The 57,671-nt window shown below is 70.9% G+C and carries 45 protein-coding genes and 2 pseudogenes (1 of these 47 running past the window's edge); 24 read left to right on the forward strand and 23 right to left on the reverse strand.

What is annotated here, in order from left to right:
- From manA to BMY61_RS31785, 10 genes are all read right to left on the reverse strand, one after another.
- Nucleotides 1–613, reverse strand: partial view of a mannose-6-phosphate isomerase, class I gene (manA, locus tag BMY61_RS31740; RefSeq protein WP_042446786.1) — the 5' portion only. Its footprint begins 608 nt before the window's first position; 613 of the gene's 1,221 nt are visible here — the first part of the coding sequence; it begins with the start codon at nucleotides 611–613; the stop codon falls past the left edge of the window.
- A 74-nt stretch (nucleotides 614–687) separates the two neighbouring features.
- Complete coding sequence (locus tag BMY61_RS31745) at nucleotides 688–1,596, reverse strand: amidohydrolase family protein (protein ID WP_042446784.1); 909 nt, start codon at nucleotides 1,594–1,596, stop codon at nucleotides 688–690.
- On the reverse strand, nucleotides 1,593–1,904 hold the full coding sequence (locus BMY61_RS31750; RefSeq protein ID WP_042446782.1) for an L-rhamnose mutarotase: 312 nt from the start codon (nucleotides 1,902–1,904) through the stop codon (nucleotides 1,593–1,595). Before BMY61_RS31750 ends, BMY61_RS31745 begins: the two co-directional genes overlap by 4 nt.
- A complete protein-coding gene (locus BMY61_RS31755; protein WP_042446779.1) occupies nucleotides 1,901–2,542 on the reverse strand; it encodes a LutC/YkgG family protein in 642 nt (213 codons plus the stop codon). Before BMY61_RS31755 ends, BMY61_RS31750 begins: the two co-directional genes overlap by 4 nt.
- Entirely contained in the window at nucleotides 2,539–4,017 is a 1,479-nt protein-coding gene (locus tag BMY61_RS31760; protein WP_042446776.1) for a lactate utilization protein B, read from the reverse strand. Before BMY61_RS31760 ends, BMY61_RS31755 begins: the two co-directional genes overlap by 4 nt.
- Complete coding sequence (locus tag BMY61_RS45420) at nucleotides 4,014–4,754, reverse strand: (Fe-S)-binding protein (protein ID WP_042446773.1); 741 nt, start codon at nucleotides 4,752–4,754, stop codon at nucleotides 4,014–4,016. The genes BMY61_RS31760 and BMY61_RS45420 overlap by 4 nt, the downstream gene beginning before the upstream one ends.
- Nucleotides 4,754–5,761 (reverse strand): aldo/keto reductase, encoded by a 1,008-nt coding sequence (locus BMY61_RS31770; protein WP_042446770.1) that lies wholly within the window; start codon nucleotides 5,759–5,761, stop codon nucleotides 4,754–4,756. Before BMY61_RS31770 ends, BMY61_RS45420 begins: the two co-directional genes overlap by 1 nt.
- 113 nt (nucleotides 5,762–5,874) lie before the next feature.
- Entirely contained in the window at nucleotides 5,875–6,633 is a 759-nt protein-coding gene (locus tag BMY61_RS31775; RefSeq protein ID WP_042446768.1) for an SDR family NAD(P)-dependent oxidoreductase, read from the reverse strand.
- Entirely contained in the window at nucleotides 6,630–8,009 is a 1,380-nt protein-coding gene (locus tag BMY61_RS31780; RefSeq protein WP_042446765.1) for an L-fuconate dehydratase, read from the reverse strand. The genes BMY61_RS31775 and BMY61_RS31780 overlap by 4 nt, the downstream gene beginning before the upstream one ends.
- A complete protein-coding gene (locus tag BMY61_RS31785) occupies nucleotides 8,006–8,875 on the reverse strand; it encodes a fumarylacetoacetate hydrolase family protein (RefSeq protein ID WP_042446762.1) in 870 nt (289 codons plus the stop codon). The genes BMY61_RS31780 and BMY61_RS31785 overlap by 4 nt, the downstream gene beginning before the upstream one ends.
- A 205-nt stretch (nucleotides 8,876–9,080) precedes the next feature.
- Between BMY61_RS31785 and BMY61_RS31790 the strand changes: the two genes are divergently transcribed.
- A complete protein-coding gene (locus BMY61_RS31790) occupies nucleotides 9,081–9,758 on the forward strand; it encodes a FadR/GntR family transcriptional regulator (protein WP_042446760.1) in 678 nt (225 codons plus the stop codon).
- On the opposite strand, the gene BMY61_RS31795 is transcribed toward BMY61_RS31790, so the two are convergent.
- The 3 genes from BMY61_RS31795 to BMY61_RS31805 form a co-directional block, all read right to left on the reverse strand.
- Nucleotides 9,752–11,413, reverse strand: coding sequence for a CocE/NonD family hydrolase (locus BMY61_RS31795; RefSeq protein WP_236655987.1), 1,662 nt, complete (start codon nucleotides 11,411–11,413; stop codon nucleotides 9,752–9,754). The two genes, BMY61_RS31790 and BMY61_RS31795, sit on opposite strands and share 7 nt — an antisense overlap.
- 29 nt (nucleotides 11,414–11,442) lie before the next feature.
- The gene (locus BMY61_RS31800; RefSeq protein WP_042446757.1) at nucleotides 11,443–14,289 is read right to left on the reverse strand and encodes a glycosyl hydrolase family 95 catalytic domain-containing protein; all 2,847 of its coding nucleotides are present in this window, start codon (nucleotides 14,287–14,289) and stop codon (nucleotides 11,443–11,445) included.
- A gap of 260 nt (nucleotides 14,290–14,549) precedes the next feature.
- Complete coding sequence (locus BMY61_RS31805) at nucleotides 14,550–15,572, reverse strand: LacI family DNA-binding transcriptional regulator (RefSeq protein ID WP_042446754.1); 1,023 nt, start codon at nucleotides 15,570–15,572, stop codon at nucleotides 14,550–14,552.
- Between the two features lie 191 nt (nucleotides 15,573–15,763).
- Between BMY61_RS31805 and BMY61_RS31810 the strand changes: the two genes are divergently transcribed.
- The 7 genes from BMY61_RS31810 (at nucleotide 15,764) to BMY61_RS31840 (ending at nucleotide 27,470) form a co-directional block, all read left to right on the forward strand.
- A complete protein-coding gene (locus BMY61_RS31810; RefSeq protein ID WP_042446753.1) occupies nucleotides 15,764–17,044 on the forward strand; it encodes an ABC transporter substrate-binding protein in 1,281 nt (426 codons plus the stop codon).
- 90 nt (nucleotides 17,045–17,134) lie between these two features.
- Nucleotides 17,135–18,025: a carbohydrate ABC transporter permease gene (locus BMY61_RS31815; RefSeq protein WP_042446751.1), complete on the forward strand. Its 891-nt coding sequence runs from the start codon at nucleotides 17,135–17,137 to the stop codon at nucleotides 18,023–18,025.
- Nucleotides 18,022–18,936 (forward strand): carbohydrate ABC transporter permease, encoded by a 915-nt coding sequence (locus BMY61_RS31820; RefSeq protein ID WP_236655986.1) that lies wholly within the window; start codon nucleotides 18,022–18,024, stop codon nucleotides 18,934–18,936. Before BMY61_RS31815 ends, BMY61_RS31820 begins: the two co-directional genes overlap by 4 nt.
- Complete coding sequence (locus BMY61_RS31825) at nucleotides 18,933–21,578, forward strand: glucosidase family protein (RefSeq protein ID WP_042446749.1); 2,646 nt, start codon at nucleotides 18,933–18,935, stop codon at nucleotides 21,576–21,578. The genes BMY61_RS31820 and BMY61_RS31825 overlap by 4 nt, the downstream gene beginning before the upstream one ends.
- 43 nt (nucleotides 21,579–21,621) lie before the next feature.
- On the forward strand, nucleotides 21,622–23,325 hold the full coding sequence (locus tag BMY61_RS31830; RefSeq protein ID WP_042446746.1) for a class I mannose-6-phosphate isomerase: 1,704 nt from the start codon (nucleotides 21,622–21,624) through the stop codon (nucleotides 23,323–23,325).
- Nucleotides 23,322–24,248 (forward strand): ROK family protein, encoded by a 927-nt coding sequence (locus BMY61_RS31835; protein ID WP_042446744.1) that lies wholly within the window; start codon nucleotides 23,322–23,324, stop codon nucleotides 24,246–24,248. The genes BMY61_RS31830 and BMY61_RS31835 overlap by 4 nt, the downstream gene beginning before the upstream one ends.
- 111 nt (nucleotides 24,249–24,359) lie before the next feature.
- A complete protein-coding gene (locus tag BMY61_RS31840) occupies nucleotides 24,360–27,470 on the forward strand; it encodes a discoidin domain-containing protein (protein WP_042446742.1) in 3,111 nt (1,036 codons plus the stop codon).
- Between the two features lie 34 nt (nucleotides 27,471–27,504).
- Here BMY61_RS31840 and BMY61_RS31845 read toward each other — a convergent pair whose 3' ends face one another.
- The gene (locus tag BMY61_RS31845) at nucleotides 27,505–27,912 is read right to left on the reverse strand and encodes a DUF7144 family membrane protein (protein WP_236655985.1); all 408 of its coding nucleotides are present in this window, start codon (nucleotides 27,910–27,912) and stop codon (nucleotides 27,505–27,507) included.
- A gap of 184 nt (nucleotides 27,913–28,096) precedes the next feature.
- Between BMY61_RS31845 and nhaA the strand changes: the two genes are divergently transcribed.
- From nhaA to BMY61_RS31885, 9 genes are all read left to right on the forward strand, one after another.
- Nucleotides 28,097–29,392 carry a Na+/H+ antiporter NhaA gene (gene nhaA, locus BMY61_RS31850; protein WP_052438636.1) on the forward strand — a complete coding sequence of 432 codons (1,296 nt, stop codon included), beginning with the start codon at nucleotides 28,097–28,099 and terminating at the stop codon, nucleotides 29,390–29,392.
- Between the two features lie 280 nt (nucleotides 29,393–29,672).
- The gene (locus tag BMY61_RS31855) at nucleotides 29,673–31,232 is read left to right on the forward strand and encodes a leucyl aminopeptidase (RefSeq protein WP_042446739.1); all 1,560 of its coding nucleotides are present in this window, start codon (nucleotides 29,673–29,675) and stop codon (nucleotides 31,230–31,232) included.
- Nucleotides 31,232–32,932 (forward strand): AbgT family transporter, encoded by a 1,701-nt coding sequence (locus BMY61_RS31860; RefSeq protein ID WP_052438635.1) that lies wholly within the window; start codon nucleotides 31,232–31,234, stop codon nucleotides 32,930–32,932. The genes BMY61_RS31855 and BMY61_RS31860 overlap by 1 nt, the downstream gene beginning before the upstream one ends.
- A 27-nt stretch (nucleotides 32,933–32,959) precedes the next feature.
- Nucleotides 32,960–34,768 (forward strand): SLC13 family permease, encoded by a 1,809-nt coding sequence (locus tag BMY61_RS31865; RefSeq protein ID WP_042446736.1) that lies wholly within the window; start codon nucleotides 32,960–32,962, stop codon nucleotides 34,766–34,768.
- Between the two features lie 61 nt (nucleotides 34,769–34,829).
- Nucleotides 34,830–36,089, forward strand: coding sequence for a glutaminase A (glsA, locus tag BMY61_RS31870; protein WP_082014969.1), 1,260 nt, complete (start codon nucleotides 34,830–34,832; stop codon nucleotides 36,087–36,089).
- A 144-nt stretch (nucleotides 36,090–36,233) separates the two neighbouring features.
- Nucleotides 36,234–36,668 (forward strand): CBS domain-containing protein, encoded by a 435-nt coding sequence (locus BMY61_RS31875; protein WP_042446734.1) that lies wholly within the window; start codon nucleotides 36,234–36,236, stop codon nucleotides 36,666–36,668.
- Between the two features lie 353 nt (nucleotides 36,669–37,021).
- Nucleotides 37,022–39,091 (forward strand): SpoIIE family protein phosphatase, encoded by a 2,070-nt coding sequence (locus BMY61_RS31880; RefSeq protein WP_052438634.1) that lies wholly within the window; start codon nucleotides 37,022–37,024, stop codon nucleotides 39,089–39,091.
- Nucleotides 39,092–39,341: 250 nt separating this feature from the next.
- Complete coding sequence (locus BMY61_RS48865; protein ID WP_369405951.1) at nucleotides 39,342–39,641, forward strand: Ku protein; 300 nt, start codon at nucleotides 39,342–39,344, stop codon at nucleotides 39,639–39,641.
- Entirely contained in the window at nucleotides 39,638–39,841 is a 204-nt protein-coding gene (locus tag BMY61_RS31885) for a hypothetical protein (RefSeq protein WP_042446728.1), read from the forward strand. Before BMY61_RS48865 ends, BMY61_RS31885 begins: the two co-directional genes overlap by 4 nt.
- A 363-nt stretch (nucleotides 39,842–40,204) precedes the next feature.
- Here BMY61_RS31885 and BMY61_RS31895 read toward each other — a convergent pair whose 3' ends face one another.
- Together BMY61_RS31895 and BMY61_RS31900 are read right to left on the reverse strand one after the other, a co-directional pair.
- Nucleotides 40,205–40,870: a peroxiredoxin-like family protein gene (locus BMY61_RS31895; RefSeq protein ID WP_042446723.1), complete on the reverse strand. Its 666-nt coding sequence runs from the start codon at nucleotides 40,868–40,870 to the stop codon at nucleotides 40,205–40,207.
- Nucleotides 40,871–41,028: 158 nt separating this feature from the next.
- A complete protein-coding gene (locus tag BMY61_RS31900; protein WP_075004140.1) occupies nucleotides 41,029–41,769 on the reverse strand; it encodes an SDR family NAD(P)-dependent oxidoreductase in 741 nt (246 codons plus the stop codon).
- A gap of 121 nt (nucleotides 41,770–41,890) precedes the next feature.
- Between BMY61_RS31900 and BMY61_RS31905 the strand changes: the two genes are divergently transcribed.
- Nucleotides 41,891–42,514 carry a TetR/AcrR family transcriptional regulator gene (locus BMY61_RS31905; protein WP_042446721.1) on the forward strand — a complete coding sequence of 208 codons (624 nt, stop codon included), beginning with the start codon at nucleotides 41,891–41,893 and terminating at the stop codon, nucleotides 42,512–42,514.
- Between the two features lie 137 nt (nucleotides 42,515–42,651).
- Here BMY61_RS31905 and BMY61_RS31910 read toward each other — a convergent pair whose 3' ends face one another.
- Together BMY61_RS31910 and BMY61_RS31915 are read right to left on the reverse strand one after the other, a co-directional pair.
- Nucleotides 42,652–44,193, reverse strand: a complete 1,542-nt coding sequence (locus tag BMY61_RS31910) for a GMC family oxidoreductase (RefSeq protein WP_042446718.1) — start codon at nucleotides 44,191–44,193, stop codon at nucleotides 42,652–42,654.
- A gap of 4 nt (nucleotides 44,194–44,197) precedes the next feature.
- Entirely contained in the window at nucleotides 44,198–45,157 is a 960-nt protein-coding gene (locus BMY61_RS31915) for a catalase (RefSeq protein ID WP_042446716.1), read from the reverse strand.
- Here BMY61_RS31915 and BMY61_RS31920 point away from each other — a divergent pair.
- The 3 genes and pseudogenes from BMY61_RS31920 (at nucleotide 45,059) to BMY61_RS31925 (ending at nucleotide 50,245) form a co-directional block, all read left to right on the forward strand.
- Nucleotides 45,059–48,379, forward strand: coding sequence for an AfsR/SARP family transcriptional regulator (locus BMY61_RS31920; protein WP_161791243.1), 3,321 nt, complete (start codon nucleotides 45,059–45,061; stop codon nucleotides 48,377–48,379). The genes BMY61_RS31915 and BMY61_RS31920 overlap by 99 nt on opposite strands.
- A 147-nt stretch (nucleotides 48,380–48,526) precedes the next feature.
- Nucleotides 48,527–48,755: pseudogene (locus BMY61_RS48870) on the forward strand (IS701 family transposase); the annotation flags it as partial.
- Nucleotides 48,756–49,087: 332 nt separating this feature from the next.
- The gene (locus tag BMY61_RS31925) at nucleotides 49,088–50,245 is read left to right on the forward strand and encodes a lactonase family protein (protein WP_042446713.1); all 1,158 of its coding nucleotides are present in this window, start codon (nucleotides 49,088–49,090) and stop codon (nucleotides 50,243–50,245) included.
- A 395-nt stretch (nucleotides 50,246–50,640) separates the two neighbouring features.
- On the opposite strand, the gene BMY61_RS48495 is transcribed toward BMY61_RS31925, so the two are convergent.
- A complete protein-coding gene (locus tag BMY61_RS48495) occupies nucleotides 50,641–51,303 on the reverse strand; it encodes a collagen-like protein (protein ID WP_075004141.1) in 663 nt (220 codons plus the stop codon).
- 453 nt (nucleotides 51,304–51,756) lie between these two features.
- Nucleotides 51,757–52,044: a Thoeris anti-defense Tad2 family protein gene (locus BMY61_RS31935; RefSeq protein WP_082014967.1), complete on the reverse strand. Its 288-nt coding sequence runs from the start codon at nucleotides 52,042–52,044 to the stop codon at nucleotides 51,757–51,759.
- Nucleotides 52,045–52,277: 233 nt separating this feature from the next.
- Here BMY61_RS31935 and BMY61_RS31940 point away from each other — a divergent pair, with 233 nt between their 5' ends.
- Entirely contained in the window at nucleotides 52,278–53,339 is a 1,062-nt protein-coding gene (locus BMY61_RS31940) for an aminoglycoside phosphotransferase family protein (RefSeq protein ID WP_075004142.1), read from the forward strand.
- Nucleotides 53,340–53,591: 252 nt separating this feature from the next.
- On the opposite strand, the gene BMY61_RS31945 is transcribed toward BMY61_RS31940, so the two are convergent.
- The 3 genes and pseudogenes from BMY61_RS31945 to BMY61_RS31955 all read right to left on the reverse strand — a co-directional run bounded on the left by BMY61_RS31945 (nucleotide 53,592) and on the right by BMY61_RS31955 (nucleotide 56,558).
- Nucleotides 53,592–54,713, reverse strand: a complete 1,122-nt coding sequence (locus tag BMY61_RS31945) for an NADAR family protein (RefSeq protein WP_042446705.1) — start codon at nucleotides 54,711–54,713, stop codon at nucleotides 53,592–53,594.
- Between the two features lie 127 nt (nucleotides 54,714–54,840).
- Nucleotides 54,841–54,993 (reverse strand): annotated as a pseudogene (locus tag BMY61_RS31950) (IS5/IS1182 family transposase); the annotation flags it as partial.
- Between the two features lie 851 nt (nucleotides 54,994–55,844).
- Nucleotides 55,845–56,558, reverse strand: a complete 714-nt coding sequence (locus tag BMY61_RS31955) for a hypothetical protein (RefSeq protein ID WP_143094624.1) — start codon at nucleotides 56,556–56,558, stop codon at nucleotides 55,845–55,847.
- A 263-nt stretch (nucleotides 56,559–56,821) separates the two neighbouring features.
- Here BMY61_RS31955 and BMY61_RS31960 point away from each other — a divergent pair, with 263 nt between their 5' ends.
- Both BMY61_RS31960 and BMY61_RS31965 read left to right on the forward strand, forming a co-directional pair.
- Nucleotides 56,822–57,001 carry a YegP family protein gene (locus BMY61_RS31960; protein ID WP_042446696.1) on the forward strand — a complete coding sequence of 60 codons (180 nt, stop codon included), beginning with the start codon at nucleotides 56,822–56,824 and terminating at the stop codon, nucleotides 56,999–57,001.
- A gap of 11 nt (nucleotides 57,002–57,012) precedes the next feature.
- Nucleotides 57,013–57,330, forward strand: coding sequence for an antibiotic biosynthesis monooxygenase family protein (locus tag BMY61_RS31965; protein WP_042446693.1), 318 nt, complete (start codon nucleotides 57,013–57,015; stop codon nucleotides 57,328–57,330).
- The last annotated feature ends 341 nt before the right edge of the window (nucleotides 57,331–57,671 follow it).

Raw genomic sequence — 57,671 nt, forward strand, 5'->3', positions numbered from 1 at the left:
CGCGGGTCGCACCGACGAGTTCGGTGACGGTGGCGCTGTCGAGGGTGAGGGCCCAACTCAGCGCCTCGCGTAGGGCCTCCGCCTCGGGCTTGGCCCGCAGGACCTCCACGACCGGCCGCAGTCCGGCCACCCCCAGTTGCTCCAGCAGTGCCGCAGTGTCCAGCGGTGCGCGGAACCCGCACACGCCGGTGAACTCCTCCAGCGCGCACAGCATCTCGGGCTTGTGGTTCGCGTCCCTGTAGTTCCGCTCCCGCGCCTCCAGCGGTACCCCGGCCGCCTCCTCCGCCGCGTACCCTGCCCGCGCCTGCGTGAGGTCCGGGTGCACCTGCACCGACAGCGGCTCACCGGCAGCCAGCACCTTGAACAGGAACGGCAGGGCGGGACCGAACCGGGCCACGGTGGCAGCGCCCAGCTCGGCATCCGGGTCGGCCGCGATCAGCCGGTCCAGGGAGAGCCGACCGTGGCCGCGGTTGACGCCGGACGGCGCACCGGGATGCGCGCCCATCCACAGCTCCGCCTGCGGCTCCCCGCTCGGCTTCACGCCCAACAGCGCTGGAATCGCGGTTCGCGATCCCCAGCCGTACGGACGGACAGTGTTCATCAAGCGATCCACGGACTTGGTCCTGTTCAAAGGTGAGCCCGCGGTGCGTGGGCGCGGGCGTCGGTGCCGGAGAGACGGGGTCTGTCTCACAGGGTGGGGTGGATCCGGGTGCTGCCCGGCCTGGCTTCTGCAGTCTGCGTCAGTCGGTACAGGCGTTCGGCGTTGCCGCCGAACACGGCCTCCCGTTCGCCAGGTGTGAGAGGGGCGAGCAGGTCCCGCGTGACCGCGACCACGCGGGAGTAGTCGGCGGCGAGGGTGGACACCGGCCAGTCGGATCCGAAGAGCAGGCGGCCCGGACCGAAGGCGTCCAGCGCGACATCGACAAAGGGACGCAGGTCAGCCGGTTGCCAGCGGTGCCAGTCCGCCTCGGTCACCAGGCCTGACACCTTCGCCGCTGTGTTCGGCAGGGCCGCGAAGGCGCGCAGGTGGCCGGCCCACGGGGCGAGTGCCCTCTCCGCGACGGGCGGTTTGCCGAGGTGGTCGAGGACGAAGACAGCGCCTGGAAGGGAGATCGCCGCAGCCGTGGCAGCGGGCAGTTGCTCGGCGGTGATGACCAGGTCGTAGGCCAGGCCCGCGGCGGCGACGGCTCGCAGGCCGCGTTGCACGTCCGGTCGAAGCAGCCACTCGGGGTCGGGTTCGCTCTGCACCTGGTGGCGGATGCCGACGAGGTGTTCCCCTCCGGCGCCGGCCCGGAGCGCGGCGAGATTGTCGGCGATGTCGGCGCAGGTGAGGTCGGTCCAGCCGACCACCCCGGCCACCAGAGGATCGGTGTCCGCGAGGGCGAGGAGCTCGGGAGTCTCCTCGGGTACGCAGACCGTCTGGACCAGAACGGTGGAGTCGACGCCGGCCGCCCTCGCCTGCGGGCGTAGCTCGTCCAGGTCGAAGTTCCGCCGTAGGGGGGCCAGCGCAGGCCCGCTGATCCAGTCCTGATCGCGGACGGTGAGGTCCCAGACGTGGTGGTGCGCATCGACAACGCGCGGAGCCCTGGCGGTCACAGCTGCCACACCACCGGGAGCGGTGCGCCGGCGCCGTCGGCGGAGTAGTCGTGGACGACGTCCAGAATCTGCGCCATCCGCTCCTGCCAGGCGACGTTGACGGGCAGTTCGTTGAGCTCGGCGATCAGCTTCGGGTAGTCCTCGACCTCCAGGAGGTGGAAGAGGTCGATGCCGCTGCGCCAGATGGTCCACTCGGTCGCACCGGCGGCCCGGATGGCGGTGACGAGCTCCTCGGGAACCTCGCGGTGAGCCTGCTCGTAGTCTGTGATCCGGTCGGCCATGACGCGGGTGTGCAGGGCGACTCTCATGGGTGCTCCTGGGAAGGGCGGACGATCAGGACCTCGAGTGTGCGTGGGCCGTGGACGCCTTCGACCCGGTCGAGTTCGATGTCGCTGGTGGCGGAGGGGCCGGAGATGAAGGTGAGCGGGCGCGAAGGGTCCAGCCGGGCGATGGCGTCGGGCACGTCGCCCACGATCTGGTCGGCTCGCACGACGCACAGGTGGTAGTCGGGGAGCAAGGTGAGCGCGCGGCGACCCTGTCCGGGGCCGGCGTCGAGCACGAGAGTGCCGGTGACAGCGATGCCCACGGCGCAGGTGGTCAGCACGCCGTCGGCAGCCTCGAGTTCACCGACGTCGAGGGGCTCTGCACGTCGCCGCCAGGCACCGTCGGGAACGAGGTCCTCGGGGAAGCCGGGCGGGACGACGAGAGCGCGCAGGCTGCGGGCGGCGAGCAGCTCGGCGATGGTCGCGCGCGCCGTGTCGGCGGTGGCCTCCACCACGCGGGCACGGTAGTCGGCGACGCGCTCGGCGAACAGCGCGGGGGCGTCCACGTCGGCGTGGCTGCGGTGGTACGCGCGGGGGAGAGGAACATCGTCAGGCGTCTCGTCGGCGGGAACATCGACGAGGGCGTCGCGGATGCGACCGAGGATGGTGTCACGGGCCGTCATCGCTGTTCTCCTGACGGGTGCTGCGGTCGGGTGCGCCGCCACCAGGAGCGGAAGGTTTCGCGCGGGGGTGCGGGCGTGTCGCGGGCGTCCGTCCAGCTGCGCAGGGGCCCCGGGAGGGGGCCGATCACGCCGTTGCGGGCGATCGCCCGTCCGCCGAGCGATGCAGCCTTCTGGGCGGCGGCGAGCCGGCCGGGCGAGGTGAGGATCGCGGTGGCGGCCTTCATCGCGAGTGCCTCGCCGCTGGGGGTGCGTCGTCTGGCGCGCCTGGCCGCGACGGCTTTGGCGCGCAGATGGGTGAGCACCTCGGGGATGTTGATCTGCACCGGGCAGGCGTCGTAGCAGGCGCCACACAAGGTGGAGGCGAAGGGGAGGGTCTCGGCGTGTTCGACGCCGACCAGTTGCGGGGTCAGGATCGCTCCGATCGGGCCCGGATAGACGGAGCCGTAGGCGTGACCGCCGGTGCGTTCATAGACGGGGCACACGTTCAGGCAGGCAGAGCAGCGGATGCAGGCGAGGGCCTGGCGGCCGGTGGTGTCGGCGAGGGTGGCGGTCCGGCCGTTGTCGAGCAGGACGAGATGGAAGGTCTGCGGCCCGTCACCAGGCGTTGTTCCGGTCCAGGTGGAGGTGTAGGGGTTCATCCGCTCGCCGGTGGAGGAGCGCGGCAGCAACTGCAGGAACACCTCCAGGTCCTGCCACTTGGGCAGGACCTTCTCGATGCCCATCACGGTGATCAGCGTCTCCGGGAGCGTCAGGCACATGCGGCCGTTGCCCTCGGACTCGACGACGCCCACGGTTCCGGTCTCCGCGACGGCGAAGTTGGCGCCGGAGATCGCGACCTTCGCCCGCAGGAACTTCTCGCGCAGGTGCAGCCGGGCGGCCGCGGCGAGTGCGCGCGGTTCGTCCGTCAGGCCTTCCGGTGCGGGCCGTCCCCAGTGGGCCATCTCGTGGACGAAGGTCTCCCTGATCTCGGCCCGGCCCAGGTGGATGGCCGGGACGAGGATGTGGGAGGGCCGGTCGTCACGCAGCTGGACGATCAGCTCCGCAAGGTCGGTCTCGTAGGCGCGGATGCCCGCCTCGGCCAAGGCCTCGTTGAGGCCGATCTCCTGCGTGGCCATCGACTTGACCTTCACCACCTCGTCCGAGCCAGTGGCGCGGACGAGTTCGGCGACGATCTCGTTGGCCTCGGCGGCGTCGGCCGCCCAGTGCACGATCCCGCCCGCCCTGGTGACCGACTCCTCCAACTGCAGGAGGTAGCGGTCCAGGTGCCGCAGTACGCGGCGCTTGGTCGCCGCGCCTGCCTCCCGCAGCTGTTCCCAGTCGTCCAGCTCGCCCGTGGCCGCGAGGCGCTTGTCGCGGATCGTGGTGGTGGCCTTGCGCAGGTTACGCCGTAGCTGAGGGTTCGCGAGCGCGGCGCTTGCCGCGCGGGGGAAGGTCGGACTGCCGAGCCAGACCACGTTGGTGCCGGCGTCGCTCACCGTGCGTCTCCTTCGGTCGAGGCGAGGATCTCGGCCAGGTGCAGCGTGCCGATGCCGGTCTGCAGGCGGGACATTCCTCCGCCGATGTGCAGCAGGCAGGAGTTGTCTGCCGCGCAGAGCACGTCCGCGCCTGTGGCGGCGACGTTGCGGATCTTGTCGCCGAGCATGGCCGTGGAGGTTGCGGCGTTCTTGAGCGCGAAGGTGCCACCGAAGCCACAGCAGGAGTCGGCCGCGGGCAGCTCGACCAGGTCGATACCCCGAACGGCGCGCAGGAGCCTCACGGGTTTGTCGCCCAGGCGCAGGCCGCGCAGTGAGTGGCAGGTCGGATGGTAGGTGACCCGGTGCGGGAAGTAGGCGCCCACGTCGGTGACCCCGAGCACGTCCACGAGGAGCTCCGCGAACTCGTGCACGCGCGGTGCCACGGCGGCGACCTGTCGGCCTAGTGCGGCCTCGCCCGACTCCTCGGCCAGGACGGCGTGATGCTCGCGGACCATGCCGGCGCACGAGGCTGACGGGGTCACGATCGCGTCGTAGCCGGCGAAGACTTCGGTGAAGTTGCGCACCAGGGGGGTGGCTTCGGGTCGGTAGCCGGTGTTGAAGTGCATCTGGCCGCAGCACGTCTGCCCGAGGGGGAACTCCACCTGGTGGCCGAGCCGCTCCAGCACCGTGACCACGGCCTTGCCGGTCTCGGGGAACATCGTGTCGTTGAAGCAGGTGATGAACAGGGCGATACGCATCAGGACGCTCCTCGCTCTCCTGCGGGGGCCGGCAGCGGAGCATCCGAGGGCAGCAGACCCTCCTCGCGCAGCACGCTCCAGAGTTCGGCCGGGATCTCCGTCGAGGTCATCAGCGCCGCGTCGAGCGCCTCCGCCGCGCTCCGCGCGCCCACCAGGACGCCGGCGACGGCCGGGTGTCCCAGGGGGAACTGGAGGGCTGCCGCCCGCAGCGGAACGTCGAAGTCCGTGCAGAGAGCCTTGAGTCGCAGCGCACGGTTCAGCAGTTCGGTCGAGGCGGGTGCGTAGTCGAAGGTGGCGCCGGGCTTCGGGTCGGCGAGCAGGCCGGAGTTGAAGACACCACCGACGATCACGGAGATGCCGCGTCGGGCGGCATCGGGCAGCAGGACGTCCAACCCGGTCTGGTCGAGCAGAGAGTAGCGGCCCGCAAGGAGGACGACGTCCATGTCGGTCTCGCGTACGAAGCGGTCGAGCATGCGGGTCTGGTTCATGCCGGCCCCGATCGCGCCGACGGTGCCCTCGGCTCGAAGGCGCTCCAACTCGGGGTAGGCGGAGCCGAAGGCCTGCTCCTCGTGGTCGTCCGGATCGTGCAGGTAGACGATGTCGATCCGGTCCAGGCCGAGCCGCGTCAGGCTGGCCTCGATACTGCGACGGACCCCGTCGGCGCTGAAGTCCCACACCCGCTCGAACTCCGCCGGGACGGCGAAGCCCTGGGCGAGGTCGTCCCCGCCCGGCTCCGTCGTCGGCCGCAGCAGGCGACCGACCTTGGTCGAGAGGACGTATTCGTCGCGCGGTCGCTCGCGCAGAGCCGAGCCGAGGCGGCGCTCGGACAGGCCCAGGCCGTAGTGCGGGGCGGTGTCGAAGGAGCGGACACCGCTGTCCCAGGCCGCGTCGACGGTCCCACGAGCCTGCTCGTCACTGATCGCGGTGAACAGGTTCCCCAGGGGGGCGGCACCGAGTGAGAGCTCTGTGACGTGTGTGGCGCTGCGCCCGAGTGGCAGGGTGCGCATGATCGGATCGCCTTTCGAAGCTGGTGGCCGGCCGGCCGGAGCGCAGCGACACCCTCGAGTCGGCTGCGGTCCGGCCGGGGTCTTGGCCCTGACGGGCAGGTCCGGCGGGAGGGTTACGGTGCGGCCGGGCGCAGGCGGAGGCCGCCCATGCCGCCGTCGACGGCGAGTGCGGTACCGGTGGTGGACCCCGCCAGCGGACCTGCCAGGTAGGCGACTGCGGCGGCGACCTCGTCCGGCAGGACAAGTCTTCCGTGCGGCTGGCGTGCCTGCAGGGCGGCGCGCTCGGCGGCCGGATCCTCGGCGGCGCCGAGCAGACGGCCCACCCAGGGCGTGTCGACCGTGCCGGGGTTGACGCAGTTGACGCGGATGCCCTCGCGGACATGGTCGGCGGCCATGGCCAGAGTGAGAGACAGGACGGCGCCCTTGCTGGCGGAGTAGAGCGCACGCTGCGGCAGGCCGGCTGTGGCGGCGATCGAGCACATGTTGACGATCGCCGCATGGTCCGAGCCCCGCAGATGGGGGAGCGCGGCGCGGGTGGTGCGCACGATGCCCAGTACATTGACGTCCATCACCCGCTGCCACTGCTCGTCGTCGTTGTCCTCGACCGTGCCCGCAGCGCCGATCCCGGCGTTGTTCACCAGGATGTCCAGGCCACCGAGCGCGGATGCGGCCGAAGCGACCGCCGCACGGACGGAGGCGTCGTCGCTCACATCCGCCGCGAAGCCCAGCAGCGGCATCTCGACGCCGCGCGGGTCGAGGTCCAGCACGGCGACCTCGGCGCCCCGCGTGGCGAGCAGGCGCGCCGTCGCCAGGCCGATGCCGGAGGCACCCCCGGTGACCAGCGCGCGCAGGCCCTCCAGTTCCGCGCTCATGCCGGAACCTCCGCCGTCTCGGCCTGCCGGTGCGCCAGATCAGCGGCCCAGAAGGCCCCGGCCGGGTAGCGGTAGGTGTCGACGGCCTCCGGACGCAGCTCCGCGGAGAACCCCGGAAGGCTCGGGGCCACGTAGTGGCCGTCGCGGATGACGGCAGGGTCGACGAAGTGCTCGTGCAGGTGGTCGGCGAACTCGACGGCGCGTCCTTCGGTCGTGCCCGTCAGCGCCACGAAGTCGAACATCGACAGGTGGCGAACCAGCTCGCACAGGCCGACGCCACCGGCGTGCGGGCAGACCGGGACGCCGAACTTGGCCGCGAGCAGCAGGATCGCGAGGTTCTCGTTGACGCCGCCGACCCGGGTGGAGTCCAACTGCAGCACGTCGATGGCGCCCGCCTGGAGCAGCTGCTTGAACACGACGCGGTTCTGTACGTGCTCGCCGGTCGCGACCCGGATCGGGGCGACACGCTCACGGATGGCGGCGTGGCCCAGCACGTCGTCGGGGCTGGTCGGCTCCTCGATCCAGTACGGGTCGAACTCCGCCAGGGCCTTGGTCCAGGCGACGGCCTCGTCGACGTTCCAGCGCTGGTTGGCGTCGATGGCCATCCGGATGTCCGGACCTATGGTCGCGCGCGCGGTGCGGCAGCGACGGATGTCGTCCTCCAGGTCGGCACCGACCTTCAGCTTGATCTGGCGGAAGCCGGCGGCGAGCGCCTCGTTGGCGAGGCGGACCAGCTTCTCGTCGGAGTACCCGAGCCAGCCCGGCGAGGTGGTGTAGGCCGGGTAGCCCTGCCGGCGCAGTTCGGTCGCGCGCTCGGCGGCGCCCTTCTTGCCGTCCCGGAGCAGTTCCAGGGCCTGTTCGGGGGTGAGTGCGTCGGCGATGTAGCGGAAGTCGACCTGGGAGACCAGCCACTGCGGATCCGCGTCGGCGAGGAACTGCCACAGCGGCAGTCCGGCGCGCTTGGCGGCCAGGTCCCAGACCGCGTTGACGACGGCGCCGACGGCCATGTGCATCACGCCCTTCTCCGGGCCGAGCCAGCGCAGTTGGCTGTCGCCGTTCAGGTCCCGGTAGACCGAGCCGGGGTCCGCGCAGACCTCCTCGACGCAGCGGCCCAGCAGGTAGGGGCGCAGCGCGTCGATGGCGGCCACCTGCACGTCGTTGCCGCGGCCGATGGTGAAGGTGAAGCCGTGGCCCTCCAGGCCGTCGCCCGCGTCGGTGCGCAGCACCAGGTAGGCGGCGGAGTAGTCGGGGTCGGGATTCATCGCGTCGGAGCCGTCCAGCTCGCGCGAGGTGGGGAAGCGGATGTCGTAGGTCTCCAGCGCGGTGATCCGCGCCTGTCCGGGCGACGGGGGAGTCGACAACTGAGTGCCTTTCATGCGGAGGCGAAGGTCTGGCGCTGCGTGCCCAGGTGGTCGATGGCGAGCTCGACGCGCTGGCCGGGGCGCAGGTACGGCTGGTCGGGCAGGCCCAGCGCCACGCCGGCCGGGGTGCCGGTGTTGATCACGTCGCCCGGCTCCAGCACCAGGTACTGGCTGAGGTAGCGGACGATCTCGGCGACATCGAAGATCATGTTCTTGGTGTGGCCGTCCTGCCGGGGGACGCCGTCCACGGCCAGCCGAAGTCCGAGGTCCTGCGGGTCGCCGACCTCGTCGGCCGTCACCAGCCAGGGGCCGAGCGGGTTGAAGGTCTCGCAGGACTTGCCGAGGTCCCACTGGCTGGAGAACTCGAGCTGGAACTCCCGCTCGGAGACGTCGTTGCTGATCGCGTAGCCGGCGACACAGGCCAGGGCCTCCTCTCGCGAGGCCAGGTAGCGGGCCCGGCGGCCGATCACGACGGCGAGCTCCACCTCCCAGTCCGTCTTCGCCGAACCGCGCGGGATCAGCACCTGGTCGTACGGACCGACCACGGTGCCCGGGTCCTTCATGAAGACCACGGGCCGGTTCGGGATCGCGGCGCCGGTCTCCTCCGCGTGGTCGCGGTAGTTGAGGCCGATGCAGACGACCTTGCCTGGGCGGGCGACCGGGGCACCGAGACGCCGACCTGCCGCCGGGGGCGCGAGCTCGGGGAGCGAGCCCTCGGCGAGCGCCGCACGCACGCGGTCGAGCCCGCCCGAGGCGAGGAACGGCCCGTCGATGTCGGGGGTGACACCGGTCAGGTCGAGGTAGCGCGGGTGACCGTCGGCGGCGGTCTCGAGCAGGGCCGGCCGTTCGGCCCCGGGGGCTCCGATGCGCAGCAGTTTCACGGTCCAGAACCTCCGCGGGCGGGGAAGGGGGAAGGGGAGGGGAAGCGGGATTGCCCCCAATACATCCGATGAATGGGGGAGAGGATGCCACGAATCTACGAGCCGAAGGGCAACTGCGCAAGGATTCATCCGACTATTGCTGCTCAGTCATCCGATGAATCATGATGGACACGAGTCCAGCCCCCACGATCCGAGGAGCACCGCGATGGCCCTGACCGACCAGGCGATCGACAAGATCAAGGCCATGATCGTGTCCGGTGAGCTGCCGCCCGGCTCCCGGCTGCCCAAGGAGGGCGAACTGGCCCTCCAGTTGGGCCTGTCCCGAAGCTCCCTGCGCGAGGCGGTGCGCGCCCTGACGGCGATGCAGATCCTGGTCACCCGCCAGGGCGACGGCACGTACGTCTCCGACCTCGAACCGCAGCGGCTGCTGGAGAACCTCTCCTTCGTCTCGGACGTCTCGCGCGGCGCCACCGCCCTGCACCTGCTCCAGGTCCGGCGCCTGCTCGAACCCCAGGCCGCGGCGCTGGCCGCGACCCGCGCGACCGAGGAGGACCTCGCGGCGCTGCGCAGGATCCTCGACGAGGCGACAGCGGCCGGGGACGTCGAGGAGTTCATCCGCTGCGACATCGACTTCCACCGCGCGATCGCGGACCTGGTCGCCAACCCGGTGCTGTCGGCAATCCTGGACATGCTCTCGACGCAGACCCAGCGGGTGCGCATCCTGCGCGGCACCGAGGCGGCCCAGGCGATCGACCACGCCCACCGTGAGCACGAGGCGATCCTTGCCGCGCTGCGCGACGGCGACGCGCAACTGGCGGCGGCCGCCGCCGCGGTGCACGTGGCCGCCCTGGAGCGCTGGGTCCGCGACGCGGGCGGTCACTGACCACCCCCGTCGGGTTCTGTGGTCGGCACCACCGGCAGGATCAGCCGCGACGGGCGTGCGGCGTCGTGGTGCACCCGCCGGACACCGCCGGAGCCGCGGTCCCACCGCGGGAAGCAGCTCGCGGTGATCTGAAGCCGGATGCGGTGTCCGGGCAGGAAGACGTGGGCGGTCGACCACAGGTCGATCTCGTGCTCCGTGGCGCTGCCGTCGGTTCGGACGATTCCGTCGGCGACGGTGCGGGACACCCCGTCCGTACCGACGTCGCAGAGCCGTGCCACCCAGTCCGAGCCGGGCGCGCCGGCCTCGGCGGCGAGCACGACCCGGAGACGTCCGATGACTTCGAGTGGCGCGGACAGCGGCTCGCCGGTGTAGACGAGGACGTCCTCGCGCCGCTCGATGTCGCGCTGATCGAGCGGACCGGCCGGGAACTGCGGGGCCATCAGGATCGCACCGCCGTGCGTGGGCACCGGATCGTCCGGGTCGCACCGGCACTCGTCCGAGGACGTGTCCGGTACGTCCGCCGCAGGGGGACGCGGGGAGAGCCGCCCGCCCGCGTGCAGGTACCAGGCCACCTCCTGCGACTGGGGCGGCCAGGCGGCAAGGGGCCGCCACTGGTTGACGCCCATCACGAAGACCACCACCGTCGGCTCCTCCGGTCCCGGCGGTCCCGAGGGTCCCGACGGCTCCTCCGGCCCCGGCGGTCCCGTCGGTCCCGGCGGCGCGGCCCTGACGTGGCGGTCCAGCCAGTCCAGCTCCCGGGCGAGCAGACGGCCCGTCGCGTCCGCGGCCGGGCCGAAGTCGGCGTCGCCCAGGCGGCCGCTCAGATCGGTGTGGGACCAGGGGCCGACGATCAACGCAGCGGGCGCCCCAGCCCGCTCGGCGGCGGCGTAGCCGTCCAGGCTGCCCTGGAGGAAGCAGTCGAACCAGCCGGCCACGACCAGCACCGGCGGCAAACGCTCTGGTACCGATGGTCGCGTCGCCTCCGGCAGCGGCAGGGCCAGGCGGTGCAGGCTGGGCAGTCGGTCGGCCGGCAGCTCCCAGTACGTGTCGGACACCAGGTCCGTCAGCGCCGTCTCCAGGTCGGCGAGTCGGCGTGCCCGTTCGGTGGGGCGGTTCCCGTACCGGCGCTCCAGCACGTTCTGCCCGAGAGTCAGCGTCCAGTGGGTGACCAGCCCGAGTTCGTGGGCGCCGCCGCGTGCGATCAGCCCGTCGCGGGGGTCCCACCAGGTGAGCTCGGGGACGGCCGCGCGAAGGGCCGGCGGCTGCGCGGCGATCGCGGCCCACTGGGTGTGCCCGAGGTAGCTGGGCCCGTACAGGCCCACGCGCCCGTCGGCGCCGGGCAGCCCGGCCGCCCACTGGACGCTGTCGAAGCCGTCCTCGCCCTCGTGGACCATCGGTCGCCACCGGCCGCCGGAGCGGAATCGCCCGCGGCAGTCCTGGACGACGACCAGGAAGCCGCGACCGGCGGCGGCCCACGGGTCCAGGCGCGCCAGCACGCCGGGATCCCGCTTGCCGTACGGCGTGCGGGCCAGCAGCACCGGCCAGGGCCCGGCCCCGGCCGGGCGGTAGAGGTCGGCACGCAGGACGGTGCCGTCGCGCATCGTCGCCTCCACGTCGGCCTCGGTCCGGGCGACGCGGGGAGCGTGATGTGCCACGGCACCTCCTACCTCTGGTGTGGCTGGCGTCAGCCGATGGTCAGGTCGTCGATGTAGCCGCGGTACCCACCGGTGGAGTTGGGGTTGTCGTAGCCGACCAGCAGCCGACTGATCTGCTTGTTGGCGTTGTTCGTGCCCAGGTTGACCGTCACGTGGTTCCAGGCGTCGAGCGTCAGGCGCCCGCACTGCTTCGCGGGATGGATGCCGTTGCCGTTCTGGTCCACGGCGCCCGAGTCCCGCAGGGTGCTGCCGTCGGTGAAGATCATGTCGATGGCGACACACTCGCTGTTGGTGGAGCCTGCGGAGACATAGGGCGTGGTGGCGTTGCTCTGCGGATAGATCCAGTAGCTGAGGGTCTTGCCGGAGCCGATCGCCAGGGGGGCGCCGCTGAGGTCGTAGACCTTCAGGTAGGCGTGCACGTTGCTGCCGCCCTGCCCGGAGCCGGAGTACATCAGCGAGCCGCTGCCGGTGTGGGCGGTCTCGCCGGTGCGGATTCCGGCCTCGGGGCCGGTCAGGCCGCAGCAGAGACCGGTGACGGAGGACAGGCCACCGCCGGTGGAGTCGACGGTGTCGGTCCAGGTCAGCGCCGGGTCGCCGGACTCGAAGCCGGAGCTGAAGGTGGAGGTGGTGCTGGTCTGCAGCGGCTGCGTCAGCTCGGTCTGGATCGTCGCGAGCGAGGTGCCGGCCGGAGCGAGGTCGAGGGTGTCACCGGCTGAGGTGGCGATGGTGATCTTCGTGCCGGAGACGGTCCCGGTGTCGGTGCCGTTGCGGTAGACCTCGACGCTGCCGGGCCAGGGGTTGGTGAAGGTGAAGCTGCCGCCGTTCTGGCTGACCACCCGGGCGTACTGGACGGCGTTGGCAGCCAGGCTGCTGGAGATCTCGAAGTCGCCGTAGGCGAGCAGGTCCCCGAACTTCGCGTTGGTGTTGGCCGGCCAGTCGGGGAAGAGCTTGACGTCGTTCTGGAACGACTGCAGCAGCATCTCGTCGAGGCCGGACGTGGTGACGTTGATGTTCTCGATCCCGCCGCCGTTGTGGTGGACGGCCATGTTGGGGTAGCTCTCGTTGGTCGCCTCGTCGTGCAGGTTGGTGAGGATGGTGTTCGGGTTGTAGCCCACGCGCGCGGCGGCCGCGTAGAAGGTGGCCGGGGCGTTGCTGCCGTTCCAGGCGTTGGTCAGCGCGCCGATGGTGTTCTGCGCGGTGGACAGCAGGGTCGAGCCGGAGTCCAGGCCGATCAGGCTGCCGGGGTAGATCGCCTGGGAGTCGATGTCGTTGCCGTCGTTGTAGAAGTCGCTGCCGACCTCGGTCTCGCGCAGGATCGTCTGGCCGTTCAGCGTCATCGTCGGCAGCGCGCTGAGGTGGGAGACGATGTTCTGCCAGGTGGCGCGGGTGGTGGCGTCCTGGTTGAGCGCGGTGCTCATGTCGATCAGGCCCTGGAAGAGCAGGTGGACCAGGCCGAGCGAGAGGCCGGAGTTGGTCTGCGGGTAGGCCTGGTCCTCGTGCGGGGCGTCGTTGGTGATCACGTACCGGTTGTTGGTGGCGTCCCAGGTCAGGTAGTTCTGCCAGAACAGGCCGACCTGCTTGAGCCAGGGGTAGACGGTGGTGGCGTACGTGGTGTCACCGGTGTACTCGAAGCGCATCACCATGTCGCTGGCGAGGTTCGCCGCGTTCGACTTCTGGTTGTGCAGGTTGGTGTCCGCGCTGGTGCCCTTGGGCGACAGGCCCACCGGGTAGAGCACGCCGGTGTAGCCGTTCGACGTCGCCAGGGACTGGCCGGCGGACTGCCAGTCCAGGACCGGCTGGTCGTAGGCGGCCATCTGCGCGATGTGGTTGGTGGACAGCGCGGCGTAGAACGGGGCCTCGTAGTTGTAGTTGGTGTGGTAGTCGCCGTTCCAGTTCATCGCCCCGGTGATCCAGTTGCCCCACAGGCCGGGGGCGTACTTGCCGGAGCGGGAGACGCAGCCGAGCAGGTACAGGGAGCCGTACCAGCTCTTCTCCACGGCCTTGTCGGGGATCTCGACGAACGACTGCGACCAGTAGCTCTGCCACCAGGAGCGGTGCGCGGCGTTGTGGTTGTTCACGTCCGTCTGCGTGAGGCTCTGCACCAGCGAGTCGGCACTCGACTGCCAGGACGAGCTGTCGATGCTGGAGACGATCCCGGTGACCAGCGTCGCCGAGGCGCCGGGCTGGAGCGTCATGCTCAGCGTGTTGCCCGAGATCGTCTGGGCCTGGCCGATGATCCGCGCCGCCATCCGCGCGTGCGGGTCGTTGCCGGTGCCGGTGTCCGCGTAGACGTCGGCGTCGAGGTCGTTGCCGGTGGTGGCGACGGTCGGGGTGCCGCCGGAGCCGTTCTGGAGCGAGATGCCGATGTTCTGCGCGCTGCCGCCGGCCAGGGTGAACGAGGTGACGACCGTGCCGGAGTTCGCGTCGACCCAGCTGCTGGTGGTCAGCGTCTGGCCGTTCAGGGTGTAGGTGCCGTCGACCTCGGCGTGGGCGATGTCCTGCACCACGTGGTACGAGGAGCCGTTGAGCCCGGACGCGTTGATCACGATCCGGCCGAGCGGCTTGATCGCGTGGCTGGAGGAGGAGAAGAAGTCGTTCTTGCCGACGTACAGGGTCTGGTTCGCGATCGACCCGCCGACGGCCACGCCGAGGTCGCCGTTGCCCATCAGGGGTGCGTCGACACTCTCGCCGCTGGTCAGCTGCGTGGGCGGGGTGGTCCACACCCCGGTGTACTGCTGGGCGATGCGCCAGGCCTGGTTGGCGGTGACCGTGTCCGCCAGTGCGGGGCTCGACAGTGCCGTGGTGACCATGGCACCGGCGAGCCCCATCACGGTGGCGACGCTGACCAGCCTCCTGGGTCGCACTCTCAGCTTCATGACCGGACCTCTCATCCGCGGGGTGGGGAGATGGAAGTCGCCTGGCGCGCAGGGAGAACCGCAGGGAGAACCCTTGACGGGGGGAACGCCGCAGACCGCGACACCGGGGCCGGGCCCTCACGCGCATGGCGGAATCGACGGAGTGAGGGCCCGTGGCGAAATAACGTTATCGCGAAAGATTGCGGGTGCCCCGAGCGCGTGTCAAGACTCCCGTCACACGGCGGTGATCCGCCGGAAACCCCCGAAAGCCCCGGGGGAGACTAGGGCTTCAGCTCCCCGGAACCGCGGACCTTCAAGGTCACCGGCACGACCACGGTCTGCACCGGGCGGCTCGGGTCGGCCATCCGGGCACGCAGCAGCTCGACGGCCGTGCGGCCGATCGTGAAGGTCTCCTGGGCGACCACCGTGAGGGCCGGCTGCAGCAGGTCGGCGAGCGGCACCTCGTCGAAGCCGACGATCGCCAGCTGCGCGGCGGCCTGCGGGCCGAGGCACCGCAGGACCGTGAGCGTGGTGTCCATGTTGCCCGTGACCAGGGCGGTTGCCGGGTCGTCGCCGTGCAGGGCGGTGTCCAGCGCGGCGCAGACGCGCTCGGTGGTGATCGGGCCGGGGTGCACCAGCCCCTCGATCGGCTGGCCGTGGGCCCGCAGCGCGGCGCGGAACGCGGCGGCGCGTTCCCGGCCCGAGAAGACGAGCTCGCTGTCGCCGATGTAGGCGATGCGGCGGTGCCCGTGCTGGGAGAGGTGGTGGAACGCGATGCCGATGCCGGAGGCGTTGTCGGACATGACGCAGTCCACCGAGATGCCGCTCATCGGCCGGTCCATCGCCACCAGCGGCATGCCCGCGTCCAGCTCCGGCTGCAGGTAGGCGTGGTTCTCGCCGTACGGCTCGACGATGATGCCGTCCAGGCGCTGGCGGCACATGGAGATCAGGATCTCCCGCTCCCTGGGCTCGTCGAAGTCCGTGGAGGCCGCCAGCAGCGTCAGCCCGCAGTCGCGGGCCGTCTGCTCGATGGCGGCCAGCTCCGGGTTGACCTCGGCGATCCTGCGGACGGCGGCACCTATGGTCCCCGTGACGCCGGTCCGCAGCTGGCGTGCGCGCTCGTCGGGGCGGAAGTTCAGGGCGGCGATGGCGGCCTCGACCTTGCTCACATATTCGGGTCCTACGGTGGGGTCGTTGTTGACCACCCGCGAGACCGTCCGCAGGGCCACCCCGGCCTCGCGGGCGACGTCGACCATCGTCGGCCGCTTCGGCCGGCCGCCGTTCCCACCCCGTGCCTGACTCATGCCGCTGACTCCTCGTTCTGCCTGTGGACCGTTATCAGATCGACTCTTGACACATTCCCGCAACGCGAGCCTATCCTCGCGATAACGTTATCTCGAAGGTGACCAGGCGTCGATACGCACCGCGATCCGCCCCCCACCCCTCGGATCACATCCCCCATCGGGTCACATCACCACTCAGGAGACAGACTCCCATGCGGCACACTCGTCTGACTGCGGCATGCATCGCCGCCGGGCTCGCCCTGCTCACCGGTTGCTCTGCCGCGTCGACCGGCGGCTCGGCGGCTGCGGGCGGCACCACCCTGACGTATCTCACCTTCGAGACCCCCAGCCTGACGGCGTCGTTCTGGGACACCTCGATCGCCAACGGTGAGAAGAAGGTCCCCGGCCTGACGATCAAGAAGATCGTCGCTCCGAGTACGGACCGCGACGCGTACGCCAAGCAGCTCCAGGCGTCCGGGCAGTTCCCCGACCTGCTCCAGTCGATCACGCCCTCGACGTTCGCCACGGCCGGCCTGCTCAAGCCGTACGACCAGAACTGGGTGAACGCGAACTTCATGCTGCCCATGGGCAACGCCTACAAGGGCAAGGTCTACATCCCGCCGACCAACTCCCAGATCATCCCCATGGTCTTCTACAACAAGAAGATGTTCGCCAAGGCCGGCATCACCGCGGTGCCCAAGACCTGGGCGGACTTCATGGCGGTGAACGCCAAGCTCAAGGCCGCCGGCATGACCCCGATCGAGCTCGGCGGCGGCGACCCGTTCGCCGCGTCGATGCCGCTGGTCGGCATTCTGTCCGCGGACGTGCTGGGCAAGGACCCGAACTGGCTCCAGGAGCGCTACGCCGGCAAGGTCCACTTCACGGACGCCAACGTCGAGGCGGCCGTGGCCAAGTACCGCACCATGGTCAAGAACGGGGACTTCGAGGACGGCGCGCTGGGCGTCAAGTACGCCGACTCGATCACCAACTTCACCTCCGGCAAGACCGCGATGTACATGATGGGCAGCTGGTTCCTCGGCTCCGTGCCCAAGGCCAACGCCGACGACTTCGGCTCCTTCATGACCCCGACCGACGACGGCTCGCTCGTCGTGCCCTTCGCGGTGGGCGGCTCCATGGCGATCAGCGCCAAGACGGCCGACCCGGCCAAGGCCACCGCCTTCGCCGAGGCCTGGTCGCTGGACCCGGCCAACTACAAGACCCTGATCGAGGGCGACGGCGCGTTCCCGATGCTCAAGGGCAAGACCCTGGCCGACTACAACGTGAACGTCACCCAGGTCTTCAAGGACTCCTACTCCTACGTCACCGACCAGAACACCAAGGTCTCGGCGTTCGGCTGGGCGACCAACGACGACTCCATGCCGTCCGGGCTCAACGACGCCTTCTACGCGGCCAGCCAGGCGCTGTTCACCTCGGACGACGTGAACGGGCAGATGGCCAAGCTCGACGCCGCCTGGGACGCGGCGACCAAGTAGGAGCCTGCCCCCGCCCCCTCACCCGGCGCCGTGCTCCGCACCGGCACGGCGCCGGACTCCCTGCCGCCGACATTCCTCAAGGGAAGAGCCATGACCACCCGAGCCCGCCCACGCCGCGGCGACCCCGCCCTCGGTACGATCGCCGTCGTCGCGCTGGGCCTGTACGTCCTGTTCATCCTCGTGCCGGTGATCATGAGCGCCTGGAAGAGCCTGACCGACGAGAACCCGCTGCTGGCTCAGTCCCGCTTCGTCGGGATCGCCAACTACACGGAGATGACGCACGACAGCGCGCTCGCCGCGAGCCTCACCTTCACGCTGATCCTGGCCGCCGCGGTGACGCTCGTCGCCAACGCCGCCGGGATCGGGTTCGCGACGCTGCTGAACAAGACCTCGCTGAGCTTCCGGGTGATGCGCACGGTGGCGTTCCTGCCCCAGGTGCTGTCCGGCGTGATCGTCGCCTTCGTCTGGCGCTACCTGCTGGCCCAGGACGGCATCCTCAACCACGTCCTGCTCTCCCTGGGGATCATCGGCCAGCCGGTCACCTGGCTCGGCACCCCCCACCTGGCGATGTTCTCCGTGGGCCTGGTCGCCGCCTGGGTGCTGACGGGGTTCACCACCGTCGTCCACCTCGCCGCACTCCAGTCCATCCCGGTCGAGCTCTACCAGGCCGCGATGGTCGACGGAGCCGGCCGCTGGAAGCGGTTCCGGCACATCACCTTCCCGATGCTCGCCCCCGGCACGACGATCAGCGTCACCATCTCGCTGATCACCATGCTCAAGCTCTACGACATCATCGCGGTGCTCACCTCGGGCGGCCCCGCCGACTCCACGCAGTCCACCGCCCTCTACATCATCCAGCTCGCCTTCACCGACGACCGCTACGGCTACGCCTCCGCCGTCGCCATGCTGCTGCTCGTCGTCTCCGCGGGCATCGCCCTGACCGTCACCAGCCTGCTGCGCCGTCGTGAGGTGGAACTGTGACCGCATCGACCGAGCCGCGGACGGCCGCCCAGCGTCCGGCCGTCACCGCGACGGCCGTGCCCGCGTCCGTGCCGCGCCGCGGCCTGCGGGCCTGGGCCACCAAGGGACACCTGGTGGCGGCCGGCCTGATCACACTGGCCTTCGTCAGCCCGATCTACCTCACCCTCGTCAACGCGTTCAAGTCGCAGGACCAGATCATCAGCAACCCGGCGGCCCCGCCCGCGCCGCCGACCCTGCGCAACCTCACCGACGCGCTGTCGCGGCCGGACCGCATCATCGAGATCGGCCTGAGCAACTCCGCGCTGACCGTCGTCGCCTCGGTGCTGCTGATCATCCCGCTCGGCTCGGCGTTCAGCTTCTGGCTGTCCCGGCGGTCCGCGCGGTTCCGGGGGATCGTGCTGGGCGGGTTCGCGGCCGGTCTGATGATCCCGCCCGCCGTGGTGCTGCTGCCCACGATCCGCATCCTGACGTTCCTGCACCTGGACCACACCTATCCCGGGCTGATCCTGGCCAACGTCGGCGGCGGCTACCTCTCCTTCGCGGTCTTCGTCTACTCCGGCTTCCTGCGCTCCATCCCCGCCGAGATCATCGAGGCCGCGACCGTGGACGGCGCCGGCAGCCTGCGGATCTGGTGGAAGATCGTCATGCCGCTGCTGCGTCCGGCCACCGCCACCGTGGCGATCTTCCTGTCGCTGTGGATCTGGAACGACTTCATGAACCCGCAGTTCATCCTCGGCCCGCTCAAGGGCCAGACGATCACCACCGGCATCTACCTGTCGGTCGGCCAGTACTCCACCAACTACGCGCAGCTGTTCGGCGTGATGCTCCTGGCGGCGGTCATTCCCGTCGCGGGCTACCTGGCCCTGCAGAAGCAGTTCATCGCCGGACTCACCTCGGGAGCCAGCAAGTGACCACCAAGACCGAAGCGGCCCCCGTCGTCGAGGCGGGTGTCCCCGACCTGGACGCCGTCGCCGGGCGCTGGGTCGGCCTCGACGAGATCGCCCACCTGCCGTCCCTGCGCAACCAGCAGGGCCAGGGCCACGTCAACCACGATCTGACCTCGCTGTCCTGGCTGGTCGCCCCGCCGTTCACCTTCGGCTACCACACCGGCGAACTGCGGGTGGACGGCTCCGTCCCCGCCGCCCAGCGGTTTCGCTGGAAGCCGTGGGGCGTCATCCGCGAGCACCGCGGCGACGGCCTGCGGCTGACCACCGACACCCGCATGGCGCTGTCCCGGGACCTGCTGCTGTGGCGGGTCAGCGTCACCAACGAGGGTGCCGACGCCAGGACCGTCGAGCTGTCCCAGGACCTGTTCGCCATGGTCGCCCACACCGAGGTCGGCTACGGGTGGCTCTACGACGGCCCCTGGAACCACGGCCAGCACCACGACTTCATGGCGCTGGAACGCATCCGCGCCACCACCGGGGGCCGCGGAGACTCCTACCTGCTCTCGCCCGCCGCGCGCAGGCTCCGGCTCGGCCGCCCGCGCATCCCCGGGATCCAGCGCGACGAGGACCACGGCCCGATGCTGCTGGACGACGCGCTCCCCGCCCACGTCAGCCACGACAAGGAGCCCGAGCCCCGCGTCGGCGTCGCGGGCGCCGTGCGCGCGCTGCGCGTCGAGTCCGCTGACGGCACGTCGATCCTCTGCGCCGAGGATGCGATCACGCTGGCCGTCGAGGACGAGGCAACCCTGGACGCCTTCGCCCTCGCTGCCGGCCAGACGGTCACCTTCGAGTTGCGCCTTGCCACCGAGGGCCAGACGGGCACCGTACTCACCCACGGCAACCACCCCGACTCGCTACAGGTCGGCCTCGACGGCGGCCGCCTCTGGCTCGGCATCACCGGGGAACGCGAGTTCACCGACGCCACGCTGCCGGCCGGGGAGTGGCACCAGGTCAGCGCGCACATCGAGGCCGACCACGTCGCGCTGCGCCTGGGCGGTCGCGAGATCGCCCGGACCCGGCACTGGACCCGGTCGCGCCGCTGGACCGCGCACCTGGACGGTCAGGCCGTCGCCATCGCCGACACCTGCTCCCCGGCCCGCGCCGCCTACGCCTTCGCCGACGCGCCGACGGCCCTGCAGGTCGAGGGTCCCGGCGGCTGCGCCACCTGGACCGTCCGGCTCGAGCCAGGGGCGAGCGCGACCGTCGCCCTCGCCTGCGCCTACGGGACCGACGCCGACACCGTCCTGGCCGAGGCGCGCGCCGCCGCGGCGGACTTCCAGGGCACGCTGCGCGCGGGGGAGGAGGGCTGGCGGGCGCACTGGACCAACATGTTCACGCCCGGCAATCCCGACTTCTCCGGGCACCTGCCGGTGCTGACCACCGAGGACCCGGGCCTCGCGGAGACGTACTACCTCGGCGCGCTGCAAGCGCTCTACATGCGCAACATCCGCATCCGGCCGGGCGAGCCGGTCTTCCTCACCGGGGGCCCCCGCCTCGGCCCGACCACGACCTACTTCTGGGACCACTGCGAGTGGAGCCGGATGTACGCGCTGTTGGAACCGGCCGGACTGCGCTCCTGGCTGACCCGCGTCCTGGTCGGTCCCTACAAGGACTCCTTCGGCATCGAGGCCCGCAGCGGCGGACCGCTGGGCAACGCCTACAGCGCCAACGACCACGCCCTGTTCCGGCTGATCGAACACTACGTCTGCCTCAGCGGGGACACCGACTTCCTCGACCAGGAGACCGGCGGAGCCACGGTCCTGGAACACCTGGAGCGGCTCGGCTTCGGGTGGCGCGACAAGCGCAGTGCCGCCACCGGCGGCGTCCTCGCCGACTTCGGCGACGACGCGTGGAACCTGCTGGAGTGCGTCCCCACCTACACCGGCGTCGTCGCCTCCTTCAACGGCGCCTATGTCGGGGCGACCCGTTCGCTGGCCGGGCTGTACCGGCAGCGCGGCCGCCACGAGGACGCCGACCGGGCCGAGGCCGAGGCGGACGTGCTGGCGCGGGCGGTTCTCGATCTGTACGCCGGCGCGGGCCGCTGGCAGATCCGCCGGCCGGACGGCACCGACACGATCGGCCACTGCCTGGACTTCGGCCTGGTCTCGGCCCACCTCCACCACGACCTCGACGCGGACGTCCGCCGCGAGATGGCCGACTTCGTCACCGACCGTCTGCTGGTGGGCGGATGGATGCGCGCGCTCAGCCCCGACGACCCGATCGCCGCCGCCTCCGACCGGCCCGACCACGGCGCCGCCGGAGCGTTCTGCGCCTGGCCCGGTGCCACGGCCCACGGTCTGGCCCGGCTTGGCTACCGCGACCGGGCCGTCACCCTCCTGCGCGACCTTACCGCCGCCGCCTCCGGCGGCGTCTGGGGGCAGGCCATGGAGATCGTCACCGGCCCGGACGGCGAGCACCGCGCCCAGGTCGCCGAACGCGGCGTCTCCAACCGCGACTGCATCGCGGGCGCCGCCGCGACCGAGGCGGTGCTGTCCGCCCTGTTCGACCTCGACCCGAGCTTCGCCCACGGCGTTCCGGTCGCGCGCCCGCACACGCTGACCGTCGACGGGATCGGCACGCTGACCGGTCTCGGTCCGGCCAACTGAACGCCACCGCACCGCACTTCTTTTGAGAAAGGCCGACAGCACCATGTCGCTGGTTCGCGGCTACGAAGCCGAACCCTGTCACCGCATCACCTCAGCGGTCGGCGCCGGGTACCGTGAGGCGGTCGCCGACCTCACCGCCGGGCAGGTCCTCGCCGTCGACGGGCCCGTCGCCGTCGACTGGGAGGCGGTCGCCGCCGGGGTCTGCGACGCCCTGGCCGCCCGCGGGATCGCGGCCAAGCCGGTCGACCTGCGCGAGCACTACGCCGACTGGCAGGACATCCTCGACCTCACCGGGTCCGCCGTCCTGGAGGACGACCCGGACTTCGCGCCGCTCTCCCAGGCCGGCCTGGCCAGCTTCCTCGCCGAAACCCCACGGGTCGAGCCCGTTCCCGGCGGCGTGACCGTCGTCCTCGGCCCCGGCGCAGCCCTGGTCGCGCACGACCGGCTCTGGTACGCGGACCTGCCCAAGCGCTACGCCGAGGCCGCCATCACCGGCGGCACCGGCCGCAACCTGGGCCAGCCCGCCGGAACCGGGGCCGGGACGACGCGTCGACTGTTCTACATCGACTGGCCCGTCCTCGACCGGCACCGCGACGCGATCCTCGCCGACATCGACCTGTGGCTGGACACCCAGGACCCCGAGACGCCGTCCTGGCTCGACGGACCGGCCCTGCGCGGCGCCCTGGCCGACCTGGCCGCGCAGCCGTTCCGGACCCGACCCACCTTCAACACCACCTCCTGGGGCGGACACTGGGCCCAGGAACAGCTCGGCTTCAACCGCGACGCGGCCAACACCGCCCTGGGCTACGAGCTCATCGCACCCGAGAGCGGAATCCTCGTCGGCACGCAGGAGGGTGCGCGCGTCGAGGTCCCGCTGCAGGCGCTGGTCGCCCTCCACCCGCAGGAGGTGCTCGGGGAGCCCGTGCACGCCGCCTTCGGCACCTCCTTCCCGATCCGCTTCGACTACCTCGACACCGTCGGCGGCGGCAACCTCTCCGTCCACTGCCATCCGCAACCGGACTACATGCAGCGGGTGTTCGGCTGGCCCTACACCCAGCACGAGACCTACTACATGATGCTCGGCGGGCCCGACCGCAAGGTCTTCCTGGGCCTGCACGAGGACGCCGACCTCGAACAGTTCCGGCGCGAGGCGGACCACGCCTTCCACGACGGCGAGCCGTTCGACATCGAGCGCTACGTCCAGACCTTCCCCGCCGAGCAGCACCAGCTCTTCCTCATCCCCGGCGGCACCCCGCACGGCAGCGGCGAGGGCAACGTCGTGCTGGAGATCAGCGCCACCCCCTACCTCTACAGCCTCCGCTTCTACGACTGGCTGCGGAAGGACGGCGCCGGCAAGCCGCGTCCGGTTCATGTCGGGCACGCCTTCGAGAACCTCAACCGCGCCCGGGTGGGGGAGGACGTGGCCCGCGACCTGGTCCAGCAGCCGCAGGAGTTGCGGGCCGGTGAGGGCTGGCGCGAGGACGTCATCGGCCGGCTCCCCGAGATGTTCTTCGAGGTCCGCCGCTTCGAACTCGCCCGCGACGCGGTGGTGGAGGACACCACCGACGGGCGGTTCCACATCGTCAACGTCGTGGCGGGCGAGGGCGTCGTGGTGGAGACGGACTCCGGCCACCGCTACGAGCTCGCCTACGCCGAGACGTTGACGGTGCCGGCCTGCGTCGGTGACTACCGCGTGCGCGCGCTCGGCTCCGGGCCGGTCCGCTACGTCAAGGCGCTGGTGCGATGAGCCCCGATCCTGCGGCCGTCGTCTCCGTCATGGACGTGGGCGGCACCCATGTCACCGCCGCGCACGTGGACGTCGGGACCCGCACGCTGCACCGCGGCCGGTCCTTCCGGGAGCCCCTGGACGGCGACGGCAGCGCGGATGCCGTCGTGGCGGCCCTGGTGCGGTGCGCCGCGCGCCTGCCCGAGGGCGGGAGCGGCCGGTGGGTGCTCGCCGTGCCGGGCCCGTTCGACTACGAGCACGGCATCGGACGCTACGAGGGCGTCGGGAAGTTCGACGCGCTGCGTGGTGTCGACCTGCGTGCCGCGCTGACGGCGCGGCTCCCCGGCGCCGCCGACGTCGCCTTCTGCAACGACGCGGACGCCTTCGTGCTCGGTGAGTGGTGGGCCGGGGCCGCGCGCGGACACCGCTCGGTGGTCGGCATCACCCTGGGCACGGGCGTCGGCTCCTGCTTCCTGCGGGACGGCCGGGTCGTGCGTGAGGGGCCCGGGATCCCGTCCGAGGGACGGGCGCACCTGCTGCGATACGCGGGGCAGCCGCTCGAGGAGACCGTGTCGCGTCGCGCGTTGCGGCGCGCCTACGGCCAGGCCGCGGGCACCTTGTCGCCGCCGGACGTGCGGGAGATCGCCCTGCGGGCGCGGGAGGGGGAGCGCCTGGCGGCGGACGTCCTGTTCCGCGCGTTCCGCGCGTTGGGCCTCGCGCTCGGCCCCGCGCTCGCGGCGTTCGATCCGTCCGTGCTCGTCGTCGGCGGTTCCATCGCGTCGTCCTGGGACCTCGTCGCGGAGCCCCTGCGGGAGGGGCTCGCCGACGCGGTCCCCGAGAGAGCCGGCCGCACCGACCTCGTCCGTGCCCAACTCCCGGAAACCGCAGCGTTGCTCGGAGCGGCGTACGTGGCGACGACCCGTCAGGCCGCCGATCTCCGTTGAATTTTTGCATGTTTCAGTCAGGCTCTTCCGTCAGTCGATATCGGAAGTTACGGTGTGCGGTGCCTCACCCAGCGCAGTGCTCGCCCCTTCTGTATGAGCCGAGGAGTCGCGATGAGACCCACGCCGTCCCTGCGCCGCGCCCTGACCAGCAGTCTTGCCGGGGCCGCGCTCGTCGTGGGGCTCCTCGCCGCAGGCGGCGCCGCCCACCGCGGTGACGCCGCCACCTCCGCCGGTCGCTCGGCCCCCGCCGCCGCGACGGTCGGCGCCACCACGCCGTTCACGAGCCTGGAGGCGGAGAACGGCACCCTGCTGGGCGGCGCGTCGGTCGTCTCGCTGACCGCGGCGCCGACGACGCAGTACTCCAGCCCGGCGCTGGAGGCGTCCGGCCACGCCTACGTCCACCTGGCCGGCACCGGGCAGGGAGTGCAGTGGACGAACACCACCGGGCAGCCGATCAGCTTCGTCAACGTGCGGGCCAGTATCCCTGACGCGCCCTCAGGCGGCGGCATCACGGCGACGCTCGACCTCTACGTCGACGGCGTCTACCGCCAGACCCTGAACCTTAACTCGAAGCAGAGCTGGATCTACGAGGGCACCAACTACAACAACGGCGACGACAAGAACCCCGCCGACGGCGACCCCCGGGACTTCTGGGACGAGTCGCACACCTTCGTCACCGGTGCCCCGATCGCCCCGGGCAGTACCTTGTCGCTCGTCAAGAGCTCGTCCGACACCGCGGCCTTCTACGACGTCGACGTCATCGACGTGGAGAACCCGCCGGCGCCGATCGCGCAGCCGGCGAACTCCCTGTCGATCACCTCCTGCGGGGCGGTGGCCGACAACGCGCCGACCAACGGCAGCGCGGACGCCGCCGCCACCGACAGCACGGCGGCGATCCAGAACTGCATCAACCAGGCCGAGGCCCAGGGCAAGATCCTCTGGATCCCGCAGGGCACCTTCTACCTCAAGGGCACCACCGGCCTGCAGGCCACCGGCATCACCATCGCCGGCGCCGGCATGTGGTACTCCACCATCTACCGGGACGTGCCGCTGCCCAACAACCAGGGCCTGGCAGCGATCTTCTCGGTGACCTCGTGCAGCGTCGAGAACTTCCACCTGGACTCCGACGCGACCAGCCGCGGGACGGCAGGCGGCGACGGCGGCGCCATGGACACCACCGGCACGAACTGGGTGGCCGACGGCATCTGGAGCCAACACGTCGAGTCCGGATTCTGGGCCTCCGGCAGCGGCGGCACGGTGAAGAACAGCAGGGTCACCACCGAATGGGCCGACGGCATCAACCTCAACAACGTCTCGCTCACCGGCACCACCGGCAGCAACCTGACCGCGACCAACAACTTCGTCCGCGGCACCGGCGACGACGCGATGGCCATCAACTCCGTGGCCTACAACACCAACGGCAGCACCACGACGTACTACACCGCCATGTCGAACATCACCCTGTCGAACAACACCTTGATCGCCCCCTGGGGCGGCAAAGGCATCGGCATCTACGGGGGTGGCGGCCACCACGTCCAGAACAACTACATCAGCGACACCGCACGCTACATCGGCCTGGGCGCCGGGCGCTTCGGGGTCAACGGCAGTGACCTGACCTCGGCCACCGTCACGGGCAACACGGTCGTGCGATCCGGCGGCAACGGCTACAGCCAGGGCCAGCCGGCCCTGCAGATCGGCAACGGCGGCGACGGCCAGAACGTCGGCGTGGTCGACAGCGTCGACGTGGACGACAACACGGTCGTCAACGCGCTGTACGACGGGATCGGCTTCTCGCAGTCCACCCACACGACCCTGCAGAACAACACGGTCACCTCGCCGTGGCGCAACGGAATCGTCATCCAACCGCCCTACTACCCGGCGCCCACCGGCTCGGCGTCGATCACCGGCAACACGGTGACCGGACTCGGCGCCGGGACGTCCCCGTACCTGAACAACTCCGGCGGCTTCACCGCCACGCTGAGCAACAACAGCTGGCAGGGCACCACGCCGCCCGAGGGACCCTACGGCGGCACCGCGGCCGCGATCCCCGGCACCGTCCAGGCGGAGAACTACGACACCGGCGGCGAAGGCGTCGGCTACCACGTCAACTCCACCAACGGGACCGGCAACGCCTACCGCTCCGACGGCGTCGACCTGGAGACCACCTCGGACACCGGAGGCGGCTACGACCTCGGGTGGACCTCCGGTGGCCAGTGGTTCCGCTACACCGTCGACGTCGCGACCGCCGGCCCGTACACCGTCGGCCTGCGCGTCGCGGCACCGTCCGCCGTCACCGACGCGCTGCACCTCTCCGGTGCGGCCGGGACGGATCTGTCCGGGCCGGTGGACATCCCCCAGACCGGGGGCTGGCAGAACTGGACCACGGTGACGGCCACGGTCACCCTGCCCGCCGGTCAGCAGGTCCTCACCCTGAACCAGGACAACGGTGGGTGGAACGCCGACGACCTGGCCTTCACCGGATCCTCGGGCGCGGCCGCGCTGACGGCTTCCGCGTCGAGCCTGGCTTTCGGCGCGGTCTCCGTGGGGACGACCAGCGGCGCGCAGGCCGTGACGGTGACCAATCCCGGCGGCGTCGCGGCGGCGATCACCTCGGTCGGCGTCAGCGGACCGTTCGGTCAGACGAACACCTGCGGCACCTCGCTCGCCGCCGGGGCCAGCTGCACCGTCACGGTCCAGTTCGCGCCGACAACGAGCGGCGCGGCGAGCGGCACCCTGTCCGTCGCGAGCGGCGCCCCGAACAGCCCGCTCACCGTCGCGCTCTCGGGCACCGGGGTGACGGCGAACCCGAACCTGGCACTCAACCGCCCGGCGACGGCGAGCGGCTATGTCCAGTCCTACGTCCCGGCGAACGCGGTCGACGAGAACACGTCGAGCTACTGGGAGAGCACCAACAACGCCTTCCCGCAGTGGTTCCAGGTGGACCTGGGGTCGTCGGTGAGCGTCGGACGCATCGTCATGGATCTTCCACCTTCGGCCAGTTGGGGAGCGCGGACCCAGGCCGTCCTGATCCAGGGGAGCACGGACGGCACGACCTGGACGACCCTGGCGCCGTCACAGGGGTACGCCTTCGACCCGAACACCGGGAACACCGTGACGGCGACGTTCGCGTCGACGGGGATCCGCTATCTGAGGCTCACGTTCACCGGGAACACCGGCTGGCCTGCCGGGCAGTTGTCCGAAGTCCAGGTGTTCGCGAGCTGAGTTCGGGTCGTCATGGCCCTCGCCCCGCTCCCGGTCAGGTGCGGAACCTCGTGAGCGTCCACACCACGAGCAGGTCGAGGGACATGACGGTGATCGCCCAGAGCGGGTAGTAGGGCAGGAACATGAACTGGGTGACGAGGCTGACCGCCGCGACGGTCACGCCGAGCCAGCGTGCCCAGCTCCGCCGCGCCAGTACGCCGATACCGGCGGCCACGAGGGCCACGCCGATCACGAGGTGGATCCAGCCCCACGCGGTGAGATCGAACCGGTAGACGTATCTCGCCGGATTGAAGACGTGGTCGCGGTGGATCCCCGTCACACCCAGGAGGATGCTGAGCGGCCCGGTCAGGAGGAGGACCGTGCCGGCGAACAGGGAGGGGCCGGGGAGCCGTGCGTCGCCGGCGCGGGTGTCGTCCCACTGTGCATGAGGTGTCGTGGCCATGGCCGCCACTGTCCTTTCGGCGCGCTCGGCGGAATCACAGGAGTGGCCCCTTCATCCAGCCTGAGCTCGATCCTCGGGTGGCGCGAATCGACCGCGGAGTCGCCCGAACGGGCCAAGCACGCGAGCCGACGCGGCCGGCGGCCAGGTCGGCGTGAGATGTGTTGTCCGTGAACGGGAGAGGCGCATGACGGACGACCCGGAGCCGCGGTCGCGGAGCATCACCGTGGTCCTCAAGACGTTCCTGGCCGAGGAGGCGGCCGGAGCAGTGGTGCTGCTGGTCGCCACGGTGGCGGCCCTGGTGTGGGCCAACAGCTCCGCGTCCGAGGCGTATCTGCGCCTGTGGCACGCACCGCTGACGATCGGTGCCGGCCCGGTCTCGATCACCGCCGACCTGCAGCACTGGATCAACGACGGAGCGATGACGCTGTTCTTCTTCGTCGCCGGCCTGGAGATGAAGCGCGAGTTGGTGGTAGGGGAGCTCAGTGAGCGGCGCACGGCCGTGCTGCCGGTCGCGGCGGCGCTGGGCGGTTGCGTCGTGCCTGCCGTCCTGTTCCTGGCCGTGACGCACGGCGGGGCGGCCGCGCGGGGCTGGGGCATCCCCATGGCCACCGACATCGCCTTCGCCGTCGGTGTGCTCGCCCTGGCCGGGCGGGGTGTCCCCTCGGGGGTCCGGGCGATGCTGCTGTCGGTGGCGATCGTGGACGACATCATCGCCGTCGTCGTCATCGGGATCGCCTTCAGCACCGGCCTGTCCTGGGGCTGGCTGCTGGCCGCGCTCGCCGGGCTCGGCGTGGTCGTGCTGATGCGTGTCGTCGGCGTGGTGTCCGTCGCGGCCTACGCCGCCGTGGGGGTGTTCGTCTGGTACACCGGCTTCCACTCCGGGGTCCACGCTACGATCTTCGGCGCCGTGCTCGGGTTGATGACACCGGCGCGCCCGGTCGAGGGCCGGGACGTGATCGGCGGGCTGGAGCGCACGCTGCACCCCGTCTCGGCCTTCCTCGTGGTGCCGCTGTTCGCGCTGGCCAACGCCGGCGTGGACGTCCGGGGCGGTCTGCTCGGCCAGGCCTTCGGCAGCCGGGTGACCTGGGCCGTCATCGTCGGCTTCCTGGTGGGCAAACCGTTGGGCGTGGCCGCGGGCGCGTTCGCCGTGCGGCGGCTGGGCGTCGGCGCCCTGCCGCCCGGCGTCGCGCCGCGCATGGTGTGGGGGGTCGGCCTGCTGGCCGGCATCGGCTTCACCGTCGCCCTGTTCGTCACCGACCTGTCCTTCGGCGATCCGGTCCTCGCGGGCCACGCGAGGATCGGCATCCTCACCGCGTCGGCCGCCGCCGCCGTCCTGGGCGTGGTGGCGATGCGCGCGCTGGCGCGCGGCAGCACGGCGCCCGGGACGCCCGCGCCGACGACGCCGGTCGGGCCGACCGGGTCAGGCCCGCTCACCGGGACGGGAGGCCCGCCTCGCGGGGTGGGTGGTACGGGCGTCTGAATCGAAGGGGACGAGGAGTTCGCGCAGGCGCAGCAGCGCATCCTGACGGCCTGACGGCTTTCCCCGTCCGGCCTTCCCAGCCCGGCCTTCCCCGCCCGGCTTTCCCCACCCGGCTTTCCCCGCCCGGCTTCCGGGCCCCGGCGCCCGTGGTCACCCGGTCGGCGCACCCGGCGGCGCGCCCATGTGTGGAGCTTCGAGGTTTGTGGGACCACTGGGTCTGGCCCGCCCCGCTCGTGCACCCCGCACGGGCGGGGGAGCGCGAGCCCAGGAGGAGCCGAAGATGGCCGTCGACGCCGAGGAGTTCGATCCCATTCCCTCATGGCGACGCCCCGCCGAACTCGCCGTCGTCGCGTCCGCCGACGACACGACGGCAGGGGTGCTCGGCGTGCCGCTCGCCGCCGGCGAGGCGCCGCCGGGGCCGCTCGGGCTCGGTGCGGCCGATCTCGCCGCGGCGGGGTTCACCGGCCGCGTGGGGGAGACGCTCCTGGTCCCCGGTCGGGGCGGCCGTCCGGTGGTTCTCTACGGAACCGGGCCGTCCGACGTGCTCGGCATGGCCGCGCTGCGCGACGCGGCCGCCGCGTTCGCCCTGGCCACCAGCGCGCAGGCCCGGCTGGTCATGGCCGTCCCCGAGTCGGACCGCCTCGACGCGCAGGCGGCGGCACAGGCGCTGGTCGAGGGCGCGCTGATGGCGCGTTACTCCTTCGACCCGATCAAGACCGAGCCGACCGACACAGGCGTGAGGTCGCTGACCCTGGTGCTGCCCGACGCCTCCCGCGCCGACGGCGAGCGCGGGGCCCGGCGCGGCTGGTGGATGGCGCGCGCGACCCTGCTCTCCCGCGACCTGGCCAACTCGCCCCCGAGCCTGCTCAACGCCGAGCGCATCGCGCGCTGCGCGCAGGAGCTCGGCCGGGAGACCGGCTTCGGGGTGGAGGTCTTCGACCAGGAGACGCTGCGGCGCATGGGTTGCGGGGGACTGCTCGGCGTGAACGCCGGCAGCGTCGACGAGGCCCGGATGATCAAGCTGACCTACCAGCCGTCCGCTGCCGACGGCCCGCCACGGGGCCGGCTCACCCTGGTGGGCAAGGGCATCATGTACGACTCCGGCGGGATCAGCCTCAAGCCGGCCGACGCGGTGCACGCGACGATGAAGAACGACATGTCCGGCGCCGGGGCCATCCTGGCCGCCATGTCCGTGCTGGCCGGTCTCGGCTGCCGAACGGCGGTGACCGGCTACCTGATGTGCACCGACAACATGCCCTCCGGCTCTGCCACCAAGCTCGGCGACATCCTGTGGATCCGCGGCGGCACGACCGTCGAGGTGCTCAACACCGACGCGGAGGGCCGCCTGGTCATGGCGGACGCCCTCGTCCTCGCCACCGAGGAGCCCACCGACGCCATCGTCGACATCGCCACCCTGACCGGAGCCTGTATGCGCGCACTCGGCGCGGAGATCGCGGGTGTCTTCGGCAACGCCCAGGGACTGGTGGACCAGGTGCTGGACGCCTCCGCCGACGTCGACGAGCCCGCCTGGCAGCTGCCCCTGTCCCGCCGCTACCGGGCCGAGCTGGACTCGGACGTCGCGGACATCAAGAACATCGGCGGCCCCAACGGCGGCGCCATCCACGCGGCTCTGTTCCTCGAGGACTTCGTGGCCGGCCGGCCCTGGGCCCACATCGACATCGCCGGCCCGGCCCAGAACGACCGCGCCGCCTCCTGGCGCACCAAGGGCTGCACCGGCTTCGGCGCGCGACTGCTGGCCCGGTTCGCGCTGGACTTCTCGCCGCCGACGACCGCCGAGAGCGGCAGTGCGGTGCGCGGCGTCAGCGAGGTGAGCCGCTGATGAGCGCGCTGGCCTCGGTCAACTCGGGTGACGATGAGGGGAGTTCCGCCACCGCCGTCGGGAAGGGCGAGGCCGGCAAGTCCGGCGGCGGCATGCAGCGGATCCTCGACCTGATCGAGCGGGTCGGCAACAAGGTCCCGCACCCGGCCGTGATCTTCCTGCTGCTGTGCGTGCTGGTGATCGTGCTGTCCGCGATCCTGTCCGCCTTCAACGTGCACGTCACCTACGAGACCGCGCAGTCCGTCCCCGCCCCCGCGACGCAGGAGTACGCCGGCGGCACGGAGTACCCGGGCACGGGGCTGCCGCCGGCCTCGCAGTACACCCACGACTACGTGACGGTGCTGGAGACCAAGAAGGTCGAGAGCCTGCTCTCCGGTGACGGGGTGCGGTTCCTCTTCACCTCCATGACGCACAACTTCAACGACTTCGGCGTCGTGGCCGTCATCCTGGTGGTCATGGTCGGCGTCGGCCTCGCGGAGGAGTCGGGGCTGATCGCGACGCTGATCCGGAAGCTGGTGGGCTGGGCGCCGGCCTGGGCGCTGACGGCCATCATCGTCTTCGCCGGCATCGTGTCCAGCATCGCGACCGACGCCGGATACCTGGTGCTCATCCCACTCGGCGCGGTCGCGTTCATCGGCGCCGGACGCCATCCGCTGGCGGGCATCGCGGCGGCGTTCGGCGGAGTCAGCGCCGCGTTCGGTGTGAACATCCTCATCGCACCGGTCGACGGGATCATCACCGAGATCACCAACCAGTCGATCAAGCTGGTCAAGCCCGGCGAGTCGCTCAACCTGACGGCCAACTACTACTTCGCCATCGGGTCGACGCTCTTCCTCACCGCGGTGATCACCTTCATCACGGAGCGGATCATCGAGCCGCGGCTCGGCCGCTACGAGGGCCCGGGCGCCGTGCTGGAGAGCGAGGACCGGCCCGACCCCGCCGCCGAGAAACGCGGCCTGCGGTTCGCCGGCCTGGCCCTGATCGCCGTGATCATCGCCGTCACGCTGCTCGCGTTCATCCCCGGAGCGCCGCTGCGGAACCCCGAGACCGGCAGCCTCTTCGAGGACTCGCCCTTCATGGACGGCCTGATCGTGATCATCATGATCGCGTTCCTGGTCATGGGCCTCGCCTACGGCGCCGGAGCCAAGACGCTCAAGGGCAGCGCCGCCGCGATGGAGGCGATCACGAAGACCTTCGCCGGCCTGGCCGGGCTGATCTTCCTGCTGCTGATCATCGCCCAGTTCATCGCCTACTTCAACTACAGCAACATGGCCACCGTCGCCGCGGTCAAGCTGGCCGACCAGCTCGAGAGCGCCAACATCGGGGCCCTGTGGCTGCTGATCCTGTTCATCCTGGTGACCTACCTGCTGAACCTGATCATCCCCGGCATCATCCCCAAGTGGGCGATCTTCGCACCGATCTTCGTGCCGCTGTTCATCCGTCTCGGCGTCGCACCGCAGACGGTGCTGGCCGCCTACCGCGTGGGCGACTCGCCGACCAACGTGATCACCCCGCTGATGGTCTACCTGCCCTTCATCGTGCTGGTCTGCGAGAAGTACAAGAAGAAGGCCGGCGTCGGCACCGTCATCTCGCTGATGGTCCCTTACACCGTGGTCGTGGGCGTCGCCTGGCTGCTCTTCTTCGTCATCTGGTACCTGATCGGCATCCCCATGGGCCCGGGCGCACCGGTCAAGATCTGACCTGCGGCGACCGGAGGCGGTGACGTCGTGAACCATGCCGCGATCTGCCTCGTCGTGCTCGGCGTGGTGGTCGTCCTCTTCGTGTGGAACCGGCTGCCGGTGGAGCTGGTGGCGCTGGGCTCCGCCCTGGCGCTGCTGGCCACCGGCGTCCTGACGACCGATCAGGTCTTCGCCGGGTTCGGGGACCCGGTGGTGGCCTTCGTCGCCGCCCTGTTCGTGGTCAGCACCGCGCTCCAGGCGACCGGGGTCACCGCGTGGGCGGGCCGCGCCCTCGCCTCCGTCGTGGGCGCCGGGTCGCGGCGGCTGCTGGTCCTCACCATGGCGGCGGCCGGCCTGCTCACGGCGCTGATCACGGTGAACGGAGCGGTCGCGGCCCTGCTGCCGATGACGGTGCTGCTGGCCGTGCGGCTGCGGGTGCCGTCCTCCCGGCTGGCGATGCCGCTGGCGTTCGCCGCCCACGCCGGTTCCCTGCTGCTGCTCATCGGCTCGCCGATCAACGTGATCGTCTCCGAGGCGGCGAGCGAGTCCGGGGCGCGGCCGTTCGGCTTCTTCGAGTTCGCGCTCGTGGGCGTCCCGGTGCTGGCCGGCACGATGGCCATCGCCGTCCTGCTCGGGCCACGGCTCCTGCCCGAGCGGACACCCGACGCGATCCCCGCCGACCTGAGCCGCCACGCCCGCACCCTGATCGACCACTACGCGCTCGCTGAAGGATCGGCGGCCGTCCAGGTGACCAGCGCCTCCGACGGTGTCGGCGCCCCGCTCGACGCGCTCGCGGCACAGGCCCCGTCCGGCGTGCTGGTGGTCGGCGCCATGACCGCCGACGGTCACGACCCGCGCGGCGCCGCGCCGCTGGAGGCGGGCGACATCGTCGTGCTGCGCGGCGACGAGGACGACGTCGCCGCGTTCGGCCGGGCCCACGGCCTCGAACCACTGCCGCCGCCCCTGCACGAACATCTGGCGGACGTGCTGGTCAACCGGGACGCCGGGCTGGTCGAGCTGGTCGTCAGCCCCCGGTCGGCCCTGGTGGGCACGACCGCGTTTCCCGGGATGGCCAGCGCGAGCGGTGACCTCTCGGTGCTCGCGATCCACCGAGCGGGCGCCGAGGTCGGCCCGCGGCCCACGACCTTGGCCGCAGGGGACGGTCTGCTCATCCGGGGCCGCTGGGACGAGCTCGACCAGGCCGCGCGCGGGCGGACGTTCCTGGTCGTCGACCGGCCGCAGGCCGTCCGTAGCCAGACCGCGCCCCTTGGGCGGCCCGCGCTGGCGGCCCTCGCGGTTCTCGCGGGCATGGTCGTCCTTCTCGGCACGGGAGCCGCGGCCCCGGCCGTCGCCGCCACCTTGGCCGCCCTGCTGCTGGTGGCCGCGCGGACCGTCACCGTCCCGCAGGCCTACGCAGGCATCTCGTGGACCACCTTGGTGATCGTCGGCGGGATGTTCCCGCTCTCCGTCGCGATGAAGGAGTCCGGGGCCGCCGACATGATCGCCGACCTCGTCGTCTCGGCCGCGTCCGGCAACGGACGGCTGCTGCTGCTCGCCGTCTTCGTCCTGACCGCCGTGCTCGGGCAGTTCATCAGCAACATGGCCACCGCGCTGATCGTCACCCCGGTCGCCGTCAGCGCCGCCCAGGACGCGGGCGTCTCCGTGCTCCCGGTCCTGATGTGCGTGGCCGTCCCGGCTGCTGCGGCGCTGCTCACCCCCGTCGCCACGGCAGCCAACATGATGGTCATGAGCCCGGGTGGGTACCGCTTCGGCGACTACTGGAAGTTCGGCCTGCCGATCCTGGGCTGGTACCTGGTGGTCGCGATGGGCGTCGTGCCGCTGGCCTGGCCCCTGTGAGCGCGTGCGGCGCCCTGAGCCCCGCGTTGCGGGCCGTCCCGGCCCGGCCAAGCATGGGGGCATGACGAGCGGGGCCACCGGAGCCGTGCCGGACGTGATCAGTGAGGCGCTGGCGGACCTCCGCGACCGCCTGGCAGCCGACCAGGCAGGGGAGGTCGCGCGCTACATCCCACCCCTGGCGCTGGCGGACCCCGCGGCCTTCGGTCTCGCCCTGGTCAGTCGCGAAGGACACTGCTACCGCGCTGGTGAGTCCGACGTCCGCTTCACGATCCAGTCCGTCTCGAAGCCGTTCGTCTTTGCCCTGGCCCTGACCGACCTCGGTCTGGAGGAGACGACCCGCTGGGTGGGCGCGGAGCCGAGCGGCGAGGCCTTCAACGCCATCAGCCTGGAACCGGGCACCGGTCGTCCGGCCAATCCGATGATCAATGCGGGTGCGATCGCCACCACCGGCCTGATCCGGGCGGCGGACAACGAGGAGCGCTTCGACCGCATCCTGGACGTCCTCGGCCGCTTCGCCGGCCGTTCCCTCGACGTCGACGAGACGGTCCACCGGGCCGAGGCGGCCACCGGTGACCGCAACCGCGCCCTGGCCCACCTGCTGCGCGCCTCGGGGCGGTTGCGGCTGGATCCGGCCGAGGCGGCCGACGTCTACTTCCGCCAGTGCTCCGTGCTGGTGGACACCGTCGACCTGGCGGTCATGGCCGCGACCCTGGCCGACGGCGGGCGCAACCCGGTCACCGGCGAGCAGGTGGTCCCGGAACCCGTTGCCGTCCAGGTGCTCTCGGTCATGGCGACCTGCGGGATGTACGACGCGTCGGGCGACTGGATGCTGCGTGTGGGCCTGCCCGCCAAGAGCGGGGTGTCGGGCGGGCTGCTCGCGGTCAGCCCCGGGCGGTTCGGCGTCGCGTGCTACAGCCCGCCGCTGGACGCGGTGGGCAGCCCCGTGCGCGCGGTGGCCGCCCTGCGTGAGCTGTCGGCGCGATTCGGCCTCCATCTGCTGCACAATCCCGCTCCGAGCGCGCCTCCGGTCACCGTGGTTCGGCGAGATCCTCGAACGGGTGGTCCTGTCGTGACGGCGCAGGGGTCCCTGGACTTCACCGCCGCCGAACGGCTGGTCCACACCCTGTGGCACTGCCTGCCGGCCGGAGGTGCGGAGCCGATCGTGCTCGACCTGGAACGGGTCTCCACGGTCGACGGCGCGGCCGTGGCCGTGGTGTCCGCGACCCTGGAACGGATCGAGGCCGCGGGGCGTCCGATCCGTCTGGTCGGCCGCGCCGGCCGAGCCTTCGGGCGACGGGACTCGGAATCGAAGTGGTCGTAGATGGCTGCCCTGCCCGCCGTCCGTCCCGGCCGGCGTCCACACGATGCGTCGGTGCAGGCATCTCGTCGCTCTGCGGTCGCGCACATGCGTACCAGTACCTAACGTGAGCAAGCCGGTACGGTCCGGCATCGAGAGGAGAAAGCGATGATCACAGCGCGCGACATCATGCACGCCGGGGCCCAGTGCATCGACGCCGACGAGAGCGTCCGTGCGGCCGCCATGATGATGCGGTCCAAGGGCGTCGGAGCCCTGCCGATCTGCGGCCCCGACCAGAAGCTCAAGGGCATGATCACGGACCGCGACATCGTGATGGACTGTCTGGCCGCAGGCAAGGACCCTGACCGGATGAAGGCGATCGAGCTGTCCGGCCACGTCCACTGCGTGCGGGCTGACGACGATCTGGACGTCGTGCTGCTCAAGATGGAACAGCACCAGGTGCGCCGAATGCCCGTGATCGACAACGAGCGACTGGTCGGCATCATCACGGAGAAGGACCTGGCCATGGGGCACAAGATGGCCAAGGGCGTGACCGATCAGCAGATCATCGACTTCATGGACAGCATGTTCGTCAAGCACTGACGAGCTGACCGCTCGGACGTACGGGCCAGGAGCCAACGTCCTGGCCCGCACTCATCGCCCGCGCAGTGTCGCCTTCGTCCCATGCCGGCGCGGTCGGCCCGGCTTCGGGCGGAAAAAGGGTTCGCTGCCCGGGCCGTCCAGCCCGTGCGGGCGAGGACCGATCGACGTCCTCGCCGCGGGGATCGGTGACAACAGGGCGGCGCGCACGTGCCGCAATGCGGTGCGCCGGATCGTGGCTGGGGGATCATGGTGGTCATGGATGAGCGTGAGGCCGTCGGGTGCTCCGCGACGCACCGCCCGCGACGCAGCCGGTCCTCTCGCGGAAGGGCGAGCCAGGTGATCGGGTGGGACCGGTGAACCGGGCACAGGAGCCGGCCGAGGGGCTGACCCTGGAGGCCTTGTTCAGTCAGTCGCCGCAGGGGCTGCACATCTTCGATGCCGGACTGCGGCTGGTGCGGATCAATCCGGCGACGGCGGCCATGCGGGGGCGTGACGCCCGAGAACTGGTCGGTCTCCCTCTGCGGGAGGTCTTCGCGCTGGAGGATCCCGATTCGGTGGAGGCTCTGGCGCGTTCGGTGCTCGAGGACGGGCGGCCCGTACTGGAACGGCGTGTGAGGGCGTTCCTCGACCCGCCCACGGCGGCGGTGCGCACGTATTCGGTGTCGCTGTTCCGGCTGCGGTCCCCGGCGGGGGCGGTCCTCGGGCTGGCAGCGACCGTAGTGGACGTGACGGAACTGGTGGTCGCCGAGGCGGGCTCACAGGCCCTGGACGCGGTACGCGCACGGGTCGGTGTTTCACTGGACGCGGTCGAGATCTGCCGTGAACTGGCCGAGGTCCTGACAGGCGGGATGGCCGACGCGGTGGTCGTGGAGATCGTCGACGCGCTGATGACCGGCGACGACCCTCCACTGCTCCCGCTACCGCCGTTCGTGGCCTTGCACGGCGCGGCCGTGCAACGTCGCGGCGCCGACACCGGAAGCGGGCCGTTCGGGTCCTCGCACCCGCCGGACGCGACATCGCCCGTCGGCCTCGCGCTGGCGCAGGGCAGGCCGGTCACGGTCACCCTGGCGGGCGAACCGGCCTGGCTGCACGCCAGTGCGGACCACGCCGCCGCGGTGCGCGGGGAAGTGCCGGCGACCGTGCTGGTGGTGCCGTTCCTGCTGCGGGGCACGCTGCTCGGCCTGGCGAGCCTTTACCGGTTCGAGGGGTCGCCGTCCTTCACCCAGGAGGACACCGTGCTGGCCGCGACGGTGGCCGACTACGTGGCGCTGTGCCTGGACAACTCACGCCGCTACACCCGCGAGCACGCGGTCGCCGCCACGGTGCAGCGCAGGTTCCTGCCCCAGGCACCGCAGGCCGCCGTCGGTCTGGAGACCGCGCAGGGCCACCTGGCGACACCTTCGGCCAGCGGCGGCTGGTACGACGTCATCCCACTGTCCAGCGCCCGTACCGCGCTCGTCATCGGCGAGGTCGACGGCTCCGGGATCCACACGTCCGCCACCATGGGCCAGCTGCGCACCGCGCTGCGCTGCCTGGCCTCGCTCGACCTGCAACCGGACGAGCTGCTGGCCCGCCTGGACGAGACCACCCGGCAACTGGCAGCGGAACGTCGCGCGCTTCCCGCCGCCGACCCGCTGCGGGAGCAGGCGCTGACGGCGAACTGCCTCTACGCGGTGTACGACCCGGTCTCCGGGACCCTCACCGCGGCCCGCGCCGGCCACCCAGGCCTGGTCCTGGTCTCCCGGGACGGAACCCTCGCCGAGGTCGACCTCCCGGACGGGCCGACCCTCGGGACCTCCGAGACCGCTCCCTTCGCCGCGACCAGGATGCCCGTCCCCGACGGCACCGTGCTGGCACTCACCACACCGGCACTCTTCGCCTCCCTCGGCCCGCAGGCCCTGCACGCCCACCTCGTCGCCGCCGGCGGCCGCCCCCTGCGCGAGCAGTGCGACCAGACCCTGCACGCCTCGGCCGACGCCCGGCACGCAGGGGCGGTGATGCTGCTCCTCGGCCGGGCCATCGGACTGGATCTCGACGCCTCCGCGGACTGGAACCTGGAGCCCGACGAGCGAGCCCCTGCGCAGGCGCGGTCGCTGGTGCGGACGCAGCTGGGACGCTGGGGACTGTCGGAGGAGGCTGTGTACGCGACCGAGCTCGTGGTGAGCGAGCTGGTGACCAACGTCGTCCGCTACGGCGAACCGCCGTGCCGTCTGCGCCTGATCCACGCCGACCGTCTGAGCGTCGAGGTCAGCGACGGCGAGGCCTCCAGCCCTCATCTGCGCCACGCCCGAACCACCGACGAGGGCGGCCGCGGGCTCTACATCGTGTCGCAACTCGCGGACCGGTGGGGCGTCCGGTTCGCCGCCCAGGGAAAGACGGTCTGGGTCGAACAACACGTCGCCGTCGGCACCGATCCGCCCTGACGGTGGATCAGCACCACCAGCCTGGTCCACCAGTGGCGGGCTCGTCGGCCGCGTGCCGTGCGGAAAGGACGTGTGGGTGGCTCCTCGTGCTGCCGCCTTTGCCGGGTCCGTTCGCGCTCGGGATGCGCGGGGCCGGCCCGACGGCGCCCGCAGGCAGCCGGAGGACGTCGTGTCACTGCCCGTGCCACGTCCAGGCCCGTTCACTCGTGATCGACGGGCGCTGGTTTGCACACAGTCGTAGCGTGACCGTATGGCCACCGCAGCAGCCGGCAGTCCCTCCTTCACGGGCGCGATCACGTTCGGCCTCGTCGGCCGGCCTGTGGCCCGGTACTCGGTGATCGGGAGCGAACACGGGCCAGGGCTCCACGCGTGCCACCGCGAAGACGCCGGGCGGATCCGCCAGAGTAAGGACTGCGGAGCCGAGAACCGCGAACTTCGCCAAGGTGAGACGGCCCGCGGCCGGGAACGCGGCGGCCTGACGGTGGTCCTCACCGTTGAGGACACGGAGCAGTCGGCGTCCGAGAAGCGGCCGCCACGACGAGCATCATGAGCACTCACCGCGTCATCGTCCACGGAACGGAAGCGGGAACCGCGAACGGACCCGGCCGGCCCGTCAACGTCGACGGCCAGGACATCGGAGTCGCCGTCGACCTCGACGATCTGCTGCTGCTCCTCGAGGAACATGACGTCTACGACCTCGACACCGTCGAGTGGCGCGGCGGCGGACCCGACGAATGGGGGAGCGCATGAAGCTCCTGTTCACCCTCACCCACGACGGCCCCCAGGACTGGACGCTCGCCCTGTACCGCGAGGACACCGACGAGCTGCTCTTCGCCCTGACCGGCTTCGCAGCGAGGCGGAGGCACGACACGCCGCACAGAGCCTGCGCGCGGCCGTGCACGTCGCGGCCGTTGTCCACGCAGAGGCCAAGGCCGCCGCGTAGCCGCGCGTGAAGCAGCCCCGCCGGCCGGACGGGCGTGGCCAAGGCGGGCCGGATCCCGCCGGTCGGGAGCCGTCCGGCTGTTCCATCGGGGACACTCCGACGGAACAGCCCGGGGATCGTGGCGGGACTGGGTCACGCAGGGTTCGGCGTCGGTGTGGCGTGGGTGCCCGTCAGTCGAGAGTGGCGAGGGCGGCCAGGATGGCGGCGGGTTCGGTGCGGGTGGCGTAGTTGGGGTGGACGTCGATCCAGCGAAGGACGCCGGTGGCGTCGACGACGGCGACGGTCGGCATCGGCAGCCCGGGGGTGCGGTCGGCGTTGACGGTGGTGAGGTCCAGTCCGAGGGTGGCCTGGGCCTGGCGTACGGACTCGGTGGGGGCGGTGAGGATGCCCAACGCGCGGGCGATCTGGTTGCCGGGGTCGGACAGCACCGTGAAGGTCAGTTCCTTGGTCTGCTGCATGGTCAGGGAGCCGTCGGGCGTCTGCGGGCTGATCGCGACCAGGGCGACGCCGCGCGCGTCGAGGGCGGGCTGCAGTTGCTCCTGGTAGGCGCGCAGGGCGATGTTGCAGTAGGGGCACCAGGTTCCGCGGTAGAACACGACCACGGCCGGTCGGCCGTCTCGGGCCGCGGTGAGGGTGGTGGGTTCGCCGTGAACGTCGAGCAGGTCGCCGTCGGGCATCACGGACCCGACCGGGGCGACGCCTGCGGGGACCCCGGCAGCGTCGAGCTGCTGCTGCTCGTCGCTGAAGGCGGCCAGGACGTCGGCGGGCAGCCGGCCGGCGGACTGGTGGTGCATGGCGTCGATCTGCGCGGCGACGGTGGAGCCGGTGGTGGTCATGAGCAGGGGTGTCCTTGTGTGAGTGATAGACAGCGGGTCTGCGGGACAGCGGGTCTGCGGGACAGTGGGCTGTGTGGTGCAACGGGGTCTCGTGGGGCTGGCCTGGAAGCCTTCGTACGCGCCTGTGTGGCTGCCCAGGCCGACCCGGGAGGGGGAGTTCAGATGGCGGCGCGACCGCCGTCGACGGGTAGCACGACGCCCTGGACGAAGGCCGCCTGGTTGCCGACGAGGTAGGCGATGGCCTCGGCGATCTCGCTCGGGTCGGCGACGCGTCCCGCAGGGGCCTGGGAGGCGATCTGGTCCAGGGCTTCGCCCATGGGCGCGGTGCCCTCGGTGCGGACGGGGCCCGGGGAGACGGCGTTGACGCGCACGCCGTGCGGGCCGAACTCCGCGGCCCAGGCCTTGGTGAGCAGGGACACGGCGGCCTTGCTGGAGCCGTACAGGGCCATGCCGGGCCGGCCGAAGCCGGCCACCATGGTCGTCAGGCTCACGATGGCGCCCTCGCCGCGTTCGGCCATGGCCGGGGCCAGGGCGGCGACCAGGAAGAACGGAGCCTTGACGTTGACGGCGTAGGTGGCGTCGAAGTCCTGCTCGGTGACGGCGTCGGTGGGCCCGAAGGCGCCGATGCCGGCGTTGTTGACCAGGATGTCGATCCGGCCGGCTGTTTCGACGGCGCGGCGGGCCAGGTCGCGTGCCGATTCGGCGTCACGCAGGTCGGCGGGCAGGAAGTCCGCCTGGCCGCCGTCGGCGAGGATGGCGGCCACCGTCTTCGCGCCGCGCTCCGCGTCGCGGCCCGAGACCAGGATGTGGGCGCCGCGGGCCGCGAGGGCCCGGGCGGTGGCGCGGCCGATGCCGCTGGTCGATCCGGTCACCAGGGCGATCTTGCCGGTGAGTTCCATGGCAACCCTCCACTGGACGTGCGTCCCCGGGGTTCTGCTGAGCCCCGGAGTGGCTTGCCCGATCCACTATTCGCCCATAAAAATGGATTGTCCAATCCAAAAACGGCGTTATGCTGGATCCATGACCACGCGCACCGAACCCAGACCCGCGAAGCTGACCCGCAAGGGTGAGCAGACCCGGATGCGCATCGTGACCGCAGCCGCGCAGCTGATGTTCGACAACGGCGTCGCAGGCACCACGATGGAGGACGTCAAAGAGGCAGCGCAGGCCAGCAGCTCGCAGCTGTACCACTACTTCGCTGACAAGCAGGCCCTGGTCCTGGCCGTGATCGCCTACCAGGACGAGACGGTCGTCGGCGGCCAGGAACCCATGCTGGCCCGGCTGGACAGCATCGAGGGCCTGCGGGCCTGGTGCGGCTTCCTCGTCCAGCACCAGCGTGACCTGGAATGCCGCGGCGGCTGCCCGATCGGATCACTGGGCGGCGAGCTGGCCGAGACCGATCCGAAGGCCCGCGTCGCCGTCTCGGGCGCGTTCCAGCGATGGGAGTCCGGCATCCGCGGCGGCCTGCACGCCATGCACGAACGCGGCGAACTGGCCGCCGACCCCGAAGACCTCGCCCTCACCATCCTCGCCGCCCTCCAGGGCGGACTCCTGCTCACCCAGATCCACCGCGACGTCCGCCCGCTGGAAGTCACCCTGAAGGCCATGATCGACCACGTTGCCGCCCACACGGCGCAACCGTAGGCCGGGCCAAGAGCGGTCACCTCGTACTCAGCTACCGCCCTGACCTGCTCCGTGGATCTCCCACCTCCGCCCCGGTGCCCGATCTCGGCCGGCGACGTGGAGCGCAACCGACAGGGCGGTTGCGCTCCACCACAGCGTCAACGACCTGCGATGATCTCGGCGGCACGCTCGGCGATGGCGAGCACCGTGGCGTTCGTGTTGGCGGCGACGATCGAGGGCATGACCGACGCGTCGGCGACCCGCAGGCCCTCGATACCGTGGACCTTCAACTCGGGGTCGACGACCGCATCGCCGCCGGTGCCCATGGCGCAGCTTCCCACGAGGTGGAAGTACGAGCCGGTCGCCAGCTTCACGTAGTCCCGCAGTTCCGCGTCGCGCACGGCGCTGGATCCGGGAGTCAGTTCGCTGATCCGCCACCGGCTGAGCGCCTCCGCCTCGCCCATGGACCGGGCCATCCGCAGCGCCTTGACCATCAGGTCGAGGTCGCGTGGGTCGGAGTAGTACCCGAGGTCGATGAGCGGGGCGGTGTCAACCGTCGGGCCGGCCAGGCCGACGCGACCGCGACTGCGGGGCCGTTGCAGCGAGAACAGGACCGAGTAGCCGTCGAGCCGTTCGGGCCGCCAGTCCGAGCTGCCCCAGGGCTCGACGGTGCTCCCGGGGCTGCGGTGCGGCATCGGGAAGTGCAGGAACACGAACTGGAGATCCGGGTCGGCATCCGGGGTGCTGCGCAGCATCGTGTGTGCCATGTCGGGGAGGCCGTCGGGGATGATCGGCTCCGGCGTCGTGTACGTCACCTGGGCGAAGGGGTGGTCCTGGAGGTTCCTGCCGACACCGGGCAGGTCGTGGACCACGTCGACGCCCACCTGCCGCAGGTGTTCGGCGGGCCCCACCCCGGAGACCATGAGCAGCTGGGGTGAGCCGATCGCCCCGGCCGAGAGCACGACGTCACGGGCCGCTCGGACCTGGTGCGTCCGGCCCTCGACGACGTACTCGACCCCCACGCAGCGTCGGCCCTCGAAGAGAAGCCGCTGCACGACGGCGGAGACGGCGATGTCGAGGTTCGGCCGTCCGGTGACCGGAGCGAGATAGGCGTCGGCGGCGCTCTGCCGGGCGAAGTTCACGATGTTCAGCTCGAGATGGGCGATCCCTTCGGCCTGTTCGCCGTTGCCGTCCGCGGTGGCCGGGCTCCCGGCCTCGACCGCGGCCTGGTAGCAGGCGTGGTGGAAGGATCCGGGTTTCGCCGTCGGGGCCGGGGCGACCACCATCGGCCCGTCCGTGCCGCGCCACCGCGGGTCCTTGCCCGCGGCGCTCTCGCTGCGCTTGAGGTACGGCAGTAGCTGGTCGAAGCCCCAGCCGACAGCCCCCGCCTGCTCCCACGCGTCGTAGCTGGACCGGTGTGCGCGCACGTGCACCATCGAGTTGATGCCGCTGCTGCCGCCGATGATCCGGCCCCGCGGCACCGGGATGGTCACCCCGTCCAGCCCGGGAATCGGCACGCTGCGAAAGGCCCAGTCCACCGACGAACCCCACATGGCGACGTAGTCCAACGGGTCGCTGGGCACCTCGTCCTCGCCGGCTTCGAGGAGCAGGACCCTGTTCGCCGGGTCCTGCGACAGACGGGCCGCGATCACGCAGCCTGCGGTCCCGCCCCCGACGACCACGTAGTCGAATTCGCTCATGAGTTCACATGCCCTTCGGTTCGTTCTCGTTGCGTCGGCGGTAGGACTCGGCGTACGCCCGGGAGCGGAAGGCGAGCACGGGATCGTCGGAGAGCTCGATGCCGGCGGTGAGGTGCCCCGGATCGAACCGCTGCGCGCTCCAGTACTCCTGGTCGTCGACGGGCCCGGTCAGCTCCAACTGCCCTACGGCGACGTCGCTGCGCTCGGCCGGCCAGGCGACGGTGGGGTTGTCGGTCGGGTCGCCCGGCTCGCCGCGCTGAACGTGGAGCGTGAAGGCGACCGGCCCTCGGCGCAGCCGTTCGTGCAGTTCCCCGCTCAGGTAGTCGTCCGCGCAGGTGGCTGCCTCCTCAGGGGTGAGGTTCATCCGTCCCGCCGCAGGCTGCCAGCGGTAGCGCACCGGGCGTCGGCCTCCGGCAGCGTCGACCCAGATGAACGCGTGGATCGCCCAGTACGCGGCGGTGCCGTAGCTGGCCGGCACCGGCGGCTGTTGCGTGATCGGCCCGGCAAGGTGCGGGTGCGCCGCGACGTACTCCTGCACCCTGGACGGGTCAGGATGCCCGCTCTCGGCATTCGGCCGCAGGGCCTCGGTCAGCCCGAAGAACTCCAGCGGCGTGGACGCCACGAACAGCGGCACGGTGATCCCGAGCAGATCGGTGTGCGTGCCGTCGGGCAGGTGGAAACGTGCCGCCATGCCGCGGGTCACCGGCGCGGAGTCCGGAACGTGAGGGTTGCCCTCCGAGCTCGAGAACCGCACGGTGACCGGGACCGGTCGGCGCTGGAGATGGGCGGCGACGGTCAGCTGCGCAGCGGCGCCGGTGGGAGTGAACACGCCGCTGAAGCACGCGCCCCGAGCCGAGGAGCGCCGATGCCCCGGATACACCGCTCCGGCCATGCGTTCCATGCTGTCGACCATCTGCGCCGGGGTCGGTGGATCGAGGGGAGTGTTCGCCGTGTTGTGAGTCATGATCCGACGATCGAGGCTGCCGCTTTCCGCCCGCCTTCCCGGCGCTTTCCCCCGGCCTTTCCGCCTGCCTTTCCGCTGCCTTTCCGTCTGCTTCCGGAGGCCGTCGCGGATGCGACAATGTGCGGCATGCGCGTCCGTCTGCTCGGCCCCCTCGACGTGGTGGGTGATGCCGGAGCGGTGCGTCTGCCCGGCGCGGTGCCCCGCGCCATCGTCGCGCGGCTGCTCCTGGCGCGCGGCGACGTGGTGCGGCGCGACGACCTCGTGGACGACATCTGGGAACAACGCAGCGCCAAGGATCCCGTCAACGCGCTCCAAGTTCAGCTGGCCAAGCTCCGTGCGGTCTTCGCCGCGGGCGGTGAGCACGACCGGCTGCTGTTCCGCCACGGCGGTTACCAGCTCGTCCTGCGCGCGCAGGACAGCCTCGACGTCACGCAGTTCGAATCCGGCATCCGCGAAGGCAGAGGCCGGCTGGACGCAGGCGACCACCGCAACGCCGAGCTGATGCTGCGCCAGGCTCTGGAACTTTGGCGCGGCCCGGCCTTCGCCGACACAGCGGGCGCGGTGTTCGACCGTGAACGGTCCCGCCTGGACGGTTTGCGGCTGGCTGCACTGGAGGACGCCGCCTTGGCGGCGCTGGAGCTCGGCCGGGCCGACAGTGCGGTCCAAGAACTGCAGACACTGGTCTCCCAGACCCCACTGCGTGAGCGGTCACGGGCCCGGCTGATGCTCGCGCTCTGCCGCGGCGGACGACACGCCGAAGCGCTGGAGGTCTTCGAAAGCGGGCGCCGGCTGCTGCGCGACGAGCTCGGCGCCGACCCCTCGCCGGACCTGCGCGACCTGCACGCCGCGATCCTTCGTCAGGATGAGGCCCTGTATGCGCTCCGCACGGCGGACGCGGACGTCCACTCACCCCTCACCCGCTCACCCCTCACCACTGTCGCGGAGACCGCCGAAGCCGAGGGAGCTGCCGGAACTGCGGGGGGAAACGTGCGCCGGCCGCTGGGCTCGTTCGTCGGCCGCGGCGCCGACCTGGATGCCCTGCGGACACTCCTTGATCGGGAGCGGCTGGTGAGCGTCCTGGGTCCGGGCGGCGTCGGCAAGACGCGGCTGGCACTGGAGGCATGTGCACTGCTTCGCCCGGAGTACGAAGCGGTGTGGTGGGTGGACCTGGCAGCGGTCGGCGAAGACGCCGTCCCGGCTGCGATCGCGGCGGCGCTGGGACTGTCCGATGCCGCCGCGCGTCCAGGTCAACGGTCCCACGGCCACCTCTTCAGGCTCACCTCGTTTCTGACCGGGAAGCGGGTCCTGCTCGCGCTGGACAACTGCGAGCACCTGCTGGACGGCGTAGCCGCAGTCGTCGCGACGCTGTTGACCACATGTCCGGCGCTGACGGTCCTGGCCACCACCCGGTCGCCCCTGGGCATGGTCGGCGAAGCGCTTTACCCGCTGGACCCCTTGCCCGACAAGGAAGCCGCGGAACTGTTCAGCGCGCGCGCCGCCCTGGTCGATCCGTCCTTCACCGCGGACGAAGGCACCATGCGCGACATCCGCGGCCTGTGCCGGCGTCTGGACGGTCTGCCCCTGGCGGTGGAGCTCGCCGCAGCCCACGTCCGGCTGCTGTCCGTCCGGGAGATCGAGGCGCGACTGGACGACCGTTTCGCCCTGCTGGCCAAGGGCGACCGCGCCGCGCCGCCTCGCCACCGCACCCTGCGTGCCGTGCTCGACTGGAGCTACGCACTCCTTGACGAACCGGAGCAACGGCTACTGATGCACCTGGCGTTGAACGTCAGCGGCAGCACCCTGGCCGATGCGGAGGGCGTCGCGGCATCACCATCGGTGGGCGCGGCACACGCGCCGCTGACAGCCGTCGGACGGCTCGTCGACGCCTCGCTCCTGGTGCCGGTGAGGACACCTTTCGGCCGCCGGGTCCGCATGCTGGAGACGGTGCGCGAATACGCCCTCGCGCGCCTGCGGGAATCGGGCTTCGCACCACAGGCCGAACGGCGCTTCATGGACTGGGCCGCCGACTACGCCCGTGCGGCCTGTGCCGGGATCGCCTCCGGCGACCAGGGCTGGTGGGCCGGGCGGATCACCGAGGAGTTCGCCAACCTCAGGGCGGCCTCGGAGCTCATGGCCCTCCGCTCCCGTGCCGACGACGCGCTCCTGACGGAGGCGCGGCTGGGGTACTACTGGTTCGTCAGCGGCCGTGAGGAAGAAGGCATCGAGCCGCTCCGCCGGAGTCTGCAGGCCTATGACGCCCAGTCGCGGCCGGCCACCACGGCGCCCCGGGACCAGGACGAGGAATGGGCCCTCTTCTCCGCCGTAGCCTGGCTGGTGTGGCTCTGCCACGAGACCGGTCGGCACGCCGAGGCCGCCGAGTTCATCCGACGTCACGAAGAAGTCTGGCGCGCCGCGACCAGCCCGATGCTCAAGGCCCTGGGTCGCTGCTACGTACCCCTCTACGGGATGATGAGCGGAAGAGGCGATCTGAGTCAGCAGTTCGCAGCCGCGGATCAGGCGCTGAAAGGCACGGACCTGCACTGGGAACGGGTCGTCCTGCAGACCAAGTGGTCCACCCACTGCCTCCACCAGGGAGACGGCGAGGCCGCCCGCCATCACGCGTCGGCCGCCATCGAGGCGTCACAGGATGCCGGCGACGGGTTCGCGCGAGCCTGGTCCCTCACCCTTGCCGGTGACGCGGACGAGAGCTGCGGCCTGCACCGCAGCGCACGCCGGCACTGGACCGAGGCCGCTTCCACCTTCCACTCGATCGGCGCCCGCACGCGATGGGCATACGTCCTGCTCCGCATCGCCTACCTCGACGTCGCCGAAGACCATCGGACCGCCGCCGAGGAGCGACTGGCGGACGTACAGCGCCTCGCAGACGACCTGAGTTCGGACGACCTCCGCGCCGGGGCGGCCAACCTGCGTGCCGTGCTGGCACTCCGCGAGAGCCGCCGTGACGACGCCCGCACCGGATTCCGCCGCGTCTGGAAGACGACCACGGCGCCCCTCGACCGTCGAGCCGTCGCCGCACTCGGACTGGCCGCCCTCGCTTCGACAGCCGAGACACAGCGACACCTCGACCAAGCACAAGACCTGCAAACGCGTCTCCTCGAACCCCTCGGGCGCCGAGCAGTCGCTACCCTCCTGCAGCGCCCACATGACCAGCTCGCCACCGCACTTCTCGACGGTCCCTCCGTGTGGGCGGCCTTCTGCTGAACCGTCCTGAACTCAGCCTCGTGCGCGTCATGCGGCACATCCCGCTCCCGGCGTCGTCACGGCTCGCCCCGGACACGGTCGCCGCCGCCCTCCAAGCCCTCGCCGCACCCTCCCGGCTGCTTGCCGTCGACCCCGCGCACGCCACCTCTGCCCACGTCCCAGCAGGTCCACGGCCCGCGCCTCGACCGCCCGACGCCTGGCAACAACTGTCCGCCGGCCCCGGAGCCAAGCGTGAGCGTTTTTACGCCTGGGCGGCCGCCCGCCTCCCGGTTGTGTGGGACTTGACGGCGACCAGCCGGTCCGCCGGCGCTTGGTGCTCGCCCGCCGCAGCCTGACCAAGCCCGACGAGACCGCCTCCTACCTCGCCTGTGCACCCCGTCTGCAGACCTCCCGAGCTGCTCCGGCCGGGGCATTCTCCATGTCCGGAGATGTCCTCCAGGTGGTCCAGCCCCCAACCCCGGACCACCTGGTCCGAGCCCTTGCGAGCCGAAGCCCCATCGCGGCTCGCCGGTGAGGCGGTGTTCGAATGTCAGCATTCTGTGACGTATCGTCACTTAAGGTACGCCGACACTGACCCCTCGATCCGGTGACGGCACCGGAGTTTCTGCGATCGCAGCACTCAAGGTCCTCGCCACGACGCCGGCAGTCGGGAACACGCGCCCACGAGGACCCTCCACCCCCGCAACGCCGCACCTGGAGGCCCTCAGCATGCCCGTTCTCTCTCGCCGCCTCAGTCTGTCCCTCGCGACCACTCTGGCCACGGCGTCCGCCCTGGCCATGTCCGCTCCCAGCGCCCCGGCGGCGGGCAACTCGGCCACACGCCACGCCGACGCCTGGCACGCAGTCTTCGCCCAGACCAACAGCCTGTCGGGCAACCAGATCGTCGCCTACGCCAGCGACGCGCAGGGGCGGCTCACCCAGGCGGGCACCTACGACACCCACGGCCTCGGCGGTCGGCTGACGGGATCCGTCGCCGACCACCTGGCCTCCCAGGGCTCGCTGACCTACGACCGCGAACACAGGCTCCTCTACGCGGTGAACGCCGGCAGCAACACCGTCTCGGTCTTCGCCGTCGACGGTGACCGACTGAGGCTGCGCCAGGTCGTCGACTCCGGTGGCCGTTTCCCCGTCAGCGTCGCCGTCCACGACCACCTCGTCTACGTCCTCAACGCTCTCGATGGCGGCTCCATCCAGGGCTACACCGTGGACGGCGACCATCTGACCAAGCAGGACCGCTGGCACCGCTGCCTCGGTCTCGACCCGAACGCCACCCCGCAGTTCACCAACACCCCCGGCCAGGTCGGCTTCGCCCGCGGTGGTTCTCAACTGGTCGTGACCACCAAGGCCAACGGCAACAACCTCGACGTGTTCGCCATCGACGACTCCGGTGCCCCGTCCGACTCCCCGGTCGTCACCAACCTCCCTGGCGCAGTCCCCTTCGGCTTCGTCCCCAACGACCGCCGCGGCGTCTTCCTCACCGAGGCCGGCCCCAACGCCCTGACGACCATCGACATCCACCGCGACGGAACGGCTCAGCAGACGGCCTTCGCCGCGACAGGCCAGTCGGCCACCTGCTGGGTGGTCGCCATCGGCGACCTGCTCTACACCTCCAACGCTGGCAGCAGCAGCATCAGTGGCTTCCGTGCCTCGGACCGCGGCCGCCACCTCACTGCCCTGGGCTACGCCAGTACCGACCCGGGCACCATCGACGCGACGGCCTCGCCCAACGGGCGCTTCGTCTACGTCCAGACCGGAGTCAACGGCATCATCGACGAGTTCGCCGTCAACCCTGACGGAACCCTGACCCAGTTCGACTCCGTGAACATTCCGGGCGGCGCCGGCAGCGAGGGCATCGCCGCCACCTGAACCCGTGCCCGACGTGCTGGTGGGCGGGACCGCCCACCAGCACGTCGCGCCGTTCGCGTCGACGCGGGGAGTGTCTGATCCTTGGCTCTGCTTCTCAACCGGGATCGTGAGCTCGTCGAACTGCACCGAGCACACGATGGTGTGTGGCTGAGGCTTCCGGGCCGGCCACGCTCGCCTCAGCCACTCGTCGCGCAGGCCGCGTTCGGCGTCCGTGGGCAGCGGCAGTCCCGGGGATGAATCCGTTGGGGCGTGAAGCTGATCAGTGCTGGTCGGGCGAGGCTCTCGAGCGTCGCCGAGGAGGTCCTGCTCACCCTGCGCGACCGCAGTTCGCAGGCGGGCGGTCACCGAGCTCCTGGAGGAGCTGCCCGCACTGCGTCCCCTGGCGTCCGGGGGACTTACGGCCGGGGCGGCAGCGTGGTGAACGCGGTGCAGCTGGCCGCGGTGACCGGACCGGGGTTGACCGTGCAGACAGTCTCGGCGACGACGTTGGAAGGATTGAGCACCGTGACGTGCAGATCGTTGCCCTGCACCGACGTCTGGACGTCGGTCACGTTGCCGGGATAGTTGGCCAGGCCCGAGATGTTCACCCACACGCCCGGATTGCGGCTGTCCAGGAGGTAGGTGAGACCACTGCCGGGAGCCTTCGCCCACAGCTCGGTCTCGCCCTCAAACACCGCGCTGATGTCGGGGCTGGCCGGGCCCGTGGCGCCGGTCGGGCCTACGGTCCCCTGAGGCCCGGTTTTGCCGGTGGGGCCTGCCGGGCCCTGGGGCCCTGCACTGCCGGTCGGTCCTGCGGGGCCCTGAGGGCCGATCGGCCCCTGGAGTCCCTGCGGCCCCTGTGGCCCCTGCTCCCCGCAGCAGTCGCAGTCGCACGACGGATCGTTGTGCTGCACGGGTTGCGCGAGCCGTGCGAGCTGCGGGTGCGACGTCTGGGCGACCGCCGGCGACGCGAGCGCGACGCCGCCACAGGCGACCCCTGCCAGTACCGTCAGGGCGCAGACGGCCCGGGTCTGCCGAAATGCGTTGCGCTCGGAAGACTTCTCATAGCCCCTGGGCATGATGCGGCCTTACCTCTCCACGCTAAGTGTGAATGTATGAAGAACGTGCCGTTCCGGCGATCACGCTCCCCGGTCCCAGCCTTCGATGAAACTCGGCCGGGAATGTCTCACTCGGTCGGCTGACAGACCCTCAGTGATTTCATCCGTCCGCACCCGCACAGCGCATGGCAAGCCACTGATGAACCATCAGGTCGGCGCCGTCGAGTTGGAACGTCAGGCCGTCACGGTGGCCGCCGGCCGGACGCGATGAGCGGCTCGTCGGCTTCGGCGCACTGTGGGGCACCCGCCGGGGGCTGGTGCCGGCCGGCATCCGCCGTAGCGACCGCCCACCCGTTCCACGGGCGCGTCCAGTTCGATCAGCTGGTCCATGTACCACCGCACAGTGCGCCCCTGGATGCTGAGTCGGTCGCCGCGAGCTGCTGCTGAACGCCGCACGTGCCCTGGGGGCGAGCGTCACGCCCGGTCGGCGTACTGGCCGGACACGCCGACGTACCAGTCCCGCGCCAGCAGCGCGCGCGACGACGGGGCGTACGGCGCGAACGTCCCATCGGCCTCCAGGAAACCGATGAACGGGTCGATCCGCGGAAGGCCGGCAGCTGGATCGGCGTCCGCGCCGCCCACCAGCACGATGTATTTGCCCGGCAGCGTCCAACTGAGCCGGGCGCACCGCTGCCCGGACCGCAGCGCCCGAAGGACCGCGCCGAACGACATCAGCTCAACTGCCCTGCCGCTTCTGCTCATTCACTCAGGCTACGACCGACCACGCCGTCCCTGCAGCCCGCACGCGAAGCGCGCCAGGAGACAGCACACCACAGCCACGGGCCACTTTTGGCATGTGCCTACCGCATAGATTCGCCAAGGTTCGCCAGGGGTCGCCACCTGACGCTGAGGACCCGGACGGGTGTGAAGTAGAGGTGCATCTGATTTTGGCATATGCCCATCGGCATGACGGGCAGGCGGAGGGATCTGAGGGCATGGCGACTCCCACGATGACGCGTGAATCCGACTCTGCCAGCCGTCCGGGGGCTCCCGCGGCGCACCGCGCCGGAACGTTTCGCGCGGCCGGCGCGCAGCACGGCGCTTCCGTTCCCGCACGGCAGGCAGCAGCGGGACCCGGCACAGGCGCGCTGTTCGACCGAGGCGCGACCTGCCCGCCGGCGGTTCTGGACGCCATCGCGCGCGCGGAGGCGTTCAGCCCTGGGTTCGCCCTGCAGCGCGTCCACTACACGAGCGCGGAGCACGTCGTGCTGACGGGCTCCTACAACAAGGTCAGCGCAGTGGCGAAGTGCCGGTTGTCCGCACACCCGGACACCTCGGCGGTCTCCTCGGCGCTGGCCGACGAGATCGTGGTCGCCCGGGCGTTGGTGCGTGAGCGTCCGCCGGTGCGCGTCCCGCGGCTGCTGGCGGCCGATCCGACCCACGGCGTCCTGATCACCGAGCGGGCGCCGGGCCGGCTCGCCGCCCCGTACCGCCATCCCGCCCAGGCCCCGGTGCCGGGCGCCGTGTTGTCGGTGCTCGGCGCGGTCGCGAAGCTGAACATGTGGCGGCCGGCCGGCGACGGGTTCGAGCGCCGTCTCGACTACCTCGCACTTCTCGCGCGGTATCACCACGACGGACACATCGCGGAGAGCGACCTGTCCTGCATCCAGCGCCTCCTGCGCGGACTGGTGGGCGCGCCTGCGCAGTTCTGCCACGGGCAGGCGATGCTGCGCAACGTGGTGCTGGCGCCGTCGGGCCCGGTATTCGTCGACTGGTCGTGCGCGGGCTGGTACCTGCCGGGCTACGACCTGGCGACGTTGTGGATGACCCTGGGCTGCGACCCCGACGCGCGCCGTCGGATCCGGGATCTTGCCCTCGGCGGAGGCCTGGCGGTGCGCGACGGCTTCCTGCTCGCGCTGCTCCTGCAGCTCATCGGCGAGACCAGGCGGCTGGACCGGTCAGAGGCAGGCGAGGCGCAGCGGGAGTTGTTGCGGTGCCTGCGGATGGACCTCGTGCACGTGCGGGGTGCGATCCGGGCCGCGGCGACGAGCCGGTAATGCGTCGCAGCGCTGCTTGTTCAACCATGACGTCACGTGCACCGTGCGCCCGCAGGACCCTGCAACTGGTCCTGTTCTGGACCCGGGACACGCTGAGTTGCCTGGTGAACCCCGGGAGCGCCGGATGACCGCCGCGCAGCCGTATGCGCTTACGTGCAGACGGTCACCGGGCATCGCCGGATCACCCCGCCACCAAGACCTCTCCTTGATCATAATCGGTCAGACGCTCGAAGTCGGGCAGCGCACGGCCCGTCACAACCCAGCGTGACCGGCCCGCTCTGCCTGGAGTTCGGAGCGGACGAGCTCCAGTAGCCGGCCCGCCCAGTTGCGGCCGCGTCCGGCGTTGTCGCCCCAGAAGTCGGAGTCGAAGTCGTCGTAGATCACGGTGGCGTCGTTCGTTGTCAGCAGGATCTCGGCGAGCTCGGGGTGCTGGTCGTACTTCGCGCGGAGCAGGCTCGCCATGACCGCAGTGCGGGCGTGCTGCCAGCCCCGGCTTCGTGTTGCTTCGGCCGCGTACTTGCGTGCGGCGCCATGGGTATCTGCCGAGGCGACCGCGGCCCGAACCTCGGGTTCAGCGACGGACAGGGCCCAGTAGGCGTGGGCGACGGACGGGTAGATGACCTCGCCGACGAGGATCGGAGCCGGGTAGTCATTGCGCAAACCCCGATATCCCGGGGCGACGACCGGTTTGCTCGGATACGAGTGATACAGCTTGATCGCCGGAGCGAAGGACGTCACCGGCCCGTCTGCCGGGACGCGCGCGGCCCGTTCAGCGGCCCATCGCGCCCGCTCCTCGAAGTAGGCGACGGCCCTGTCGTAGTCCTCCTGCGTGATCGGCCCGCCAGCCGAGACGTCAGTCCCGTTGCCGGGACCCGCCACCAGGACCCGCAGCGGCCAGTCCTTGCTGTCCATGTCGCCCAGCGCGTAGCGGCGCTGCGAGATCGGGATGGCCAAGTACGCGATGCGGGCTGTGGTGCGGTTCTCCTCGGTGCGATCGGCGAGAAAGGTGTCGACGGCGGCGAGGCATCGGCCTGTCGAGTCCGGGCGCCCGTTCAGCTGGTCGATGGTGTCTCGTATCTCGGCGACCAGCAGCTCGGGGGTCAGATAGCTGTGGGGTTCGCTGAAAGTCCAGCTCGCCAGTTCGAAGGCGGATGCCTTGGCGCCTTCCGGCAGGGTGGTGGCAACCCAGCCGCTGCGGAGCTTGTCTTCGAACTCCTCGACGGTGACCAGTTCCCAGCAGTCGATGAGCCCGTCGGCGTAGATGAAGAGGTCAGTGAGGAAGTGCGTGCCACCGTTGCGGATGAAGGCGTGGCGCCAGGTGCCAGGTATACGGACGCCGTCCACAGTGCGATGAATGGTCTTCTTGCCGATCATCTGGCGATTGTGTCGCAACAGGCGCGGCGGCGGGCAGGGATTTCCTGCGTGGCTGTTGGCAGCGGGACCACCTGTATGCGGCGGTCCGACTGGCCCCGAGGCGGCTGGGACGCGTATCGAGTCGTGATCATGAGGGGGCCTCGGCCAGCTCTTTGATCCAGATCACCGAGGCACGTAAGTGGAGGCCGGCGAGGTAGCTCTCGGGGGTTCTGTCGTACCGGGTGGCGATGCCTCGCCAGGCCTTCAGCTTGTTGATCAGGCGCGCGACAGTGTTCCGCTGGCAGCCGGAGGGGGCCGGGGGCTCCTGCACTCGGATGATGGGGTAGCCCTGGATGACCAGCTCCCCTTCTCGTCGTCGATCCAGAGGGTCGGCGACTCGCCCTGGCCGGTGTTCGGGTCGACTCCGATGAATCGCAGCGGCATGGTCTCAATCCGGCAAAAGCCGCTCGGGCGGCCTGTTCGACCGATCTAGGATCGGTCCACCTACATGGGAGGCCAAGTGTCGGAAGCCTGGTCCACGGCGGTCATCTCTCTCGGTGGCGTGGCCTTGGGCTCGCTCGGAACGATCGTGGCTCAGTATTACCCGTCCCGCGAGCAGCGCCGACGCGAGGTGGCGGCTCAGGCAAATGCTGAGCGTGACGAACTGAGGGGTGAACTCCTGGAGTTCCTGGACGTTTGCCAAAGGGTGGAGCGCGAGGCAGAGCGCCGTTTCCAGGGCGAGGGAGCGTCTGAAGACGCACCGGCCCTCACTCACGAGATGTGGTTTCGCCAGAAGTCCCTCCAGCTGATCGCCAGTTCCAGTCTTGCTGGCGCTGTCAGCGACTACGCGTGGCGCCTCCAGCGTGCGGTGTTCCAGGGCCCCCGGAAGGGACTTGACGTGTGGGACTACATGTCCGAGTTCCGTGACCCCTTTTCTTGGAAGAGGCTGCGGGTGCACTTGGAAAGGCACGCAGCTGACTCTCACCGTTCAGGGTGCTGGTCCCACGTTTCGCAGCCGGAGGTCGTGCGGAGTGTGTCCGCCGTGGCCGTGGCCGTGGCCGTGGCCGTGGCCGTGGCAGCGTGCGCAGACGGGCCGATCCATGCTGGCGGTGCCGGGCTCGTAGCTCCAGCCTTCGCAGCGGTCGGCCTCGCTCAAAGAACATGCCTGCCTGTGAGGAGGCAGGCTATGGCAAAGCTGACCACCGCTGGGCCCCAGACGACACCCATCACCATGAAGACACCCCAGAGGCGGTGCAGTGCTTCCGGGACGTGGGACCTGGGGTCGAGACCTAGGCCGGAGCGGGCGTGCCGGGTGAGCGCCACCGAGTCGCACCGGTCGGTGCGGGCGGCCTGGAGGACTTGGCGAAGCGCGGCGCTTGTCCTGGGAAGGTTCTCCACGGACAGTCTGATCCCGTAGCGATCACGAAGGCGGAACTCGTCGATGTACCCCCCGCCGCGCGAGATCGTGCTGAAGCGGCGCACCCTGTGGAGCTGATCGAGATCGACGGTGCGACGTCCGGTCAGCGTTCGCGCGGAGATGAGCAGCCTTCCGTCGGCGTTCATGACCTTCGGGCGTCCGGCCCAGCCCTGGTGGATCCCGAGTAGCAGGCAACCCAGAATGCCGCCGGTGAGTGTGGCGATGCCGGTGTAGTTGCCCCGCAGGACAGAGATGCGCATCAGGACGACGTCGAGGAGAACGATCAAGACCCACGCGGCCGCGAGGGACCCTGCGACGCGGCGCGTCCGGCGGCGGGCCTCCGACACGGGCACGGGTGCGTGGCCGGCCCCTGCGCTCGGCTGTCGTGGCGTCAGGCCCGCCTGGGTCAGTCCGGCGGCCCGCTCCCACTCGCGATCTCGTTCGTTCACATCGACAGAGCATAGGCAGCGGGTTCCTGGTCTCGTATGCCTGGGAGACCAGAAACCCGACTGACCTTCGTTGCATCTTCAACCGACCGGGGAAGCCGATCGAGGCTGGGGAATTTCAGGCATCCGCATCAATGCCCGGTGAGCGAGCTGCCGACCAGGTTGTTCTTCACCCGTGCGGGGGTCGTTGCCCCCGTCTCAGGATGCCGACCCGAGTGTCACCGCAGAGGCTGAAGACCCAGTACCCCTCAAAGGAGGAGGCCGGCATGTCGGCGCACTTCCAGGTCGACGAAGACAAGGCTCACCAGGGGCGATTCCGGCTCAAGGCCGGCAACGGCGAGATCGTCGCCGTCGGCGAGTCCTGCCCCACGAAAGCCAACGCGGAGCGCGGCTGCGAGGCCGTGAAGTGCGCCGCGGCCGACATCGTCGAGGCCAAGGCCGCCTGAAGGGCGCATTCATGACTGTTCAGATCCTCACCGAAGTCAGTGCCACCGTCGCGCCAGAGCGAGAAGCCGACCTTTTGGCCGCCTACCAGCAGACCCTCGCCCGGCCGCTCCCCGACGGCTTGCTGCGCAGCGAACTGCTCCAGGGCGCCGACGGGCAGTGGCGGATCCACACCCTGTGGCGCGACCAGGAGGCCCTGGATGCCATGCGGACATCTCCGGAAGGCCCGATCGCGCCCCGTCTGTTCCGCGACGCAGGAGCTGATCCCCACGTCGCCTGGTTCCAGGTCGCGGCGCACCACCTGGTGACCGACCCCCGGAGTTGGCCCTGACGAACCAGTCGCCGAGGCCCGTGCACGAACTGGGCGCGGAGAGCGGCCGCGAGCACACCCGCCTGGGCGTGACGGTTGCCGAGCTCGGCGTCTCCCCGCTGGTCATCGTCGGCGGCGCGCAAGCCGAGCGCGTTGGGCAGGCGGCTCGGCGGGGGCGTCGACGCTGTGACCGCAGGCGAGTCGCAGGCCGCGTACGCCGGCGCACCTGGGCACGTGCGATGCACGCGGCCGTCTACGGGTCGCCGGAAGCCTGCCGTCGCTTTCCCTGACCGACGCGGCAGCGTGGACACTCGGTGGGAGCATCCTGTTTCGTGGCCGTCCCGGGCTGTGAGTTGTCCGGG

The sequence above is a fragment of the Streptacidiphilus jiangxiensis genome, from assembly GCF_900109465.1.
Lineage (GTDB): Bacteria > Actinomycetota > Actinomycetes > Streptomycetales > Streptomycetaceae > Streptacidiphilus > Streptacidiphilus jiangxiensis.

Coding starts and splice junctions, on each gene's coding strand:
- BMY61_RS31750 (WP_042446782.1), bottom strand. CDS start 1,904: ATGAGAGTCGCCCTGCACACCCGCGTCATGGCCGACCGGATCACAGAC.
- BMY61_RS31755 (WP_042446779.1), bottom strand. CDS start 2,542: ATGACGGCCCGTGACACCATCCTCGGTCGCATCCGCGACGCCCTCGTC.
- BMY61_RS45420 (WP_042446773.1), bottom strand. CDS start 4,754: ATGCGTATCGCCCTGTTCATCACCTGCTTCAACGACACGATGTTCCCC.
- BMY61_RS31770 (WP_042446770.1), bottom strand. CDS start 5,761: ATGCGCACCCTGCCACTCGGGCGCAGCGCCACACACGTCACAGAGCTC.
- BMY61_RS31775 (WP_042446768.1), bottom strand. CDS start 6,633: ATGAGCGCGGAACTGGAGGGCCTGCGCGCGCTGGTCACCGGGGGTGCC.
- BMY61_RS31780 (WP_042446765.1), bottom strand. CDS start 8,009: ATGAAAGGCACTCAGTTGTCGACTCCCCCGTCGCCCGGACAGGCGCGG.
- BMY61_RS31790 (WP_042446760.1), top strand. CDS start 9,081: ATGGCCCTGACCGACCAGGCGATCGACAAGATCAAGGCCATGATCGTG.
- BMY61_RS31800 (WP_042446757.1), bottom strand. CDS start 14,289: ATGAAGCTGAGAGTGCGACCCAGGAGGCTGGTCAGCGTCGCCACCGTG.
- BMY61_RS31805 (WP_042446754.1), bottom strand. CDS start 15,572: ATGAGTCAGGCACGGGGTGGGAACGGCGGCCGGCCGAAGCGGCCGACG.
- BMY61_RS31810 (WP_042446753.1), top strand. CDS start 15,764: ATGCGGCACACTCGTCTGACTGCGGCATGCATCGCCGCCGGGCTCGCC.
- BMY61_RS31815 (WP_042446751.1), top strand. CDS start 17,135: ATGACCACCCGAGCCCGCCCACGCCGCGGCGACCCCGCCCTCGGTACG.
- BMY61_RS31830 (WP_042446746.1), top strand. CDS start 21,622: ATGTCGCTGGTTCGCGGCTACGAAGCCGAACCCTGTCACCGCATCACC.
- BMY61_RS31835 (WP_042446744.1), top strand. CDS start 23,322: ATGAGCCCCGATCCTGCGGCCGTCGTCTCCGTCATGGACGTGGGCGGC.
- BMY61_RS31840 (WP_042446742.1), top strand. CDS start 24,360: ATGAGACCCACGCCGTCCCTGCGCCGCGCCCTGACCAGCAGTCTTGCC.
- BMY61_RS31845 (WP_236655985.1), bottom strand. CDS start 27,912: ATGGCCACGACACCTCATGCACAGTGGGACGACACCCGCGCCGGCGAC.
- nhaA (WP_052438636.1), top strand. CDS start 28,097: ATGACGGACGACCCGGAGCCGCGGTCGCGGAGCATCACCGTGGTCCTC.
- BMY61_RS31855 (WP_042446739.1), top strand. CDS start 29,673: ATGGCCGTCGACGCCGAGGAGTTCGATCCCATTCCCTCATGGCGACGC.
- BMY61_RS31860 (WP_052438635.1), top strand. CDS start 31,232: ATGAGCGCGCTGGCCTCGGTCAACTCGGGTGACGATGAGGGGAGTTCC.
- glsA (WP_082014969.1), top strand. CDS start 34,830: ATGACGAGCGGGGCCACCGGAGCCGTGCCGGACGTGATCAGTGAGGCG.
- BMY61_RS31875 (WP_042446734.1), top strand. CDS start 36,234: ATGATCACAGCGCGCGACATCATGCACGCCGGGGCCCAGTGCATCGAC.
- BMY61_RS48865 (WP_369405951.1), top strand. CDS start 39,342: ATGGCCACCGCAGCAGCCGGCAGTCCCTCCTTCACGGGCGCGATCACG.
- BMY61_RS31885 (WP_042446728.1), top strand. CDS start 39,638: ATGAGCACTCACCGCGTCATCGTCCACGGAACGGAAGCGGGAACCGCG.
- BMY61_RS31895 (WP_042446723.1), bottom strand. CDS start 40,870: ATGACCACCACCGGCTCCACCGTCGCCGCGCAGATCGACGCCATGCAC.
- BMY61_RS31900 (WP_075004140.1), bottom strand. CDS start 41,769: ATGGAACTCACCGGCAAGATCGCCCTGGTGACCGGATCGACCAGCGGC.
- BMY61_RS31905 (WP_042446721.1), top strand. CDS start 41,891: ATGACCACGCGCACCGAACCCAGACCCGCGAAGCTGACCCGCAAGGGT.
- BMY61_RS31910 (WP_042446718.1), bottom strand. CDS start 44,193: ATGAGCGAATTCGACTACGTGGTCGTCGGGGGCGGGACCGCAGGCTGC.
- BMY61_RS31920 (WP_161791243.1), top strand. CDS start 45,059: ATGCCCCGGATACACCGCTCCGGCCATGCGTTCCATGCTGTCGACCAT.
- BMY61_RS31915 (WP_042446716.1), bottom strand. CDS start 45,157: ATGACTCACAACACGGCGAACACTCCCCTCGATCCACCGACCCCGGCG.
- BMY61_RS31925 (WP_042446713.1), top strand. CDS start 49,088: ATGCCCGTTCTCTCTCGCCGCCTCAGTCTGTCCCTCGCGACCACTCTG.
- BMY61_RS48495 (WP_075004141.1), bottom strand. CDS start 51,303: ATGCCCAGGGGCTATGAGAAGTCTTCCGAGCGCAACGCATTTCGGCAG.
- BMY61_RS31935 (WP_082014967.1), bottom strand. CDS start 52,044: ATGAGCAGAAGCGGCAGGGCAGTTGAGCTGATGTCGTTCGGCGCGGTC.
- BMY61_RS31940 (WP_075004142.1), top strand. CDS start 52,278: ATGGCGACTCCCACGATGACGCGTGAATCCGACTCTGCCAGCCGTCCG.
- BMY61_RS31945 (WP_042446705.1), bottom strand. CDS start 54,713: ATGATCGGCAAGAAGACCATTCATCGCACTGTGGACGGCGTCCGTATA.
- BMY61_RS31960 (WP_042446696.1), top strand. CDS start 56,822: ATGTCGGCGCACTTCCAGGTCGACGAAGACAAGGCTCACCAGGGGCGA.
- BMY61_RS31965 (WP_042446693.1), top strand. CDS start 57,013: ATGACTGTTCAGATCCTCACCGAAGTCAGTGCCACCGTCGCGCCAGAG.